The 41,021-nt window shown below is 48.7% G+C and carries 33 protein-coding genes and 1 tRNA gene; 12 read left to right on the top strand and 22 right to left on the bottom strand.

Annotation, left to right across the window (positions count from 1 at the left end; genetic code table 11):
- From atcC to SD53_RS07430, 5 genes are all read right to left on the bottom strand, one after another.
- Window positions 1-834 (bottom strand): cold adaptation protein AtcC (atcC, locus tag SD53_RS07410; RefSeq protein ID WP_046519599.1); only part of this gene is annotated, 834 nt, incomplete at its 3' end.
- Between the two features lie 15 nt (window positions 835-849).
- Window positions 850-1,611 carry a cold adaptation protein AtcB gene (gene atcB, locus SD53_RS07415; RefSeq protein WP_046519600.1) on the bottom strand — a complete coding sequence of 254 codons (762 nt, stop codon included), beginning with the start codon at window positions 1,609-1,611 and terminating at the stop codon, window positions 850-852.
- Window positions 1,608-2,165: a cold adaptation protein AtcA gene (gene atcA / locus SD53_RS07420; RefSeq protein WP_046519601.1), complete on the bottom strand. Its 558-nt coding sequence runs from the start codon at window positions 2,163-2,165 to the stop codon at window positions 1,608-1,610. Before atcA ends, atcB begins: the two co-directional genes overlap by 4 nt.
- Window positions 2,165-2,467: a cold adaptation protein ActJcold adaptation protein ActJ gene (gene atcJ / locus SD53_RS07425; protein ID WP_046519602.1), complete on the bottom strand. Its 303-nt coding sequence runs from the start codon at window positions 2,465-2,467 to the stop codon at window positions 2,165-2,167. The genes atcA and atcJ overlap by 1 nt, the downstream gene beginning before the upstream one ends.
- Before the next feature lie 160 nt (window positions 2,468-2,627).
- Window positions 2,628-3,551: a chemotaxis protein CheV gene (locus tag SD53_RS07430; RefSeq protein WP_046519603.1), complete on the bottom strand. Its 924-nt coding sequence runs from the start codon at window positions 3,549-3,551 to the stop codon at window positions 2,628-2,630.
- 425 nt (window positions 3,552-3,976) lie between these two features.
- Here SD53_RS07430 and SD53_RS07435 point away from each other — a divergent pair, with 425 nt between their 5' ends.
- The gene (locus SD53_RS07435) at window positions 3,977-6,067 is read left to right on the top strand and encodes an amidohydrolase family protein (RefSeq protein ID WP_046519604.1); all 2,091 of its coding nucleotides are present in this window, start codon (window positions 3,977-3,979) and stop codon (window positions 6,065-6,067) included.
- A 118-nt stretch (window positions 6,068-6,185) separates the two neighbouring features.
- Here the strand turns inward: SD53_RS07435 and SD53_RS07440 are convergent, their stop codons facing one another.
- The 5 genes from SD53_RS07440 to SD53_RS07460 all read right to left on the bottom strand — a co-directional run bounded on the left by SD53_RS07440 (window position 6,186) and on the right by SD53_RS07460 (window position 12,912).
- A complete protein-coding gene (locus SD53_RS07440) occupies window positions 6,186-6,371 on the bottom strand; it encodes a hypothetical protein (protein ID WP_046519605.1) in 186 nt (61 codons plus the stop codon).
- 238 nt (window positions 6,372-6,609) lie between these two features.
- A tRNA-Val gene (locus SD53_RS07445) sits at window positions 6,610-6,686 on the bottom strand.
- 129 nt (window positions 6,687-6,815) lie between these two features.
- The gene (locus SD53_RS07450) at window positions 6,816-7,652 is read right to left on the bottom strand and encodes a DUF4434 domain-containing protein (protein WP_046519606.1); all 837 of its coding nucleotides are present in this window, start codon (window positions 7,650-7,652) and stop codon (window positions 6,816-6,818) included.
- A complete protein-coding gene (locus tag SD53_RS07455) occupies window positions 7,652-10,720 on the bottom strand; it encodes an NfrA family protein (protein ID WP_046519607.1) in 3,069 nt (1,022 codons plus the stop codon). The genes SD53_RS07450 and SD53_RS07455 overlap by 1 nt, the downstream gene beginning before the upstream one ends.
- Complete coding sequence (locus SD53_RS07460) at window positions 10,687-12,912, bottom strand: glycosyl transferase family protein (protein ID WP_046519608.1); 2,226 nt, start codon at window positions 12,910-12,912, stop codon at window positions 10,687-10,689. Before SD53_RS07460 ends, SD53_RS07455 begins: the two co-directional genes overlap by 34 nt.
- 259 nt (window positions 12,913-13,171) lie before the next feature.
- Between SD53_RS07460 and SD53_RS07465 the strand changes: the two genes are divergently transcribed.
- A complete protein-coding gene (locus SD53_RS07465; RefSeq protein WP_241481772.1) occupies window positions 13,172-13,579 on the top strand; it encodes a GNAT family N-acetyltransferase in 408 nt (135 codons plus the stop codon).
- On the opposite strand, the gene SD53_RS07470 is transcribed toward SD53_RS07465, so the two are convergent.
- Together SD53_RS07470 and SD53_RS07475 are read right to left on the bottom strand one after the other, a co-directional pair.
- Window positions 13,576-14,841 carry an alkaline phosphatase family protein gene (locus SD53_RS07470; protein ID WP_046519609.1) on the bottom strand — a complete coding sequence of 422 codons (1,266 nt, stop codon included), beginning with the start codon at window positions 14,839-14,841 and terminating at the stop codon, window positions 13,576-13,578. The genes SD53_RS07465 and SD53_RS07470 overlap by 4 nt on opposite strands.
- Before the next feature lie 130 nt (window positions 14,842-14,971).
- Window positions 14,972-16,027, bottom strand: a complete 1,056-nt coding sequence (locus SD53_RS07475) for a Fic family protein (protein WP_046519610.1) — start codon at window positions 16,025-16,027, stop codon at window positions 14,972-14,974.
- 239 nt (window positions 16,028-16,266) lie between these two features.
- Between SD53_RS07475 and SD53_RS17995 the strand changes: the two genes are divergently transcribed.
- The gene (locus SD53_RS17995; protein ID WP_052749297.1) at window positions 16,267-19,311 is read left to right on the top strand and encodes a sensor domain-containing protein; all 3,045 of its coding nucleotides are present in this window, start codon (window positions 16,267-16,269) and stop codon (window positions 19,309-19,311) included.
- Here SD53_RS17995 and SD53_RS07485 read toward each other — a convergent pair.
- Window positions 19,261-20,577 carry a 3-oxoacyl-ACP reductase gene (locus SD53_RS07485; RefSeq protein ID WP_046519611.1) on the bottom strand — a complete coding sequence of 439 codons (1,317 nt, stop codon included), beginning with the start codon at window positions 20,575-20,577 and terminating at the stop codon, window positions 19,261-19,263. The two genes, SD53_RS17995 and SD53_RS07485, sit on opposite strands and share 51 nt — an antisense overlap.
- A gap of 147 nt (window positions 20,578-20,724) precedes the next feature.
- Here SD53_RS07485 and SD53_RS07490 point away from each other — a divergent pair, with 147 nt between their 5' ends.
- The 7 genes from SD53_RS07490 (at window position 20,725) to SD53_RS07520 (ending at window position 27,872) form a co-directional block, all read left to right on the top strand.
- Window positions 20,725-21,246, top strand: coding sequence for a sigma-70 family RNA polymerase sigma factor (locus SD53_RS07490; protein WP_241481773.1), 522 nt, complete (start codon window positions 20,725-20,727; stop codon window positions 21,244-21,246).
- Entirely contained in the window at window positions 21,243-21,923 is a 681-nt protein-coding gene (locus SD53_RS07495; RefSeq protein WP_046519613.1) for an anti-sigma factor, read from the top strand. The genes SD53_RS07490 and SD53_RS07495 overlap by 4 nt, the downstream gene beginning before the upstream one ends.
- A gap of 185 nt (window positions 21,924-22,108) precedes the next feature.
- A complete protein-coding gene (locus tag SD53_RS07500; RefSeq protein WP_046519614.1) occupies window positions 22,109-23,701 on the top strand; it encodes a DUF4331 domain-containing protein in 1,593 nt (530 codons plus the stop codon).
- 14 nt (window positions 23,702-23,715) lie between these two features.
- A complete protein-coding gene (locus SD53_RS07505) occupies window positions 23,716-24,183 on the top strand; it encodes an Ig-like domain-containing protein (protein WP_046519615.1) in 468 nt (155 codons plus the stop codon).
- A gap of 46 nt (window positions 24,184-24,229) precedes the next feature.
- Complete coding sequence (locus tag SD53_RS07510; protein ID WP_046519616.1) at window positions 24,230-25,351, top strand: tetratricopeptide repeat protein; 1,122 nt, start codon at window positions 24,230-24,232, stop codon at window positions 25,349-25,351.
- Entirely contained in the window at window positions 25,348-25,830 is a 483-nt protein-coding gene (locus tag SD53_RS07515; RefSeq protein ID WP_046519617.1) for a hypothetical protein, read from the top strand. Before SD53_RS07510 ends, SD53_RS07515 begins: the two co-directional genes overlap by 4 nt.
- The gene (locus SD53_RS07520; protein WP_046519618.1) at window positions 25,830-27,872 is read left to right on the top strand and encodes a TonB-dependent receptor; all 2,043 of its coding nucleotides are present in this window, start codon (window positions 25,830-25,832) and stop codon (window positions 27,870-27,872) included. The genes SD53_RS07515 and SD53_RS07520 overlap by 1 nt, the downstream gene beginning before the upstream one ends.
- A gap of 93 nt (window positions 27,873-27,965) precedes the next feature.
- On the opposite strand, the gene SD53_RS07525 is transcribed toward SD53_RS07520, so the two are convergent.
- Window positions 27,966-28,256 carry a high-potential iron-sulfur protein gene (locus SD53_RS07525; protein ID WP_046519619.1) on the bottom strand — a complete coding sequence of 97 codons (291 nt, stop codon included), beginning with the start codon at window positions 28,254-28,256 and terminating at the stop codon, window positions 27,966-27,968.
- A gap of 162 nt (window positions 28,257-28,418) precedes the next feature.
- Window positions 28,419-29,216, bottom strand: coding sequence for a substrate-binding periplasmic protein (locus SD53_RS07530; RefSeq protein ID WP_082101815.1), 798 nt, complete (start codon window positions 29,214-29,216; stop codon window positions 28,419-28,421).
- Between the two features lie 180 nt (window positions 29,217-29,396).
- Here SD53_RS07530 and mltA point away from each other — a divergent pair, with 180 nt between their 5' ends.
- On the top strand, window positions 29,397-30,521 hold the full coding sequence (mltA, locus tag SD53_RS07535; RefSeq protein WP_046519628.1) for a murein transglycosylase A: 1,125 nt from the start codon (window positions 29,397-29,399) through the stop codon (window positions 30,519-30,521).
- Window positions 30,522-30,616: 95 nt separating this feature from the next.
- On the opposite strand, the gene SD53_RS07540 is transcribed toward mltA, so the two are convergent.
- Window positions 30,617-31,096: a MarR family winged helix-turn-helix transcriptional regulator gene (locus SD53_RS07540; protein WP_046519621.1), complete on the bottom strand. Its 480-nt coding sequence runs from the start codon at window positions 31,094-31,096 to the stop codon at window positions 30,617-30,619.
- Window positions 31,097-31,441: 345 nt separating this feature from the next.
- Here SD53_RS07540 and SD53_RS07545 point away from each other — a divergent pair, with 345 nt between their 5' ends.
- Complete coding sequence (locus SD53_RS07545) at window positions 31,442-31,960, top strand: acyloxyacyl hydrolase (protein WP_052749298.1); 519 nt, start codon at window positions 31,442-31,444, stop codon at window positions 31,958-31,960.
- Between the two features lie 72 nt (window positions 31,961-32,032).
- On the opposite strand, the gene SD53_RS07550 is transcribed toward SD53_RS07545, so the two are convergent.
- From SD53_RS07550 to SD53_RS07575, 6 genes are all read right to left on the bottom strand, one after another.
- A complete protein-coding gene (locus tag SD53_RS07550) occupies window positions 32,033-33,658 on the bottom strand; it encodes a methyl-accepting chemotaxis protein (RefSeq protein ID WP_046519622.1) in 1,626 nt (541 codons plus the stop codon).
- A 250-nt stretch (window positions 33,659-33,908) separates the two neighbouring features.
- On the bottom strand, window positions 33,909-34,847 hold the full coding sequence (locus SD53_RS07555; protein WP_046519623.1) for a 5-oxoprolinase subunit C family protein: 939 nt from the start codon (window positions 34,845-34,847) through the stop codon (window positions 33,909-33,911).
- Window positions 34,847-35,548 (bottom strand): 5-oxoprolinase subunit B family protein, encoded by a 702-nt coding sequence (locus SD53_RS07560; protein WP_052749299.1) that lies wholly within the window; start codon window positions 35,546-35,548, stop codon window positions 34,847-34,849. Before SD53_RS07560 ends, SD53_RS07555 begins: the two co-directional genes overlap by 1 nt.
- On the bottom strand, window positions 35,545-36,300 hold the full coding sequence (locus SD53_RS07565; protein ID WP_206539912.1) for a 5-oxoprolinase subunit PxpA: 756 nt from the start codon (window positions 36,298-36,300) through the stop codon (window positions 35,545-35,547). The genes SD53_RS07560 and SD53_RS07565 overlap by 4 nt, the downstream gene beginning before the upstream one ends.
- 199 nt (window positions 36,301-36,499) lie before the next feature.
- Window positions 36,500-39,622 (bottom strand): efflux RND transporter permease subunit, encoded by a 3,123-nt coding sequence (locus tag SD53_RS07570; protein WP_046519624.1) that lies wholly within the window; start codon window positions 39,620-39,622, stop codon window positions 36,500-36,502.
- Window positions 39,623-39,625: 3 nt separating this feature from the next.
- Window positions 39,626-40,768, bottom strand: coding sequence for an efflux RND transporter periplasmic adaptor subunit (locus SD53_RS07575; RefSeq protein WP_046519625.1), 1,143 nt, complete (start codon window positions 40,766-40,768; stop codon window positions 39,626-39,628).
- Window positions 40,769-41,021 lie beyond the last annotated feature (253 nt).

The raw sequence follows: 41,021 nt of genomic DNA on the forward strand, positions 1-41,021 counted from the left end.
AGCGTCACGCCGCTCCGGTGATGCATTTTCGTCCAGCAGCTTTTTATAACCTTTGGCAAACTGCAAAGTACGCACTAAAGCAGCATAAAAATTTTCGCCCAGCTCCACAGTCACAGCATCTGCGAAACCTGCGGGCAATAAGCTCAGCACCTGCTCGGTATGAGCTTTTAAAAAAGTAACGTCAAACCATTCCTCGGCTAATTCGATATCGCGTAACCGTTGTTTTAGGTCCTGTTTGACTTTGCCGCCCTTGGTACAAAGACGATACAACACCACTTCAGCCAGCATATCTTCCAGGTTAAAGTGTTCAAAAGGGTCGAGTTGGGTATGGTAAAAATAGGTTTGTTTCACCACACTGATGGCCTGACGCCGGCGTGATTCACGCAGTGCCTGCTGATACACCGCAAGCCCTTGCCACTCCTCCGCATCAGGGGGACTGGCAATATCCTGCAGTAACTGCTCTTCCACCTCACCATACAAGGATTTGCGGTTTGGTGTCTGTTGGCTGACCTGCGACAACATGCTCCAGCCTTTCTGAAAAGGTTTGACTATGCCCTCAGGGCTGACCAGCAAAGCCAGAGCTTTTTCTACATCCTGCTCGGATAGTTCTGCCAAACCCAAACTTGCCACACCAATAATGTCATGCGCGGCTTGCTCCAACAGATGCATTTTGTATTTGTTGTAAAACTTATCTGCAAACTTCAGGCTCATCAGCACGGCTTTACTTTTCACCTGCTCCAGTTGGGCCTCTGACAGTTTTTGCTCTGCTCTGGCGTAATTGAGCACCTTAGTTAAAAAAGGCCCCTGATTGGCATCCCGTACCACTAACTGCATAACAAATCCTTTGCCTTAATCGAGAAAACTAAACATATCATCCACTTCGGCGTACTCGTCTGTGGACTGATTTTTCTCTTTGGCTTGCATCACCAGCTCAGTCGCAAATTTATTGATAATATGCTCCCAGCCGGAGTTTTCATTGCGCACCAGATTTTTAATCGCCTGCTCCACCTGTGGCGTAAGCTGACGAATAAGCGCCAATAAACTGCGCGGATCGTCATAACCCAAGCCATGCACTTCCTCGTTCAGATGGCGTTCGGTGTAGCTGATGGCTTCCTCTAAATCCTGTTCTTCTTCATGCAATAAATCATGCACTTCGTCTTCATCGTCCATCACTTCGCCACGGTACAACTCAATAAAAGGAATGGACAGATAAAACAAACCAGCCGGGTCTTCCGCTATAGCTTCCAGAATTTCGGCTTGTTTGGTTTCGCTGTCCTGAGTGCGAATCAGGTAGGTTAAAAAATCAAAAGTATGCTGCTTTAAATCTTCGGCATTGTTTTTGATTTTTTCTTCCCAGTACAAAGGCTGCTGGCAGACGATGTCGCGAATTTTCTCCGGTGTCATCAACTCAGAAATAATGGACGGAAAGGAAATATCATGCTGACTGTTAATTTGAGTTAAAGTCACAATATCAATATTTTCAATCACTTCAACCAGTTGGTCGTCCGACATGGTATTGGCCATCAACTCAAACTTTTTGCTGGCTTGTTTCGGCTCGACGATAGCCAGTTCTTTGATTTCAGCGACAGCGATTTCAATCAGGTTATTCATAAGCGACCTTCCCTGTTAAAAGTGATTTCATCGTATTGGTCATCGTAGCCCTCTTCGTCGTCATCTTGGCCTTCGTAATCATCTTCAGCTTCATTACGGAATGACAGCTCATCTGAGTCTTCGTCATCCTCATCATGCTGATCACGAGGGCCAGGCGCAGCCGCAACATGCTTGTTCAGCATAAAAAGCACAGCACAACTTTCAATCAATAACTCTTCGTTAAATTCGCGAATGGTTTTGACCAGCGGTAAATCGGCATTATTAAAAGCGACAGAAGTTTTAAATTCGTCCCAGACCGGCATGGTGTTTTTAGCCAACCAGGCGGCCCATTTCAGATTCGATTCTGCGCTAAACTTGACGCGTCCATACAAAGCCACCGGCAAGTATTCAGGCACCGACTGCAACATTTTCGGATCGGCCTGCAATATGCTTTTGATTTGGGCCGTGAATTTTTCCAATGCTTTGGGTGTATCCGGATCGTTATAAGATTCAATATTTTCATAAGCGTCTGTTTTTAACGCTTCTAAACGATTTTTGTCGAATGTTTTGCTCATCAGTTTTGACCTTTTACGGACGGGTAATAACTATCCCACAGCTCTTTCATCGCTGCGGTCGGGTCCGGTACTATCACATTATTAAAATCTTTAATAAAAGCCGCGCGTTTTTTGGCATCAGACAACACCTCATAGGCTTCTTTCACCTTTTGTAATTGCTCTGCGGCCTGCTCTTTTTCATCGTCGCTTAAATTTAGCAGTTTATCCGGGTGGTATTTATTGGATAAACGCTTGTAGGCTTTTTTAATCTCATCATCACTGGCGTTGGCTTTGACGCCCAAAATGCGAAAGTAATTAATCATTGAAAGTCCATGGAGTTAACAATACAAGCGAAAGGTACAGCCGAAGGAACCAAACGCTGAAGTGCGGCGATCATAACAGAAAATCGAAGAAGTGCAGCAGGCCTGTTGACCTTCGCAGACTGACGCAGCGGCAGAGGTTGAACTGCCGCTGCGATGGCGCTTAACTATTCATCCATTGCTGCACTGCAGACACCAGCTCGTCCGGATGGAATTTAGCAATAAATTGGTCGGCACCGACTTTTTTCACCATGGCTTCGTTAAAGACCCCACTTAACGAGGAATGCAGAATAATGTGCACATGGCGCAGGTGCTCATTCGCTTTGACTTCAGCGGTTAAGGTATAACCATCCATTTCGGGCATCTCAATATCGGAGATGATCAGCGGCACTTTAGCGGAGATGTCCCCGCCCAGTTCTTGCGCTTTGGCTTCAAGCCAATTTAGCGCCAAACGGCCATCATTCACTGTCTCAACATTAATGCCTATGGTCGACAAGGCTCGTTTGACCTGATTACGGGCGACCGCAGAGTCATCGGCAACCAGCACAGTTAAGTCTTTAAAGTCTGCATCTTTGGCTTTTTCTTTCACCGATTCACTGACAGTTTCGTCAACCGGTGAAATTTCGGAAAATACTTTCTCTACGTCAATAATTTGTATCAGTTTATTGTCAACTTCAGTCACTGCGGTCAAATAATGAGAGCGGCCGGCACCATGAGGCGGAGGTAGAATTTGCTCCCAATTGACGTTGACAATGCGGTCGACACCGCCCACCAAAAAACCCTGAGTATTTCTGTTGTATTCGGTCACCAGTATAAAAGCGTTGGTTAAATCGGATACAGGTTTCCCTCCCGTTGCCTGACTTAAATCAATCACAGTGACCGGCACACCACGTAAATGGGCTATGCCCCGCACATTCGGATTCGCCCCCGGCAGTTCGCTCAACTCCGGACAACGGATCACTTCACGGACTTTAAACACATTAATACCGTAAGGCTGGGAACCATGCAGGCGAAACATTAAAAGTTCGAGGCGATTCTGCCCAACGATATTGGTGCGTTGGTCAACTGAATTCATCAAACTGGTCATAACATACACCTCTTCACTTAAATTAGTTCGCCCGGACAGACATTGTGCTCAAGGCTACAGCTCTTCAGTGAAGATAACCGATTAAACATCAGATTTACTTCACTATTTCCAGATAAATTCCCTATGATTGTACCGAGGAAATTTAACAACAGCTTTGACTTTGTTTATGCTCCACCCGCCAAAAATGAAAAATACGATAAAAATTAAAAATTAGCAACAGTAGGTAAACAGATAGTCTGGCTCTGATAAAGAATAAAGTGGTCTGGTTATTAGCATAGCTGGCAAATAACAGATAAACAGTGGAATACAAACAAATTGACCCGCCAAAGCTAGTCCTGGTTACTTATCTGCTTACATTTCGGCACTGCCCTTGCTGTGTCATTTGTTTTAAGCTGTTGCAGTCAAAACACAATCATGGAACTCCGATGAAAATCAAACAATTGAGTCTGTTGACCTTGCTCGCTGTTGCAACAGCCGTATCTGCGCAACAGCAGTATGCTTACACTATTCTGGTCGACAAGGGTGTCAAAGCCGGCGAACAAATTGTAAAAGTGAATGATGATGGCGACATCAGTGTGCGCTACATTTTTAAAGACAACGGCCGTGGCCCTGAATTGGATGAAAAAATCAGCCTGAATAAAGAAGGATTTATTCAGGACTATCAGGCTAAAGGCAATACCACTTTTGGCTCAGTCATCAACGAAAGCTTTAAGGTGCAAGGCCACAGTGCCAGTTGGAGCACAGGCCAAGAACAAACCAAGGCCGACTACCCACAAAACGCTTTGTACCTGCCGGTGGATGGTTCACCTTATCTGTCTTCTATCGCGATAGCAGCCATGGCGAAAAGCGGTAAAAACTCTTTACCCCTGCTGCCAAGCGGCACTTTAACTCAGCAAGTAGTCAGTGAGCTGCTGGTCGATAACGGCGGCGAAAAACAGCAGGTGCAGTTATTAGTACACACAGGGGTAGGTTTTGAGCCGAATTTTATTTGGGCCACCCAGGGCGAACATCCACGCTTGTTTGCTTATTTGATACCAGGCTATTTGAGCCTGATAGAAGAAGGCTGGCAGCACAATATCGAGGCTATGCTGGACCTGCAGCAAAAGGCAGAAACACAATTACTGCAAAAACTGGCGTTATTGCCGAAAAAGCTCAACGGTTTAACAGTGATTCGTAACGCCCGTATTTTTGACAGCAGCACGCTGAAACTAAGCGCGCCCAGTGATATTTATCTGCTGCGCGGCAAAATCACCCAGATAGTGCCTACTGCAACGCTACAGAGTCCGGTTGCCCATGAAATTGACGCCGCCAACCGTATTGTATTGCCGGGCCTCTTTGATATGCATGGTCATTTGTCGCGCTGGGAAGGCCCGCTGCATTTAGCTGCTGGCGTCACTACATTACGGGATATGGGCAATGACAACGCCACTTTGCAGCAAATGATGGATGAAATCGACCATGACCAACTGCTGGCTCCAACCATAGTGCCGACAGGTTTTCTCGAAGGTGAAAGTGCCTTTTCAGCCCGCAATGGTTTTGTCATTAAAGATCTCTCTGAAGCAAAAAATGCCATCGACTGGTATGCAGCTCATGGTTATCCGCAGCTAAAAATTTACAACTCTTTCCCGAAAGACATACTCAAAGACACTGTCGCCTACGCCCATAGCCGTGGCTTACGGGTCAGTGGCCATGTGCCGGCATTTTTAAAAGCTGAAGATGCCATAAAAGCAGGTTTTGACGAAATTCAGCATATTAATCAGTTGATGCTGAATTTTTTAGTCAAAGCCGACACAGACACCCGCACCTTAGACAGGTTTTATTTACCGGCCAAACAAGTGGCTGACTTAGACTTACAGGGCAAAGCCGTACAGGATTTTATCCGGCTGTTAAAAAATCATAACGTGACCGTAGATCCGACGCTGGCGACTTTTGATTTTCTGAAAAAAACCGATGGCACAGTGGGCGAACCCTGGCGCGCTATCGTCAGCCATTTACCGCCTGATATTCAGCGATCATACGCCAGGGCCGAACTGGATATACCGGATCAAGCCACAGCGGCGCGTTATGCCAAATCCTACGCCAAAATGGTGGAGTTTGTTGGCATGATGTACAAAGCCGGTATTCCTCTGGTTGCAGGCACAGATGAGCTGGCCGGTTTTACCTTACAAGGTGAGCTGGAGTTATTGGTAAAAGCTGGCCTGACTCCTGCTGAAGCTTTGCAGGTGGCGACGTTAAACGGCGCCCGTTACAGTAAAGTGGAACACCACAAAGGCCTGATTAAAGTGGGCTTTGACGCCGACTTGCTGCTGGTCGACGGCGATCCGACACAAAACATTGCCGATATCCGTAAGCTGGCGTTGGTGATCACTCAGGGCAAAGCTATGGTGCCCGCTGATTTGTATCAACAACTTGGCGTAACGCCTTTTGTGAAAAACAAAGTGACAATCCGCGACTTTGTCACAGAACAAGGGCAAGGTGGCGGTAAAACCAGCAAAGGTCACCGGCATTTGCATTAACCTAACAAGTCACAACGCCATTGCCAGAAAAACGCCCTGAGGACTCGCTGTTGTTTTTCTGGCTGGCAGTTGTATAGACAAAGGTCAAACAGAGTGCAGCTTTTTTGCAGAATCACAGTTAAAGCTGGGCCAGCTCCAAATCGTCCTGATCGAAGCCAAATATATCACCGTCAACATTCACAGATAAACGTACAGTGTTTCCCGGCGAAGAGATGCGAACTATATGACCGACCTGACCGTAACACTCACTGGTAGAATCCGTCACTATGACATCAAGGCCAATAATCCACAGCGGTTTTGTCATACAGTTCTCCATGTAAAGCTTTGCCGTTAATACCTGCGATTAACAACTCTCACGTCATAGTACCTGCGTTACGCCAGTTTGGCGAGGTATTCCCCTAAGCTGAACAAAGGCGTGACGTACAGAGAAATAAAGCCCGGCAGAACGGACAGGTAGTGTGGGGGCCGCTAGATAGCCAATGATTTTTACAGCTCAATAAACAAAAACGCCACCTTTTAGGTGGCGTTTTTGTGCAAGAATTTGGTGCGTCCTAGTGGACTCGAACCACCGACCCCCACCATGTCAAGGTGATGCTCTAACCAACTGAGCTAAGGACGCATTGCACTGTTGCAACTCTCTCGTCACAACGGGCGCTATGTTATGCAGCGGCCGCTTTGCTTGCAAGCACTTTTTTTAAAAGCGATGCCGTTTGCTGTTATTTTAGACGCTTCAATACCTTATCAGGCTTTATTCCGGCTCTGTCAGGGGCAGCAGACCTGCGGCAGCGTCCATATAACGTAATTCAAAATAAACGGACGGATGACAGGTGTCCTGCTTCGCCTGTCTTTCCGACGCTGTTAAAGTCCTGCCCTTAAATATCCCATCCGGTGCCGAGTTTTGACGAAACAGCTCACGGATCAAGGGCACAGTGCAAGGCAACATGGCTAAAAACTGTTGTCGTTGTGTCTCTGACACCAAAGCGGCTCCGGCGCCGTCCTGCACCCAGATTTGCATACGGTCGGTTTTTAACTGCTGTGCGGCAGACAGCCAGCTTGTCGGCTCAAGCTTACCATTAAAATACAGGCTGATCGCCAGTGGTTGGTCTATCAGCAGGCTTACACTCTGCAGCTCCTGTTTTAACCAGTGAAGATAAGACAGTGGAGTAAAATCTGTATCGTTCAGCTCCATCGGCAAATACCAGCCCTTCAGAACCAAAGGCTGCTGTTTTAAAACCGTCAGCCAGTATCGCCTGACCTGTAACGACAGGGCCAGTTGTTGTTTAAAGTACTGCTGCTTTTCTGGCTGCGGCTGTTCCATCTGCTGAAAGTAATCCGGTGCTGCATACAGGCCCAGCCAGAGCGGGATCTGCAGTTGCTCTAAGGCGTGAAGTAATGCCGCCGAAGGTCCATCCGCAGTATAAAACCTGACATCACCATACTGGCCCCACTGCAGCACCAATGCTGTCATACCTTGTTGCTGAGCTCTGGTTAAGATCTGCCGCCATTGTTCTGTGTTTAGCTTCTGATCACGCAGCAAAGGCTGATAAAACACCGGATCAGCCGATAAGTGCAGCGGGCACCCCATTAATACTGATAAGACAGCTGCAATGATAAAGCGTGCTGATCGGTGCTTAAATCGCCCGCCATTTGATACTGCCATTCAAAGTTGATCTCCAGTTTATGCCGATAGGCGTCATAATGTGTTTCACCCAGACCAAAACGTGTTTGCAGACCTAATCCGGCAGTCCACTGCCAGCCTTCAGCATTCAGATTGGTATCCAGTGACTTTTGCTTGCGGTAGTCTAATTGGCTCAACAGATAAGCCCGTGCGACCTGAAACAGGCCGTCATCGTATCGGACCACCTTGCCTTGTTCAAACTTAGACTGCAACAGAATTTGACCATCGACAGGCCAATAGACAGCATCGACAAATAACTTACGCTCACGCCAGTGATCCTGCTCTGGTTGCCATTCAGATTGCCATTTGCCCTGATTCAGAAAATCACCTGTGACACGCACCAAAGCACGCCAGTCGCCCTCGCCTAAAGGGTATTGCTGCAAGGCTGTGCTAAACCATAAGTTGGTATGCTGCAGAGGCTTATAAGCCACCCCAAACTCCTGACCAAAGTGATGATAGTACTGCTCACTGCTGCCGTTGGCTGAGACTTGTAGGTACAAACTCAGGTCCCGCTTTAAGGTATCGGTATAGTGTTCCAGCCGCACTGAGGCTTCATTACGCACAGGATCCAGATCAGGAGCCTGCTGTGCAGCACTGCTAAGCACAGTCAGACTGGCCCCATGACGCAGCGCTGTGCTGGCGGTCAGCTGCCAGTTTTTTGCTATGGTCTGATGGTAACGTTTTAAGCGGTACAATTCTGTTTTACTCAGCGCATTTTGTTTTTCAGTTTGATGCTGGCGGTCAATGGACTGCTTTAACCAATACAAAGTGTCTTCGGCGTCCTGCTCTTCAGCGGATAAATAAGCCACTTGCCCGGCAATAGCGACATCGTTCGCGTATTGAGGTTGTTTTGCGGCATAACGCAGATGTGCCAAAGCTTCGTTGTTACGTTTCATGCCAACCAACAAATAGCCATAGCCTGCGTGTAACTCAGCTTGCTCAGGTGCTTTGGCAAGAGCAGCGCGCCAGTCTTGTCCGGCCGCCGGAAAGTTTTGCATCGCCTGATAAATCCAGGCTTTTTGCAAATGCAATCTGACCCATTGCTCTTTGTTTGTCCGGATAATTTTATTCAGATAAACCAAAGCGGCTTCGTTTTGTTGCTGTTTACGCTTTAACGCCGCCGCTTCCAGATACCAGGCGGTCTGATCTGCAGAAGACACTAACAAGTACTGCTCACCTTTTTCCAGTTCATCCAGCTCAAGCGCAAGCTGGGCTGTGTTTTGCTTATCTTCATCAGATAACACTGAGATATCTAAGGAGGTGAAAGATAAAAATGCGGCAGCCGGATCTTTTAATTTCTGCTGCAGATAGGCGATATTCAACATATCAGTGTCTTGTCCCTGCAACTGATAGGCTTTTTGCCAGTACAACAAAGCAAACTCTGCATCTTGCTCTTCCTGACATAAAGCTAAACTACGCCAGCCTGCTGCAGTACTGACTTTACCAGACAAAATAGCCCGGGTTTTATCGCAGCGCCCGGTTAAACGCCATAGCTCAGCACGCTCTGCGGCCAATACAGTCCAACTGTCTGTTTTGGCTAACACTGCTGTATCTAGTGGGTTTTGTTGTTTTAATAGCTCCAATACCCGCTCTGGCAATAGCCTCTTTTGTTGAGATTCAGCGTCAAAGGGCAAAGCCTTTGCCAGGAGTTGCAGAGCCTTGTCTGGCTCTCCTGCCAGAATATACTGATAACTCAACTCATCCAGGGTAGGCACACTGGCTTTGTACTGATGCAGCTTTTGCATGGACTGCATTTTCACAGGTCCTGCTGGCAAGGCCTGAGCACTTGCCAGTATCAGATCGTACTGAGCAGACTCTTTTGGGTCATCCAATAACTGTTGCAGCAGCTGTTGATAGTGACCTGCGGCCAGTCGTTTTTGCGCGATAAGGCGGCGCTGCTGGGCCTGTAGATGCTCAGCTTCCAGATACTGCTGGCTGATTTCATCAGCACTGAGCCATTTTTCCGCATACACCAGCCAGCTCTCAGGGTTATAATCAGCAGGGCATTGCAAAAATAAGGCTTTTGCCTGAGGTTCTTCGCTGGCTTGCATGTACAAATCAATACGTTGCCAACAACCAAGTTGCAGTTGTTCTGCGACTGCAAAAACCACTGGCCAGTTTTTCTGCGATACAGCCCACTGCAGCTTTTGCTTAAGTTCATCCGCAGTGAACTGATGATAAGTTTCTATAAAATCAAAACTGGCCAAAGCCGCAGTCCAGTCCTGCCGGGCTATTTGCTGCTGCAATAACTGACGGTAATACAGCAACGCGGCTTCAGATGTGGGCTCTGATTCAATCAGGACAAAGGCTTTATCGGCCTGCCCTGTTTGCAGCCATGCCATCACCAATCTGGTTTTGTCTTCTTCAGATAACTGGGATGCGTCTAAAGAGGATAAATCACGGATCACCTGATCTGTCAGGCGTAAGGATTCAGCCAAAGCTGCATGTAATTTCAGCACCTCAGCAGCAAGTGGTCTTTTGGTTGCCAGCCACTGGTAGGCTTGTTGCTCTTGTTTTAACGCAATTAGCCTGGAACTGACCAGCCTGGCAATCGTCAGTTGATCCTCTGCACTCAGCACAGGCCAGAGCGCATCTAACTCGGACAAGTCAGGTAACGACTGTTTTTGTAATTGCAACTCAAGCAAAAGCGGATACAAACCTTGTTGCTCAGACTGAGGGATTTGTTGCAATGTCGATGTGGCAGCAGCTAGATCTTTCGCTTCAATCTGATAACGAAACGACAATGCCAGTAATGCAGGCTGAGCCGGCACTAAAGCTAAAGCTTTGTCGATTTCGGCTACAGCCCCGGCAAAATCCTGCTTTTGCTGCAAGCGGTAAGCTTTTTCGATATAAGGGTAAGTGCGGAACTTTTGATAATCCGTCATCGCTTCTGCAATAACATCCGACGTCAAAAGTAACAGCAACACCACTATGGCACGAGTCACACCAGTGCCTCCTGCAGCAGCTCCGGACATTCAGGGGCTAATTCCTGCACCAACTGCTGCATAGTTTTCCGCCGCTGCTGTTGCAGCTGAACCACTTGTGCCAGATTTTCTGCTGTGACTATACCTTCACTGAGCAGGTAGTCACCAAGGCGTACACCACTTTGGTGATCAAAACTAATCAGCACCTGATTCACCACAGCGGGTTCCAACAAGGCGGCTTGCACTAAAGCGTCACCAAAAGATAACTGACTGGCCAGATAACTTTGTATCAAAGTCCGCAGATCGGAGTCAGTGATCAGCCCCTGCTGCAAGCACTGTTGCAGATACAGATCCGGGTTTAAATCCTGTTCGTGCCTGTACCAATGCCGGACACCTAAACTGACAACCCCATAAGCACAAATACATAACCGCACTTTAAAACCTGTCTGACGTTCAATTTGGGACAAAGCCACAGGAGATAACTGACTCTCCCGCACCAGGGTTAACTCGCCATCCTGTAACTGCACAGGCAACACCATATATTTCAGTGCCAGACGTTCAGGTAAGCTGCGGATCAGCGCTACATCTAAAGCAAAAGGGTCGGTTTCAACATAAGGCAATTCCAATTGCTCAGCCACAGCCCTACCCAGTTGTGCAGGCGTCAGCATACCCAACCTTAATAAGGACTGCCCCAGCCGCTCACCTTTTTGTTGTTGCTCTAAACCAAAGTCCAGTTCCTGTTGCGACAAGGTCCCTTGCGCCACCAATATCGAACCTATGGAGCGGGTCGCGCGGCTCTGACTGATACTTGGGTACTCATGTGAGGTTTTATCCCATGCCACCCGACGTGGATCACCATGTTGTAACACCTGTTTCCAGGCGCGCACATTGGCGAAAAAGTTAATCACATTGCCCCAGAGCTGGCGAGGTACAGACAACAATGCCTGCCCTATACCGTAATACCGGCGGACAAACACCATACGTTGAACTAAGCGGTTGATAAAAAAAACAAAATTCAGGCCGAGCAAGGTTTGAACTAAAGGATCATCAACAAAAATAGATAAAAAATGATAGCCATCCGCCACCAGTTGATCGTACAACCAGAACAGGCATAACTGCGCAAATATTAAGGTGGAGATAAAACTGACAAAGTAGGTGATCACACCTTTGCGATCACGCCAGAGAAAATAATTTAACCGCCAGTTATCAGTCCAGCGATGAGTTTTAAAACCCTGAAATACAATGCCGATGATCCATCGGCTTTTTTGTCTGACGGCGGTCTGAAAAGTTTCAGGGAAATATTCACGTACACAAACTACATTGCCATCGCTTTTACTGCGGCTGGGGCTTTTTTCAGCATGTCGGGCTAATAAGTTATCAGTCACAGGAAAGCGAACAAAAATCTCTTCCATCCCCCAGTGTTTCAGCCGGAAACCTATGTCGTAGTCTTCTGTTAACGACTGCACATCAAAAGGTAAACCATCCCCTTCCTGCGACAACTTAATGATAGCGCGGCGACTAAAACAAGTGCCGACCCCAGCGCTTGGCACCTGACCCACCATAGACTCCCGCACCACCACATCTTTGCCATGACTTTCAGAAAATTCGTCCAGGTAATGGCCACAGGTAAAAGCAAAAGGTCCTTTCACAAATGGATAAACCGGCAATTGGATCAAATCTTTTTTCGGCAGTAAATAATTAAACAGCCTAAGCTCCATAGCGGACACTACATCTTCGGCATCATGCAAGACAAAACCCGCGAATTTCACCTGAGTACGGCGCTCAAAATCCAGGATCGAGGTAATAATATTGTTCAGACAATCCGCTTTGCTGGTAGGGCCTGGTCTTGCGCATACCACCTTATGCACATGAGGAAACCGGGCACAAGCCGCATCCACATCCGCCTGAGTATCAGGGTCGTTCGGATAAGTACCGACAAAAATCTGATAATTTTCGTAGTCCAGCTCTGCAGCGGCAAATTCAGCCATCTTGCCCACTACCCCAACCTCTTGCCAGGCGGGCACCATAATGGCAATGGGCTGTTCTTTCAGATGGAACAGCTCCTGTTCATCGAACTTCTTTGCTTTGCGATAAAAACGAAAATAACGCCCCCAATGCCTGGTCCAGTAGTACAAATCAATAAAGACATCATCCAGCGCAAACACCAAAAGCAGCAACATCAGCACAACCACTATGTAACGCAGCAGATAAAGATAATTTGCGAGTAGATCGACCAGCAGCATGTTCACACCATAACAACGCTATTGCTAGCGAGCTAAACCCCAGAATGGAATGCATCATACCCTAAAGTATCGTTTTTACCATATTTATATGAATTAAATATTAACTATTCGCATATTTATCATATTAAGGCAAGGTGTGATGCTGAATTTATCGATTTATCCTGTAGCATCTTTCGTCAAGCGCTTCGACGGAAACCGGGTATTAAGCTCTCCAACGAAAATGCTATAGTGTTGTTTTCTGGCTTTTTGAGATAACACTGTGATCTTTACCCCTGTCCATACCCACGAATTTGCCGATCTGGCCAAACAAAAAATTGCTGAATTTAACGCACTGCACTGGGATGCCTCAAAGCGACAGCAACTGGGCTTAAAACTGGAAAATGAACAGGGTGAACTGATAGCGGCGTTAGCGGGCCGCACTTTTGGCCACTGGTTTTATCTGGAGTCTTTATGGCTGGACGAGAGTATCAGGGGACAAGGCATAGGTTCAGACTTACTGACTGAAGCAGAACAAATTGCCAGAGCTCGTGGTTGCAGCTTTGTGATCCTCGATACGCTGGATTTTCAGGCCCGGCCTTTTTATGAACGCCATGGGTATCAGGTGCAGTGGACTCAAGCCAACTACCCTTTGACCGGTTGCAAATACTTTATGACAAAATCGCTTTAATCTGCAGCTTGAACTGCGGTCGTACCGGGCCTCAACACTGTATCCACCCAGGCCGGATCACCGTCATTGGCTGCCGCTTCAATGCCTAAAATACGGCACATCAGGTTATAGAGTTCGATATTGGCAAAAGCCGGGATCTGACGACCTGGCTGGAATACCGGACCATGCCCAATAAAAATAGCCTGCATTTCGGGACTATTGTTGTCATAGCCATGGCTACCTGTCACCTCGCTGCGACCGGGTTGCGCCAACCATTGCTGATGTTTGTGCTTTTGCATTAATCGCCAGCCCGGCTCCGGCACGACCAGCAAAGGTGCAATACGTTTACTGTGCTGATAATGCCAGCGCTCTGGCAATTCAGCTTTTTTATAAACCCTGGCTGCCGCTGGCAATGAGGTTTTCAGTTGCTGATAAATGGACTCTAATTCGCCTGCTTTAGGAAAAATCGACACTATTTCCGGCGTCCATAACACCAGAGCGGCCCGCTTTTCATCAAACAACTGGTCTAGTTCAATCACCTGATGCTGTGGCACTTTGACCATACCATGGTCGGAGACCAGGATCAGATTCATCCTGTGCAACAGATCTCTTTGTTTCAACCCTGCAACCAGCAGCGCAAGCGCCTGGTCGACATCTGCAATAGCTGCGGCTACTTGCTCCGAGTCAGGTCCGTAAGCATGGCCAGCATCATCTACAGAACTGAAATACAAGGTCAGAAATCTGGGGCGGGTCGCTTGGGGTAAATCCAGCCAGGCCAATACAGATTGCACCCTGTCGGTATTGCTGATCGAACCATCGTAGGCTTTCCACAAGGCTGGCCGGATACCTTTAATCGCCGCCTCAGAACCCGGAAAAAAATAAGTGCCGGTTTTTACACCTTGTTTCTCTGCTGTCACCCAGACAGGTTCGCCCAGCCACCAGCGACCATTGCGGACTTCTTCAGCTTTACTCATCCGAAATACAGCGTCAAACTCTGCATCATAGATGTTGTTTTCAACTATGCCATGATGAGCCGGATATAAACCTGTGGCTATGCTGTAGTGGTTTGGAAAAGTTTTAGTCGGAAATGCAGGTTGCATCGCAGCAGCGGTGACCCCACGTTTTGCCAGTTGATGCAGTGTCGGAGCCTTGTAACGGTGCAGATAGTTTTGAGCAAAGCCATCGACAGAGATCAGTAAAACACTCTGCTCTTGTTGTGTTGGCGACGCAGCACTGTTCAGACTCACCAAGAAAAAACACAGTACCCAAGCTACATAACGCACCAGATCACCCTGACTCCACCGATAAAACCACAGTGTACCGAGTCAGGCTGGCAGTCAGATGACAAAACCGACCAGCAGTAAAAAATACGCTATCAGTGGTCGACAAGCAGCAAAAAGCAGCGCTCAGTCCTTAAGCCACAACCTGCCAGCGCCCCCCTTTAGCAGGGCCAGTCCGGATCAACTTGCCCTCTGCTTTTAACTTCGCCAGTTGTTTTTCTATGGCGCGGGAGGTCAAGCCAAGTTGATCCGCTATAGTTTTTGCACTCAATCTGTTGTCTTTTCTTAGTTTTTTCAAAATCTGATCTTCAGTTTTATACCAGGGACCCGAAGTTTTTGTTGCTCTGCTCCGGGCTTTTAACTGCACAAACTGCGACAAATCGACCAATGGCTGATCCGGCAAAACCGCCACAGGATGCTGCTGATGCACCAGCTGAAGCTCAGCAGTCAAAGTGGCCTGAATCGATCGGAGTACCAGCAGAATAAAACCTGTTGCATCGTATTTCGGCGCGACTTGTCGAAGGGTTTTGTAATAATCGCGGGATTTGTCTTTTAGCAGTGTTGTAAAGGGTAAGTAGCCAAAAGCCGGATGCCAGCGGATTAACAGTAGCTGCTGCCACAACCGACACAAACGGCCATTGCCGTCAGAAAAAGGATGAATAAACGCCAGTTGATAATGCGCCAGACAAGACGCCAGTAACGGATGTAAAGACTTGTTCTGCAAGCTGGTTAACAGCTCCTCCACTTGTGCCGCCACCTCCGAGGGTGCGGGCGGCATATGTACTAATTTATGGTCCTCGTACACTCCGGCACCTTGTTGCCGGTAATGACCTGCATCCGCTACAACAGAGCCCATAAAAACGGCATGAGCGCGGCGTAAATCTGCGCTGTCAAAAGGCTGAAAACTATCCAGTTGCTGATACAAGGCCAGCGCATTTTTTGCCTGCCGGATATCCTGTACTAAGGCCACAACCCTCTTTCCAACAGCAAGGTCTTGCAACTGAGTGAAGGTCAGGGAGTTATGATCCAGCGCCAGGCTGGCCTGAATGGTTCTAAGCCGCGCCGACTCCCGCTGTTGCAGCGATGACAAAGCGAATGCAGCCGCCCAGTCAGCGAACAGCAGTTCAATGCTATGGATCAGCCCGGATAGCTCTGGGTCGGGTTGATAAAAAGTCTGGTACTTATCCATCAGACACCCCCTGTTAGTTCAGTGTGGTGAATTCATTGACTGGTTAAGACTAATAGAGGTTCACTGAAAAAACAAAGCGTTAGCATGATTTAACGGTTTTTTCTAAATTTTTGGAAATAAAACTGCAAAATCAGAAGGGAATGGCTTGCTTTCAGGATCCGGTTCACTAACTATTGACAGAGAAACTATCAAAATTTTCAGACTCAGTTCACCCGAGCAAGTCAAGTGCAGGAGTTTTTGTGCAGGTAAGACGTTATACCACTTCTGAGCTTACATTAAGGTTTTGGGCGGCGTTCTTATTATTGCTGACGTTCAGTGCTATTTTTGTGGCTTACGTCTATGCGGAAAAACGTATTGATGCCGCCAACGATCAGCGGGTCTACTCCTTAAAAGTCATAGGTGAATTACGTCAATCCTCCGACGATTTAACCCGGATGGCCAGAAGTTATATCGCCACGGCTGATCGTCGCTATAAAAATTACTTTAATGAAATTATTGCGATACGGGATGGTCAGGCGGCGCGCCCGGTTAACTATCATCAAGTCTACTGGGATCTGGTCGATGACGATAACCAAAGACCCAGACCCGCAGGCTCCAGAATTGCATTGTTAGATTTAGCCAAAGATGCTGGTTTCACCGCCACAGAACTGGCCGCCTTGCAACAAGCCAAAATTCAATCTGATGCATTGGCGCTGAAAGAAATTAAGGCGATGCAACTGTTGGAGCGACCAGAAACTGATGCTGCGCAAAAAATAAAAAACAAACAACAGGCTCTGCTTGCAGTCTTCGACCAGCAGTATCACAACGCGAAGAAGTCTATTATGCAGCCAATCGCCACTGTCTATAGTCTGGTTGATGAGCGCACTGCAGACGAGGTATCCGATGCGATGTTTTACGCCTTGCTGATGCGTATTCTGTTTATTCTGTCCGGCTTACTGCTGTTTTATTCCCTTTGGGCTATTAAAAGGGTTCATAACAGCATTCTCGGCGCCTCCGTCAGTCATTTATACGAACAAATCAAAGCCATGGGCCGGGGAGAAGTACTGCAAAGCACTGAGCTGCGCAAGGCAAAACCAGGCAGTATTATGAGCTGGCTTGGGGCGACTCAACTTCGCCTGAACAGCTCCATTCAGGAGCGTCAGACCCTGATCCAGACACTACAGCAAAAAGAGCAGTATCAACGCACCCTGATTGACAGCATTCCCTTTGTGGTGTGGCTCAAAGACATTCATGGCCGCTACCTGGAAGTGAACCGCAAGTTTGCAGAGGAATTTCCCGGCAAAACCATCAGTGAGTTAACAGGGAAAACGGACGCGGAGTTATTTGACCCTCAGCGGGCACTGAGCCATGTGGTGCATGATAAACAGGTCCTGAGCTCTGGTCAGCCCGATCTGATCCAGTCCCAGCACAACATAGGTTGTGAACCCCACTGGTTTGAAACCTACAAGGCGCCTGTGTTGGTAGACGGTGAACATGTTGGTACTGTGGGTTTGTCACGCGATATTACACTGGAACATACGGCGGCGAACAAATTACGCCTATCGGCCAGCGTGTTCACTCACGCCCGCGAAGGCATTATGATCACCGACCCTTTGGGGCTGATTATTGATGTGAATCAGGCCTTTACCGAAATCACAGGTTACAGCGCCAAACAAGCGATAGGCTGCACTCCGCGCTTATTGCAGTCTGAGCAGCAGGATGAACACAGCTTTGCGGTGTTATGGCAAAACCTGCAGCAACAAGGCTTTTGGTCTGGTGAGCTATGGAGCCGAAAAGCATCAGGCGAAGAGTATTTCCAGAGTTTAACCTTAAGCGCAGTAGTGGATGATAAAGGCCAGCTCCAACATTATGTCGGCCTGTTTTCTGATATTACCAATCAATATCAGCAACAGCAGTATCTGGAAAAGATTGCTCTGTGTGACGGTATGACCGGCTTACCCAATCGCAGTGCGTTAACGCAACAACTGCAATCAGTATTAAGACACTCCAATGCTGAGGAGCTGCTGGCTATCGCTTATCTGGATTTAGATGGATTTAAAGAAATTAATGACCGTCACGGCCATGAAACCGGGGACCATTTTTTAATTGCCTTGTCCGAGCGGCTGAAAGCACAGCTTGCGCCGCATGAGTTGCTAGCGAGGATAGGTGGCGATGAGTTTGTTGTGTTGTTACCACAACTGAGCGATAAAAAAGCCGGTATGACGAAAGTCCAGCAATTACTGGATACAGTGGCCAAACCATTAAAAATTGATGAATGGATGTTATCGGTCTCTGCCAGCATAGGCCTGACGTTTTACCCTCAGGCTGAAACTACAGAAGCTGAGCAGTTGATACGACAAGCCGATCATGCGATGTACCAGGCCAAGCAGGACGGTAAAAACCGTTGCCATGTTTTTGACACTGATTATGCCCGCAGCTTACGCGGACATCAGGAAACCATAGCGGATATTCGCCAGGGACTGGCGCAAAAACAATTCAGGTTGTTTTACCAGCCTAAAGTCAATATGCACACAGGTGAAATCATAGGCGCTGAAGCGCTGATCCGTTGGCTGCATCCGCACAAAGGGATGGTGGCCCCGGCGCTGTTTTTGCCCGCAATAGAACAGCATAGCCTCGGGGTTGAGCTGGGGTATTGGGTGATTGAAGAGGCTCTAAGGCAACTGGCCGAGTGGCAGCGTCAGGGCATGACGCTCCCTGTCAGTGTGAATATTTCCGCCTACCATTTACAGCAGCTCGATTTTGTCAATCGCCTGCAATTGCTTTTGCATTTTTACTCGGATGTCTCCCCCTCTTTACTGCAACTGGAGATCCTTGAAACCAGTGCGCTGAATGATTTAACCCATGTCCAGGCGGTGATGCAGGCCTGTATTCGTAGTGGGGTCAGCTTCGCGCTGGACGATTTTGGCACCGGCTATTCGTCTTTGACCTACCTGAAACGTTTACCAGCTAAGGTGCTGAAAATTGACCAGAGTTTCGTCCGCGATATGCTGATTGACCCGGACGATTTGGCTATTCTCAAAGGCATTATTGTGCTGGCCAATGAGTTTAAGCGGGAGATTGTTGCCGAGGGGGTTGAAACTACCGAGCACGGCGAACTTTTGCTGCAATTAGGTTGTACTCATGCTCAGGGGTATGGCATAGCGCGTCCTATGCCTGCCGAGCAGTTTATGCCATGGAAAAAAGCCTGGTTGCCACCTGAGGTCTGGGTTGCAGCCAAAGTGGGTGAAGCGACCTCAGGCTCCAATCACAGATTGACCACAAACCCGAAGCACAGTGCCGTTTAAACCTGCAGCATCAGGTCTGGCAAAAAACGCCACAGCACAGGCAACATCCTCTGCTGTGCCGGCCTGGTACAGAGAGTTCATTCGACGCCCGGCCTCACGCATCATAACAGGCAGAGTGGCCGTCATTTGGGTTTCTATAAAGCCCGGAGCTATGGCATTAAAGGTGATGCCGCGTTGAGGTTGTGTTGCCATAAACTGGCAATAGCCCACCAAAGCCGCTTTTGAACTGGCATAGTTGGTCTGGCCTTTCTGGCCTGCCAGGCCATTCATTGAGGACAACAGCACCACCCGTCCGTTGTCGCTGATCTGATGCTGTTGAAGCAATACCGTAGTGATCCGCAGTACCGCACGCAAGTTGATGTCCAACGTCTGAGTCCACTGCGCTTCAGTCATACGGTGAAACAAGCTATCCCTGGTAATGCCCGCATTATGCACCAGAATATCCAGCACCATCCCCTGCTGTGCCAGCCACTGCGAAAGCTGTTCTGCACTATCAGACTGACTGATATCCAGCAGCAGTGGCTGACCGGATAGCTGACGCATCAGCGCTGACAACTCAGATCCTGCCTGCGGAACATCCAGTCCAATCACCCTGGCTCCCTGCTCGGTCAGCTTTTTTGCAATCGCAGCCCCTATCCCCCGGGCCGCGCCTGTCACCAGCGCGGTTTTCCCCTGCAGTGGCTTCACCCATGGGCTTAGCCTTTGTACAAGTGCAGCAGAGACAGCTACCACTTGCCCTGTGACATAAGCCGAGGCTTTGGACAGGAAAAACTCCAGCACAGGTAACAACTGTTGCCGTACTTCGTCCTGCAGCGTCAACAGATTTGCGGTGCTGCCAAAACGGCCATACTCTTTGGCTAGTGAACGGGTAAAACCAGATAAGGCGGCTTGAGCCGCTGCCGCGTCCGCACAGCGTGCCTCCGTGACCGTTGCGGACAGCACAATGATCCGGCCGTGGTGAGTTAATCTTGGCAGTAACAAGGTGAATTGCTGCCACAGCAAATCCAGCTCTGTGGTGCTTTGTAGCTGAGTGCCATCAAAAATAATAGCCTGAAGCGGCTGGCCTTTATCCTCTAACTCCAGATCCGGCAAGCCAGTTAAATGCTGGCGTAACAGTGCGCTGTATACAGAGCTTTTGCCACAGAGCAGCACGCTGCCACGAAAACACTGGGTTTCCCCGTCCGGTCTTTGCAGCAAAGCTGGTTGCGGCACACCACACCAACGACCTACTGCAGAATTTAAGAATGCCGTTACCCAGGATGTCATATCAGCGCCTTATCGATTTACTGGCTTATTATGTTAGCGGTAACGAAAAAGTTTCACCAGCGTGCATCCAACCATCCGTAAAGGTCGTAGCTGTTATAGACATCAGAGTAACGGAGTGAAAAATTACAGATGGGACCGCAGGAACAATTGATTCACTGGCTTCAAGCCACAGCTCAGGGCGATAAAAATGCCTTCGAACAGCTCTACAAAGCAACATCGGCAAAACTTTTTGCAGTCAGTTTACAACTGCTTAGACGCCGTGACTGGGCAGAAGACGTATTGCAGGATGCGTTTGTCCGAATATGGCACAATGCCGCCGATTATCATACCGATAAAGGTACAGTGATGACCTGGATGATCAGTATTACCCGCTACCGGGCACTGGACCTCATCAAAACCCGACAATTTAAAGCTGAGCATATAGAGCTTGATCCAGACTGGAGCCCGGAGGATTCCGAGGGGGAGCCGGTCAGCCTGACCAGGGAGAAGGTCAAGCTGGATGAGTGTATGTCTGCATTGGAGGCTGAGCACCGTCAGTCTATTTATCTGGCCTTCGTAAACGGTCTGACACATCATGAAATTACCAGTCATACCGGTGCTCCGTTGGGCTCGGTCAAAAGCTGGATACGCCGGGGCTTAGCCCGTTTAAAGAGGTGTCTTGAAGCATGAACTATTTACAACAGGAACGCCTGGACGCCTTAAGTGTGAACTATGTGCTCGGCGGTATGAGAGGAAAAGCCAGACAAAGATTTCAGCGGCTATTGATGCAGCAGCAGCAAGTAAGGGAGACTGTCTGGCGCTGGGAGCAGCATCTGAACCCGCTGGCTGAATCTTTGCCAGAAGTGAAGCCGGACCAGAAGCTGTGGCACAAGTTACAACAACGCCTTGGCTGGCAACATGCAGACGTTGTACAACTTAAGCCCAGAAATAATTGGTTGCATCCAGCTAACTGGGTAGCGGCCGCTGCCGCGGCTTGCCTGGCGCTGGTATTATTACTTCCCCCTCCAGCGGCACTCCCTATAGAGTTGGCAGTGATCCAAACTAAAGAGGCTAAAGCCTTGTGGTTAGTGTCCAAACAGGGCGACACAGTGGTTCTGCAAGCCTCTGCAGCCGTGCCAGCCGACCCTGTCCATGATTATGAACTCTGGATGTTACCGACTTCAGGTCAGACTCCTGTTTCATTAGGATTATTACCACAACGCGGTCAAGTAAGTTATCCATGGCCACAAGCCGCAGCAGGTTTGACAGTGGCGGTTCTTGCGGTCAGTCTGGAACCTAAAGGCGGCTCACCCACGGGACAACCCACTGGCACAGTGCTGCATACCAGTGAGTTGATGACTCTCTGATTTCATGTATGACACCTTTGAGACCATCAAAACGGAACCCAAGGGTTTCGTTTTTTATTATTTATGCTGATTTATCTGAGAGTTAAAGCAGTATAAAAAATAGCTGAATTATTTTGTTTCTCGCTGCATCCAAAAAAAACACTCTGTCGTTACTGCTGATGCAACATCAACAGAGGAACACCCTAATGAAACTACAAAAAACCATCAGCACAGTTAGTCTCGCCGTTGCCATCGCTTTATCAGGCATAGCTCAGGCATCCAGTCATAGGGAAGCACCAAATATTACCCGACTGCCAACCCTTGATTCGACTGACTTTTACCTGTTTAACAGTTATGAAGCTGGTCGCAGTGGTTATGTCACAGTGCTGGCTAACTATATTCCATTGCAAGATCCACAAGGCGGTCCTAATTATTTTGCACTGGACCCTGCTGCTGTCTACAGCATCCATATCGATAATACAGGCGATGCAATAGAGGATCTGACCTTCCAATTTCGTTTTAGCCAGCAGTTGGCTAATAACAATATGGGAGTAAAACTTCCGATAGGCCCAGCCGACAACCAGAAAATGGTCGCAGTTCCACTAAAAAACGTTGGCGCTATCAGTGCAGGTAACTCAGCCGCGCTGAACTTTATTGAGACCTATCAATTAAGTCTGGTGACAGGACCACAACAAAGTGGTTCGAAAACCGAATTGAGCTCAGGGTCTGCTGACGGTAGCTTTATCAAACCTTATGACTATATTGGTGAGAAAACCTTTGGTAACAGCACGGCCTATCAAAATTATGCGAACCAGTATATGTATGAAACCAGCTTACCCGGCTGTGATGCAAAAGCCCGCGTATTTGTCGGCCAGCGCAAAGACCCTTTCGTTGTGAATCTCGGCGAAACCTTCGACTTAGTGAATTATGTCCCGGTTGAGGGAGATAGTGCTCCGGGAGCTGGTGATGCAGCAGGCTTTCCGGGTGGCATCACACAAAACTCTGCTAATGATGATTTACGCGGTAAAAATGTCACCACGCTGGCCTTGGAATTACCTACCTCTTGTATCACAGGAGCAGGCAATGGTGTGATAGGCGCCTGGACCACGGCCAGTCTACCTCAAGCACGGATCTTAAATCCAAATCCGTCCTTTGATAACACTGAAGTCAATGGCGGCGCTCTTGTGCAGGTCTCACGATTAAGTAACCCGCTGGTGAATGAGCTGGTGATCGGAGTCGCCGACAAAGACAAATTTTCAGCCAGTCACCCAAAAGACGATGGTCAATTTGCTGATTATGTCACTCATCCAAGCTTACCTGCGTTATTGAACGTGCTGTTCAAAGACGCTGTCAATACTACGCTGGGGACCAGTATTGAGGATTTGGCCCCGACCAATTTCCCGCGCACAGATCTGGTCACTGCTTTTTTGACTGGTGTCCCTGGTGTGAATCAGCTAAGTACTGTGACACCGTCTGAGATGTTGCGACTTAATACCGCAATAGCTGCTACACCAGCAGCCAACCAATCCGCTTTGGGCGTTGCAGGCAACGACTTAGCCGGATTCCCTAATGGCCGTCGCCCTGGAGATGACGTGGTTGATATAGCGCTGCGCGTTATGATGGGTGCGCTATGTCACGATATTCCTGTGAATGGCACTCCTACCAATCTGGGCTTGTGTGAACCTGCGGATGCCGCTGTAGGTAATGTACCTTTTACAGATGGTGCGCCACTGAATGCCAGTATGATAGACAGCAGTTTCCCCTACCTGAAGGCACCGCTGGCTGGTTCACCTAACTGAGAAGGAGCTGAGTAATGCGTAAATTAATATGGCTTGCCCCTGTTGTATTGGTCGCAGCTTGTGGTTCAGACGACAAAGCCAATTCGGCGCCCGTTTTTGCCAATTCCAGTTTCGTCACTGAAACCGACACTGCGGTGATGGCGCAACTTATGGCCACGGACCCTGACGGAGATCCGCTCAGTTACAGTATCGAATCTCAGCCTGCCAATGGCATTCTGACAGTCAACAGTAACGGCAGTTTTGTCTACCAACCCCAGACTGAATATACCGGCAGCGACAGTTTTATCGCCCGGGTGACAGATGGTGAAGTTAGTGTAACAGCCACAATAAGCCTGGATATCAACAGGGCCACTGTCTCATTCCTGCAATATAGCAAAGCCGCTTTTGCTCAACAGGAGACCGATACGGCATTATCAACCAATGGACGTGATTTTACTCAAGACACTGAGGATACGGCAGATTACGCCGAGGTATTTCAGTAACAAGTAAAGCAGCCCCGGTCTGACCGGGGCTGCCAAGGAGTAATGAATGGTGATAAAACCCAGGTATAGGGCAGTCGTCTATGTTTTTTTTGTCGGCCTGTTCACTTGCGCTTTGACCACTGTAGTGGCAGCTCCAGCGGATGAACTGGTACTGCAAACCAAACAGGTTATTGCGCGACCGATTTGGGTCCGACAGATAGAGGTTCAAGCCTCCGAGTCTGGCTCTGCTGCGGATCAAGTCAAGTTAGCCCAGGCTTATCTTCAACTGGCAAGACAACCAGGTTGGAGTCGCTATTTTGATAAAGCCCAACAGCTGCTGAAAAAAGCTCATCTCCCCTCTTCTGCCGGCTATTGGCTGGCAATGGCCGACACTGCACAGCAACAGCATCAGTTTGACAATGCACTGAATTATTTAGCTAAAGTGCAGCAGTTAGAGCCCGATAATCTGAATGCCCTACTAATGAAACAGCGGATTTATCTAGTCCAGAACAATACGACCGCAGCACTGGCTGAATGTAAAAAATTACTGGGACAACAAGAACTATTTTTACTCTCCTTATGCAGCCTTGAAGTTGTTGGACGTCAGGGAAAAACAAAAGACAGTTATAAAGCGCTACAACTACTGGCGAGGCAACAACAGAATGTTCCACTGCCACAACAGCAATGGTTACTGGCGGTGCTGGCAGAGCAAGCGGAAACACTGCAACAGACCGGAACAGCCAGAGGCTGGCTCGAGCAACTGTTATTCGCAAGAGGAGCAGAGACAGCCCCGCTGCCTCTGTGGGTAAAATGGGCGGATTTGACACTGCCCCAGGACCCTGCTCTGGTCTATCACACATTGCGGGATTTACATCAACAACAACAGCTTGAAGATGCTCTTTTACTGCGTTTGGCCTTAGCTGAAAAACAACAAGCTGCTGGACAAGACTTTCAACAACAGATGCATCAACGTGTCCAACTGCGAGAGCTCAGACAAGACACACTGCACAGTGCCGATTTGGCTCACTATTACCTTCGACTCGCCCCCGATCCAAAAAAGGCTTGGTACTACGCCAAGCTAAATAGTCAGCAAGCACAAGAGCCGGACGATCAGGCATTACTTAGCCTGGCACTCGCTCAGTTTGAACAAAATCCTCTTCCTTCAATTTCCAAAGGAGAACACCTATGAAATGGTTGGCCATCATGAGTTTCAGTCTGAGTTGTACTGTCTCTGCACACAGCTTAAGCACTGCTTTTATGCAACTAAAACCGACTGATACTGGCTTATCCGCTACATTAGAGCTGAGTATTAACGACTTGCAGCAAGTATTAAACTGGCCTGCAGAGCAGGATGTGCGCTGGAGTGATATTCAAAAAAACAAGCTGCAAATCCTCAGCTATCTAGAACAACATCTTCAGTTTAACAGTGCAGCAAAAACCCACTGCGAATTACAAACAGATCCCACTACCTGGTCAGCTATAGAAAAAAACCACACCTATTATTTAAGTTTGCCCCTGTTCAGCACCTGCAATGCACAGCAAAGTTCACTGCGTTATCAGATCTTCAATGAACTGCATGATCATAAACTAATCGTCAGTTGGTCAGATCAACAAAAGGTTGTTACCCAGCAAAATCCTGTCCTTGATCTGACCCAGATGGCACCATAATGAGCAAAATAAAACACTTACTCTATTGCAGTCCTATGCTTTGCTCAACACTGCTTCTAGCGCAAGAGCAACACAGTTCACCTGAGCCAGAACTGATTTTAGTGCGAGGGGTACAGCACCAACACGGATCTGGCGTCAATGCCTCTGAAGGTCATGTTCATGGCGTAGATATTGAACAACGAGCCTTGTTAAGGCCGGGCGATATGCTGGAGTTTGTGCCAGGTATGGTTGTGACCCAACATAGCGGCAGCGGTAAGGCTAACCAGTATTTTTTAAGAGGTTTTAATCTGGACCATGGCACTGACTTTGCCACCTCGGTGGATGGTATGCCTGTGAATATGCGAAGTCATGGCCACGGCCAAGGCTATTCTGATCTTAATTTCCTGATCCCCGAACTGGTCGAACACATTCGCTATCGCAAGGGGAACTACCAGGCACAAGATGGTGACTTCGCCAATGCCGGAGCGGCCGATTTTGCGTTAAAAACGCAGAGCCCTGAACTGCTACAACTGAGTCTGGGCCAACATCAATACCAAAGGATTTTAGCCGGTGGTAGCGCTAGTTACGACAATGCAGACTGGCTGAATGCAATCGAGTTGCAAGGTTACGCTGGTCCATGGCAAGGCGTCGACGAACAAGTCAGAAAAGTAAATCTGGTCAGCCGTTACAGCACAGAACAACAAGATTCAGCGAAGCGACTCACCCTGATGCTATATGACAACAGTTGGAATGCAGCAGACCAAATACCACAAAGAGCAGTAGACCAGGGACAGATTGACAGGCTGGGAGTGATAGATCCAAGCTCAGGCGGAACGAGCACCAGACAGAGCCTCTCGGGCCACTGGCAACAGCAAAGTTTTAAAGCCAGTGGTTATTGGATCCAAACTGAACTGCAGCTTTGGTCTAACTTCAGTTACTTTCTTAATGATCCGCTCAAAGGCGATCAGTTTGAGCAAACCGATAAAAGACAAGTGTTCGGCGGTGAACTAAGCCAAGAGTCAAAACTTCAACTTGGATCTCTCGACTGGATCCATCAGTTTGGCTTGCAGACTAGATATGATGATATAGACCAACTGGGTTTAGCCCTGACCGAAAAAAGAATACAACATCAGGCAGTGCGGCTAGATCAGGTGCAGCAGCAATCCTGGTCCGTTTTCAATCAGCAACAACTGCAGTTGAGTCAGAATATACAGGCTCTGCTTGGATTACGTTATGATTGGATGTCCGCCACAGTAGAAAGCCTGCTGGAGCAGCAAAACAGTGGCCAGGTCTCGCAAGGCATAAGTTCTGTAAAACTGGGACTTCGTTACCAGAGCAATGAAACTCAACAGTGGGATATTTCGATTGGTCAAGGTATGCACTCTAACGATGCAAGAGGCGCTACCATAAGCACAGATCCTGTCAATGGAGAACCAGCAAACCCAGTGCCACTCTGGGTCCGCTCAGAGGGAGCTGAACTAGGCTGGCGTTATCTTCAGCCAGAACGATGGCAAATCTCGATTGCAGTCTGGGCTTTGCAGCTTGATTCAGAGCTTGTGTATGTCGGGGATGCTGGCGGCACTGAAGCCAACAGAGCATCACGCAGAACGGGCGCAGAGCTGGCGTGGTATTACTGGATAAATCCAGCCTGGACTTTAGATCTGGAGCTGGCGACCAGTCGCAGCAGGTACAGAAGTCTAAGTCAGGATGAGGGCCGCTTTATCGAAGGTTCTCTTCCCGGTGTCGCCAGTGTGTCGATAAATTATCATGACAATACAGGGGTTCATGCTAATTTGCGGTTACGTCATTTTGGCCGCAGAACACTGGACAGTTTTAACCGACAACGTGCACCAAGCAGCACAGTCCTTAATGCTAACCTGTCCTACCAATGGCAACAATGGGAACTTGGTGCCGAACTGCTGAATTTAACAAATCGAAAGGTCGCGGACATGGTGTATTTTTATCCATCTCGGTTGCAAAACGAAGCTGAGGAGATCGAAGACGTACACTTCCATCCACTGGAGCCCCGTATGCTACGGTTGTCCTTAGGTTATCGTTTTTAGTCGGGGGAAATGACCGAGGTTATCCGCAATAAAAAGAGCCAGCTTGTCGTCACTGGCTCTGTCGATAGCATAGTTGCAAAACTGAGTCTCACCTCAGGCTTTTTTCACCCAGGCGGCGCACCAGCCTTCTGCACTGACCAGCTTACCGGGGAAAATATTACATCCCCTTAAAGCATCACCGTCTTTGCCTTGCACTTGCATACAGTTTGCGCAGTTCGCTCCGGCGACCGTGGACTTGTCCACATATTTCATCGCCACCGCCAGTGGATCATCGGCTTTCACTTTTTCCTGAGCCAGAGCGTGCAAAGCTGTCCCGCCCAGAGTGATCCCCACTAAGGTGGAGGCCGAGAGTTTTAAAAAGTTACGTCTGTCTAAATTTCCCATCCTGTTACTCCGTTTTTGACATGGTTGAGTCAAGGTGTTCTGCCCCTTGACGTGACTTGGCTATGTACTCTACGGAGTATGGACCAAACAAGACTAATCCGACTTGATCTAACGCAGGCTTTCCACAGAATCAACTGGCAAGTTCAGTAGACGGCTGTGTGGCTATCCGTTGTTATTTGGCGACTTGGTGACATAAAATTTAAGCCATTGCGCTATAGTCCCCTGCTGCTGTTGCTCCTGCAGATAGTGGTTAAAAGCCGTTAGCTGCGCTTTCCAGCGCGGGTGAAAGGCCACAGTTAGGGCCACCGTATTAAAACCCTGTGCAGAGCGATAGAGCGCCTGAGTAGGAAAATGATGATGCAAAAGCCAGTTCGCCACATGCTCATTGATAAAGGCAAACTCACAACGGCCATTGAGCAGCATTTTCAGTTGCGTCAGTTCACTGGATGAATCGACCCGTGCCGCCTGATTGCTATTAAAGTATGGGTCTAACGCGTCGTACACATAATACTGGCGGGTGCAGACTGTTTTGCCCTGAATAAGTTCGGGCAGTGTTGCCTGTGCAGACATCGGCTGACGGGCAAACAAATAATCTTTGTGTTCAAGCAAAGGCGCAGAAAACAACAAGAGTTCAGGATGTTGTGTCCATTCTTTTGCTAACAACATAGCATCCACATCGCCCTGATACAGCCTGTGCTCAGCCCGGGTTCTGTTGTCTGCGACGTACTGGACTTGAATGTTTTGCTGCTGAAAAAAATCCTGCAGTATCTCTGGCACCAAACCAACCACGCGTTGTGTGGTTTCGTCCTGATACATATAAGGTGGAACCTGAGGGTAATAAAGTACAAATTTCAATTCGCGCTGCACAGCATCCGCCTGCACTGGCAGTAGAAAAGCGGCAAAGACCAATACAACCCTGCGGTAGATGTTCCGTACTCGGTGTACTTTCCATAGCGTCATTTTAAGGTGCCTACCTCAGCTATTCGGGAGCGTACTGTCGATAATACAAGTATTAGCGTTTTTATCAAATAGTTGTTTCCAGGACGGCCGTGCAGAAAAATTCTGCACTTGCTGTTGTCAGTCAGCCCGCTGTGGCATAGAGTGCGGCCAGACATTGGTATTTTTGAACGTTATTTAGGTATGAAACAACATCTTTTGTGGCTGGGTGTAGCCAGTTTAATTTTATCCGCCTGTAGCCAGACCCAGGGCATTCATCATTCCAATCAGTTTGTGAACAATGGTCTGGATAAGAATGCAAAACCGCTGGATGGAACCTATCAGTTACAACAAGGCGCCGCTTTAAATCCAGAGTGGTTAACGCCACAGCTATTAACAGGTCTTGAGCAACAACTGCAGTACTTGAATAAAAAGTCGGTCGCATCAGAGTATGCTTTACCTGGTCTGAACGTCAGTAAGACGCAGTTACAGCACAGTATCCGCTTGGTACAACAATGGGCTGAATCCCCAAGTGCAGAAGGAGGCCAGGCTTTTCAGCTTTATCAGCTCGCAGGCGAGGACGGCAAAGGCAATGTGCAGTTTACCGGCTATTATGTTCCTGTGTTTAAAGTACGCTCCGCACCGGATGCTGAGTATAAATACCCTATCTACCGTAAACCCGCCGGTATGACCAGTTACCCAAGCCGCGAGCAAATTGATTTTGAGCAGGCACTGGCGGGTCAGGGTCTGGAGCTGTTTTACAGCAAGAGTCTGGTTGATAACTTCTTTATGCAGGTACAGGGCTCAGGTGTGGTAGAAGACGAATATGGTCAGCAGCATTTATTAAGCTACGGCGGTGGTAATGGCCATTCCTACCGTAGTCTCGGCAAAGTGCTGATTGAAATGGGCGAATACACAGCTCAAACCATATCGGCCTCTGCGATTAAAGAGTGGTTGGCGAAAAATCCACACAGACAACGTGAGCTGATGAGCCAAAATCCAAGCTATACCTTTTTCTCTTTGGGCCTGAGCCAACCTGTTGGAGCTGCTAATGTGCCTTTGACGCCATTACACTCTGTGGCAGTCGATCCTGCGTTTATTCCGCTGGGCGCAGTAGTACTGGCGCAAGTGCCACTGCTTGATGCGCAGGGAGAGCTCACCGGTCATGAGTTCAGACTAATGTTGGCACAGGACAAAGGAGCCGCGATTAAAACGCCGGGCCGTATTGATGTATATCAGGGCATAGGAGAGCAAGCCCAAGAGCGCAGCGATAGTTTGCGTCACTACGGCAAAATCTGGCTGATCCTGCCCAAAGCGGCCCCGCACTGACCCCTGGCCATGCGGTGGCGGTCCATAGCACTGAGGGCCACACCGGCCCTCGTTATGGTGCCAGGTTCATGCGCTCTGTCTAGCGTCTGGTCGAATTAGCTTTGTCTGGTTAATTGAGCACGTAACTGCATCAGTTCAAGACGTAGTGCATGAATATCAGGTTCCGCCATACCACAACTGAGACCTATGCTTTGATGAACCTGAACCGCCTGCGGCCGCATCGCCCATCCTGCCTCAGTCAGACGAATTTCCAGCGTGCGTTCATTGTGTGGATTACGGGTTCTGACCAACAAGCCCATAGCTTCCATGCGTTTAATCACCGGAGTTAATGCCCCCGAATCAATATGCAACTGCTCACCTATGTCTTTTAACGCCACCCCATCGTTTTGCCACAAAATCAGCATGATCAGATACTGCGGATAAGTGAGTCCCAATTTATCCAGCAAAGGTTTGTACACCTTGGTCATCGCCAGCGAGGTGGAATACAAAGCAAAGCAAAGCTGCTGATCCAAATGCAATGCTTTTTGGCTTTGCGCATCCAATGGAGCTTTGGTCTGTTCGGAAGAGTTCGCCATGCTGAAATTGCCTGTCTGAAAGCTAAAGAACCGCAAGGTTAATCAGCATGTTGTCAAAGGTCAACAGCTTCTGCGCTTTTAAGGTCGGATCGGTGTTGATGATCCACCTCTCTGTATTTTGCACATTTTTTTATTTCGCCCTTGATCTTCGGGATCCCACCCTTATTTATGTACCGTTCGTTACATAATGCATATTTATTAACCCCCTCAAGATAACCTTTGCTGCCGCAGAACAAAGCAAGGTGCGGAGGATCAGGTAATAGCTATGAAGTTTCAGGTAGTGAGTCGCAGTAAAGCCTGCAGCACAAGAGGCGGGTTTGGCGAAAGTTTAAGGCAGGATGATCGATGAAAAAAGTTTTACTGGCAGTGGTTGTGCTACTGCTGAGCCTGCAGGCTCAGGCTCAGGTTGCCGCAGTTGATTTGGTAAAAGGTGAAGCGGACGTGTTAGGTATACGCCTGGGGTACAGGCCGACTGAATGGCATCTGGCAACAGTACCTGTGCTGGGCGATGCACAACTTTATCTGGAAGTCAGTGCAAATCTGTGGCGGTATGGCGAAGACGCTGAATACGACAGTAATTTGGCTGTCGCGTTATCTCCGGTTTTAGTGAAACAATTCAGTACTTTGTATAACAGAGCTTTGTTTTGGGAATTTGGCATAGGCCTTAGCTTATTGGACAAACAACGTTTTGCCGGTAAAGATCTGGGCTCCCATTACCAGTTTGAAGACCGCATAGGCCTGATCTGGCAACTGCATCACAAGGCGCAACTGGCGTTACGTTACATGCATTACTCCAACGCAGGTTTACAAAAACCTAATCCCGGCCTGGATTTTATAGCCTTGTCTTACGCCTATCGATTCTGAACCATAGCCTGGAGTGAAAAAAGCCGCCTGAAAAAGGCGGCCGACTTTACCAGTGAGGGTCAACGCTGAGTATCAGACTTTAAAACGGGTGACCAAGGCATTTAAATCTACCGCCAAACGGGATAATTCATGAGCCGAAGCACTGGTCTGGTTGGCACCTGCCGCGGTTTGTGCCGCCAGGTCACTGATGTTAACAATATTACGATCAATCTCACGGGCTACTTTAGCCTGTTCTTCGGCCGCACTTGCTATCACCAGATTACTATCACTGATTTTGTTAATACGCTGGGTAATCACACTCAAGGCCTCACCCGCCGCCTGTGCCACAGTCAGTGCATAACCGGCTTTGTCGCTGCTATGTTTCATTGCGCTGACTGCATCGCCTGTGCCGCTGCGTATTTTTGCGATCATCTCTTCAATTTCACGGGTTGAGGTTTGAGTCCGGTGCGCCAACGCCCGCACTTCATCAGCAACAACAGCAAATCCTCTGCCAGCATCCCCTGCCCGCGCCGCCTCTATCGCCGCGTTTAGCGCCAGTAAATTGGTTTGTTCGGCAATAGCACGGATCACATCCAATACCTTACCTATATCCTGCGATTGCACAGCCAGTCCCTGAATTAACTCGGACGTCATCGCTACATCCTGGTTCATATCCCGGATCGCCTTCACTGTCTCGTCCACCTGCTGTTGGCCCTGGACTGCCATTTTTGCAGACTCAGTCGACTGCTCAGAGGTTTGCACCGCAGTTTGAGCCACTTCATCCACAGCAGAGCTCATTTCAGTGATCGCAGTAGCTGCTTGCTGAATTTCATCATTTTGCTGCTGCAAACCACGCGAAGAATCTTCCGTCACTGAATTCAACTCTTCAGCGGCAGAGGCCAGTTGATCCGACGAATTCGAAATATGGCTCATGGCATCGCGCAGATTCTGCTGCATTTTCTGCAGTGCTGCCATTAAACGGCTGGCTTCGTCTGCACCATCCACTTCAACTCTTTGCGTCAGATCGCCGGACGCGACGGTTTCGGCAACCACGACTGCTTGCGTCATAGGTGTGGTAATACTACCTGTCATCCATAGCGCAATAAAAATGCTGACGGCTATGCCCACTATTATGGCCAAAATCACCAGAAGCCTGCTGGTCTGATAATTTTCCGCAGACAGTTTGGTTTGCTGTTTTGAATAATCACGGTTGATCTGAGCTAACTGCACCAGAGCTTTTGTCATCAGATCGGAGTGCCTTGTTAACTCTTCATTACTGATCCGGATGGCCTCGGCTTGATCACCAGCTTGTAGCGCCTGCAACAGCCGCCCCTGGCCAGCAAAATAATCCTGTTGCGCACGGCTAAATTGCTGATAGACACCACGTTCTTCATCCAGCGACATTAGATTTTCATACAACTTCTGATTTTCGCTAACTTCCGCTCTGACTTTGTCCAACGATTCCTGATAGGCTATTTTTTGCTGCTCGGTTTCCGCCAGCATCAAACGAAAGGTAAAAATCCGGACCCGCATCATGCTTAAATTTAACGCAGCAAGACTATCCAGACTTGGAATGGTATCGCCTTCAATTTCAGCAGAAACAGAGCGCATTTGTGACATATTCATCAGCGCCAGGCTACCTTGTAACACCACTAACAACCCTAATACCGCAAAACCTGCCAGCAGACGAGCTCCAATTTTGTAGTTCCTTAAAAACATTTCTATAGTCCCATATTTTGATTTTTAGAAAATATAATCTAACTGCAAGTTAGAAGCATAGGCGACAAATTATAAAAAAACTTAAATTTTTACAGGGAATTAGCGACTCATCGCTGTATTTGTCGGCGCTGCATACCAGTAGCGCCAGCCGCCAAACAAGAGCGGATAAACCACACTGTATCTGCAGTCAAAGTCACAAACTGCTGCCTGTCACAGGGACAGAGGCCGCCCGAGCCGTATCCGCTTTATGCTAACTTCGTAGTTCCATCACCCACTGAGCCCAATAACGCTGTTGCTGCTGTTGATAAAGGCCGAGCTTTTCAAGGCTTATTTTATAAAAACGAACAGTCTGGCCCTGCCGACGTTGCGCCAAAGCGGCGGCATCACGCGCCAGTAGTACGCCTGGTTTGGGGTAACCGCCTAAGGTTTGTCGGTCGTTAAGCAGAACTATCGGTAAACCATCAGGGGGCAATTGCACTGCACCATAACAAATACCTTCAGATAACAAGGCTTTGGGCTGGTACAACAGCGGCTCACCCACCAGACGATAGCCCATCCGATCCGACAGCCCGGCCACCTGATAGTCGGTGTTACACAAGTGCTGCCACTGTGCCTCGTTCAACCAGTGCTGCTGATACCCGGGCAGAAGCGCAAGCTCTAACGGCGTGGAGAAATCTGGCCAGAACTTTTCCGGCAAGGACCAAAGCAAAGGTCGGTAAGCCGGGCGCACAGGTAAAAACTGACCTGGCTGTAAGGCCGCTCCGCCTATACCGCCCACTTTTTCCCGCAGCACGGTGCTGTTGCTGCCAAAGTGTTTAGGCAGTCGAAAGCCCCCAGCTACGGCCAGATAACAACGCAAGCCTGATGTGGCATACCCCAGCTCAATGACATCATCTTTTTTAATACGATGGCTTTGCCATAAGCTTTTAGCTTGGCCATTGACCGTCAGCGGCATCTGCGCCCCTGTGACACAAAACACCGTATCTGTTAAGGCAAGCAAGCTCAGTCCGCCAACAGAAACTTCAATCTGGCAACTTGGATTTGGATTTTGCAGTAATAAGTCGGCACTGCGATAGCTGACATAATCGGCAGGCCCGCCCTGAGTTAAGCCTAAATGGGCATAACCAAAGCGCCCCTGGTCCTGCAACGTCGACAGCACGCCCGGCTTTAGCACCACAACAGCAGACATCAGCACAGCTCCTGCGGTAATTGGCCACCTAAAGCTGAAAATTCCTGTAGGTTGATGGACCGGAAACGCACTCTGTCGCCGACGGCAAATGGCATCAATGCCTCACAAGTTCCGGCACGTTCTGGTGTAAACAAAGCGGTTGGACACAAACCCAATATATTCCAGCCCCCGGGCGATTCGGCCGGGTAGACTGCAGTTTGCCTATCCGCTATAGCCACAGCCCCTTGAGGAACTTTAGCTCTTGGCGTAGATAAGCGTGGTGTGGTAAGACGCTCATCCAGTTGCCCCAAATAAGCGAAACCCGGTGCAAAACCTATGGCATAGACGCGATATTCGATGGCCTGATGTAAATCAATCACTTGTGTTGTGGTTAAACCCGCCCGTGCGGCCACAGCCTGCAAATCCCATGCGGTGTGATAATACACAGGCAAGACCACGAGCTGACCGGCTTGCTCGTCCACAAAATGAGTGAGGCTCAATTGCTGTTCCAGCAAGCTTTTGATCACCAGCAAGCCTTGATGATCAGGTTTTAATACAATCAATAAGGACGCATAAGAGGGTAATAATTCCTGTAGCTGTTCCCCCAGCAATAACCGGACCTGCTGCTGTAACTGCTGCAACTGACTCAGATTTTTACCGCTGATCTGTGCCGGTAAATATACAATCAGGGCGTTTTCTCCCGCCAGTTCCAGTTGGATCATTGGCCGTCCAGCACCTGACGAATGGATTGAACTAAAGCAACGGCTTCTGGATTATCGCCATGCACACATAAAGTGTCAGCAGCAATAAAGACGCTATGTCCTGTGTCACTTTGCACCGAACCGCTCTGCAATAACTGCTGCACTTGCGCCAGAGCCGCCTGATGATCCAGCACACTGCCGGCCTGACTTCGGGGTGTTAACGCCCCCTCTGCTGTGTAGCGCCGGTCGGCAAAAGCTTCAAACAATACTTCCAGATGATAGTCTTTCGCCAATTGCCTATGAGCTGCCGCCGAAGCCGTTGCCAATAGCATCAGCTTTAAGGGTTTATGGTAACTGGCGACGGCTTGCATCACTGTCTCCAGCAAGGCCGGGCTTGCCATCATATCGTTATATAACGCACCGTGAGGTTTCACATAACTAAGCTGCAGCCCAAGACTTTGTGCCACTCCATCTACAGCGGCAATCTGATACCACAGCAAATGTTTCAGTTCATCCGCCTGCATTTTAACCGAGCGGCGACCAAAACCTTGTTTGTCGTCATAACTGGGATGAGCGCCAATTTCGACCTGATGCTGCTTTGCTAAACCAAGAGTGCGAACCAGAATCGTCGGGTCGCCGGCATGAAAACCACAGGCAATATTGGCCTGATCAATCAACGGCATCACTTGTGCATCCAGCCCCATCTGCCAGGCACCAAAGCTTTCACCCAAGTCGCAATTGAGTTTAATCCCGGTTTTTTTTAAAGAGTTCATATCAAACCAGCTATAAAGCACCGCAGTTCCGCCTGAGTCAAACTACTGATTTGATGGCTAAACTGCGGTGATCCTGAAAGAGTAGATGAAGCCATACTAGCTGAATTGAGGGTGTTTCCCAACTCTCTAAATGCAGTAAGTTTTGGCGCTGAAAACAAAAAGAGCACCGAAGTGCTCTTTTGAATTCCTGCGCTTCGGCTTATTTCGAGGTCAGCGGCTCGCCATAACTGCTCACTGTCGCTGTTTTGTTGCGGCTGAATCTGGCTTTTACTTTACGTTTAAAGGTTTCCAGACTGTCATAGAAAGTCGGCACCACCAACAAGGTCAATACCGTAGAGGTGAGCACCCCACCTATTACTGAAATCCCCAGAGGTTTATAAAACGCAGCACCTTCACCTATGCCAATAGCCACCGGCAACATACCAGCCACCAAAGCAAAAGTCGTCATCAGAATAGGACGCAAACGCTCGCGACCTGCAGCAATTAATGCCTCTTCCAGGCCAAAACCTTCACTTTCTTTTTTGCGGGCACAATCGATCAACAGGATACCGTTTTTCACGACTATACCCATCAGCATCACCACCCCGATTAAACTCATCAGGTTTAAAGTGGCGCCAGTGATCAACAAAGACAACACCACACCAATAAGAGATAAAGGCAAGGACATCATAATAGACACCGGAGCCAGGAAGCTGTGGAACTGTACAACCAGGATCAGATACATCAGCATCACAGCTAAGCCCAAAGCGCCAAAAATACTACCGAATACTTCTTCCTGATCACGGCTCTGACCACCGGAGACCACATCGTAACCGGGCGGGAATGGAATAGTTTTCAGCAGTTTTTTCGCATCGGCATCCACTTCACCAAAACTACGGCCCTGAACGTTGGCGCCAACCGCCATCATACTTTCCCGGTCTAAGTGCTCGATCACTGCAGGACCTTTCCCAACCGTGACTGTGGCTATCTGTTCCAGCGGGATCATCGCACCGGTGCGGTTGGACAATAACGGCAGACGCTCTAAATCCTGCACCGTCATGCGTTCTTCCGGTTTAATCCGGACATACACATTGCGGGTTTCGCCCGTTGGGTCGATCCAATCGCCAATCTCAGCACCAGCGAAGGCCAACCGTAAGGCACTGGCGGCATCACTCATAGATAAACCCAAGCTCGATGCCAAACCACGGTTAAATTCAATTTGCAGTTCAGGCTTAGGATCCTGAGTCGATAAACCAACATCCACCGCGCCAGGCACAGTTTTCAGTTTCTCCATATAGTCCATCACCAGCCCCTCCAGTACCCGGCTATCCGGACCACGGAACTGGATTTGCAATGCTTTACCGCCACCGCCGCCATTTAAATCAGCCGACACAGTGTATTCAGCACCAACTAATTGCTGAACTTTGGCGCGTAACTCGGCCGCCACTTCACGGGAGCTGCGGTCGCGTTCGTATTCTTTTTTCAACCGGACAAAGATCTGAGCTCTGGTAATATTGCCCTGAGTCCCGACCGTGGTCTGAGTGTAGAGCTGTTCCGGCAACTGACGGGCAATAGCGGCAGCCTGTTCGGCTTTAATACTGGTGTATTCAATACTGGCTTCTGACGGAGCCCGGACTGAGATCACCACACCACCATCGTCTGTTTCAGGCAGGAAACCTGAGCCCCCATACATCCCCTGCACCACTATGGCAGCAAAGAATGAACCAAAGGCCAGCACCCACATCGATTTGCGATGTTTTAATGCCCAGCTAATCAGTCTGGAGTAGCGCTCCGCCTGATGATCAAACCAGATATTAAATTTTTGCAAGGCTTTACCAAGACCACGGCGTTTGGCATGTTTATCGTGATCCGGGTCGTGCCAGTAGGCGGACATCATCGGATCCAGCGTAAAAGAGATAAACAACGACACTAAGACAGAACAGGCCACTGTTAAGCCAAAAGGTTTAAACCACTGACCGGTAATACCATCGAGAAAAGCAATAGGAATAAACACAGCCACAATAGACATAGTGGTGGCAATGACCGCCATCCCAATTTCTTTGGTGCCGTCACGGGCTGCGGTCATATTGTCTTTGCCCATTTCCATATGGCGCACAATGTTTTCCCGCACTACTATCGCATCGTCAATCAGAATACCTATCGCCAGCGACAAGCCCAGCAGCGACATAAAGTTCAGTGTAAAACCGCAGGCCCACACCGCGATAAAAGAGGCCAGTACTGAAGTCGGTAAGGCCAATGAAGTGATTAAGGTTGAGCGCCAGGAGTTCAGAAATACAAAAACAGTGACAATAGTCAGCAAGGCTCCCATAGACAAAGCTTCAGTGACGTTACGCATACTGGCAGCCACGTCTTCGCCTGAGTCACGCACCACCACTAACTCAAAATCTGCCGGTAAGGTTTTCTTTAACTCTTCTATTTTTGCCTTGATATCGTCCGTCACGCTGATGGTTGACGCATCACGGGCCTTGATCACATCAATACCTAACGAAGGCACGCCATTAAAGATCGATAAACGGCGCTGCTCTGCGGCACCATCCACAACATCCGCCACCTGCTCTAAACGAATGGCCTGGTCGCCGTTGCGTTTGACCACCATTTGTTCAAATTCACGCACATCACGCAGGCGGCCCTGGATCCGGATGCCCTGCTCTTCCATGCCATTGACGACCCGGCCCACCGGAGCTGCGACGTTTTGCGCGCGCAGAGCATTCACCACATCCATAGCAGACACATTGGCTTCCCGCATCGCATTGGAGTTTAAGAACACTGTCATTTCACGTTCTTTTTCCCCCTCCAGATTCACCAGCGCCACACCGGGTACGGCACGGATTTCGCGGGCGATTTGATGCTCGGCCAGTTGCGACAACTCTATCGGATCCATGGATTTGGACGATAATGCCAGCGACATGATAGGAAAAGCATTTGGATCTTCACGACGCAGGAAAGGCTCTTTCATTTCGGTCGGCAGCTTATCGCGCACCACAGCCACTGCATCGCGCATTTCCTGTGAGGCTTCAATTAAATCTTTATCAAACTCAAAAATGGCCACTATCACCGCATTGGATTCACGGGCGTAAGAGCGCAGTTCTCTCATGCCAGTGATGGTGGCCATCGAGTCTTCGACCCGGTTTAACACCTCACGTTCGACCGTTTCGGGCGAAGCGCCCGGATAAGGAATAGTCATCACCAATACAGGTGGCTGGACATCAGGGAACTGGTTGGTTTTTAAATTGGTCATCGCAAAATAACCAAAAATCATCATGGCTAGCGTAACAGCCACCACCACCATAGGGCGCTTTATACTAAAATCAGATAAAAACATGGCTTAGTTTCCTGTGCTGACTTTCGCTGCGGTTTGATCCGGTACACTAGTCGCAGCAGCAGCCAACTGTGCTTTAGCTCCGTCTGTTAAAGCACCTTGCGGGTGACGTAAAATCTGAGCACCTGAGCTAATACCGGACAACACCTCTTGAGTCCCCCAGCGTTCATCTTTACTGCCCAATTCAACTTCAGTCTTTTTCAGCTCATTATTGGCGAACTGCCAAACAAAATGCTTGTCTCCCTCGCGCATAAGGGCCGACTCAGGCACCATCAGCGCATTGCTGTTTTGAGCCTCAACGTGGCCTTCGGCATACAAGCCGGCGACCAGTGATTGCTGTTTCAAATCCATACTGACTAACAATTGCACCTGACGGGTGCTTTCATTGGCCAGTGGATTAATACGCTCGACAGTCCCAGTGAAAAACTGACCGCTGTAGCCATTCACTTTAAAGGTGACTTTATTGCCGACTTTGACCTGACCCACCCGGTCTGCGGCGACATAGCCTTCAAATCGAATACTGGCCGGGTCTATCAGTACCATCAGACCTTTGCCTACCTGTGCTGTATCACCGGCAGAGACTTTACGGGTAGCGACTACCCCTGAAAATGGCGCTTTGACTTCAGTCTTTTCCATCTGCTGACGGGCTTCCACTAATCGAGCCCGGGCTGAGGCTAAATCAGACTGGGCTTGATTGGCTTTGTTTTCTGCCGCCTCTAAGCCTTCTTGCGTGACCAGGCTTTGTTTCGATAAAGATTGCATCCGTTTGAGTTGTCGGTTGGATTGCTCCAGCGTCACTATCGCTGAACGTTCGGCTTCCTGCGCTGACAGTAGTTTGTCGCGGTAGGTGGTTTGGTCCAGCTTCACCAGTACATCACCGGCTCTGACCAGATCACCATTGTCTTTCAGTACCTGCATAACAATACCTGATACTTCTGCATTCAGTTCTGCTTTGACGACGGGTTGCAACGAACCAGAAATCACTGGGCCCCTGGCAAGGGTGCTTTGCGATACGGTCAGCAAGTCCTGCTCCACCAGTTGTAGTGGTTTTACACTGTCGTCCTGTGTTTTAGCCACCTCAGGCTTAGAGCACGCAGCTAACGTGCTGACAATACACAAGGCAATTACTGTTAGTTTTATAGTTTTCATGGTTCCAACCCATCCGGTAGTTCAAGCAAGCATAGATACTTTTTTAGTAAAGCCACTATAAAACAGTCAGAAGTTTCAGTCCTGCCAAAAGGGTAACAAGTTGTAACCATTTTGATGAACTGCGGACAGGCCTGATAAATCTACAGTTTTTTGAATAGAAATCAGACAAATAACCAAAGCGAACTGGTAACAAAGCATGAATTGCTGCAGTATAAACAGTATTGAGTACTCCACATTACCTACAGGGAAGTCC

The sequence above is a fragment of the Rheinheimera mesophila genome (assembly GCF_000986865.1).
Lineage (GTDB): Bacteria > Pseudomonadota > Gammaproteobacteria > Enterobacterales > Alteromonadaceae > Pararheinheimera > Pararheinheimera mesophila.

Coding starts and splice junctions, on each gene's coding strand:
- SD53_RS07520 (WP_046519618.1), top strand. CDS start 25,830: ATGAGCAAAATAAAACACTTACTCTATTGCAGTCCTATGCTTTGCTCA.
- SD53_RS07460 (WP_046519608.1), bottom strand. CDS start 12,912: ATGCTGCTGGTCGATCTACTCGCAAATTATCTTTATCTGCTGCGTTAC.
- SD53_RS07525 (WP_046519619.1), bottom strand. CDS start 28,256: ATGGGAAATTTAGACAGACGTAACTTTTTAAAACTCTCGGCCTCCACC.
- SD53_RS07575 (WP_046519625.1), bottom strand. CDS start 40,768: ATGAAAACTATAAAACTAACAGTAATTGCCTTGTGTATTGTCAGCACG.
- SD53_RS07510 (WP_046519616.1), top strand. CDS start 24,230: ATGGTGATAAAACCCAGGTATAGGGCAGTCGTCTATGTTTTTTTTGTC.
- SD53_RS07555 (WP_046519623.1), bottom strand. CDS start 34,847: ATGTCTGCTGTTGTGGTGCTAAAGCCGGGCGTGCTGTCGACGTTGCAG.
- SD53_RS07505 (WP_046519615.1), top strand. CDS start 23,716: ATGCGTAAATTAATATGGCTTGCCCCTGTTGTATTGGTCGCAGCTTGT.
- SD53_RS07500 (WP_046519614.1), top strand. CDS start 22,109: ATGAAACTACAAAAAACCATCAGCACAGTTAGTCTCGCCGTTGCCATC.
- atcJ (WP_046519602.1), bottom strand. CDS start 2,467: ATGATTAATTACTTTCGCATTTTGGGCGTCAAAGCCAACGCCAGTGAT.
- SD53_RS07475 (WP_046519610.1), bottom strand. CDS start 16,027: ATGGATAAGTACCAGACTTTTTATCAACCCGACCCAGAGCTATCCGGG.
- SD53_RS07440 (WP_046519605.1), bottom strand. CDS start 6,371: ATGACAAAACCGCTGTGGATTATTGGCCTTGATGTCATAGTGACGGAT.
- SD53_RS07560 (WP_052749299.1), bottom strand. CDS start 35,548: ATGATCCAACTGGAACTGGCGGGAGAAAACGCCCTGATTGTATATTTA.
- atcA (WP_046519601.1), bottom strand. CDS start 2,165: ATGAGCAAAACATTCGACAAAAATCGTTTAGAAGCGTTAAAAACAGAC.
- mltA (WP_046519628.1), top strand. CDS start 29,397: ATGAAACAACATCTTTTGTGGCTGGGTGTAGCCAGTTTAATTTTATCC.
- SD53_RS07495 (WP_046519613.1), top strand. CDS start 21,243: ATGAACTATTTACAACAGGAACGCCTGGACGCCTTAAGTGTGAACTAT.
- SD53_RS07455 (WP_046519607.1), bottom strand. CDS start 10,720: ATGTCCGGAGCTGCTGCAGGAGGCACTGGTGTGACTCGTGCCATAGTG.
- SD53_RS07545 (WP_052749298.1), top strand. CDS start 31,442: ATGAAAAAAGTTTTACTGGCAGTGGTTGTGCTACTGCTGAGCCTGCAG.
- SD53_RS07565 (WP_206539912.1), bottom strand. CDS start 36,300: ATGAACTCTTTAAAAAAAACCGGGATTAAACTCAATTGCGACTTGGGT.
- SD53_RS07435 (WP_046519604.1), top strand. CDS start 3,977: ATGAAAATCAAACAATTGAGTCTGTTGACCTTGCTCGCTGTTGCAACA.
- SD53_RS07530 (WP_082101815.1), bottom strand. CDS start 29,216: ATGACGCTATGGAAAGTACACCGAGTACGGAACATCTACCGCAGGGTT.
- atcB (WP_046519600.1), bottom strand. CDS start 1,611: ATGAATAACCTGATTGAAATCGCTGTCGCTGAAATCAAAGAACTGGCT.
- SD53_RS07515 (WP_046519617.1), top strand. CDS start 25,348: ATGAAATGGTTGGCCATCATGAGTTTCAGTCTGAGTTGTACTGTCTCT.
- SD53_RS07450 (WP_046519606.1), bottom strand. CDS start 7,652: ATGGGGTGCCCGCTGCACTTATCGGCTGATCCGGTGTTTTATCAGCCT.
- SD53_RS07430 (WP_046519603.1), bottom strand. CDS start 3,551: ATGACCAGTTTGATGAATTCAGTTGACCAACGCACCAATATCGTTGGG.
- SD53_RS07540 (WP_046519621.1), bottom strand. CDS start 31,096: ATGGCGAACTCTTCCGAACAGACCAAAGCTCCATTGGATGCGCAAAGC.
- SD53_RS07550 (WP_046519622.1), bottom strand. CDS start 33,658: ATGTTTTTAAGGAACTACAAAATTGGAGCTCGTCTGCTGGCAGGTTTT.
- SD53_RS07570 (WP_046519624.1), bottom strand. CDS start 39,622: ATGTTTTTATCTGATTTTAGTATAAAGCGCCCTATGGTGGTGGTGGCT.
- SD53_RS07485 (WP_046519611.1), bottom strand. CDS start 20,577: ATGACATCCTGGGTAACGGCATTCTTAAATTCTGCAGTAGGTCGTTGG.